General features: G+C 63.0%; 44 protein-coding genes. 15 read left to right on the top strand and 29 right to left on the bottom strand.

Annotated elements, in window-relative coordinates; translation table 11 throughout:
* Positions 1–326 precede the first annotated feature (326 nt).
* The 13 genes from ABIB57_RS20750 to ABIB57_RS20690 all read right to left on the bottom strand — a co-directional run bounded on the left by ABIB57_RS20750 (position 327) and on the right by ABIB57_RS20690 (position 11,855).
* Complete coding sequence (locus ABIB57_RS20750; protein ID WP_354043148.1) at positions 327–1,355, bottom strand: aldo/keto reductase; 1,029 nt, start codon at positions 1,353–1,355, stop codon at positions 327–329.
* Between the two features lie 2 nt (positions 1,356–1,357).
* Positions 1,358–2,275, bottom strand: coding sequence for a dihydrodipicolinate synthase family protein (locus ABIB57_RS20745; RefSeq protein ID WP_354043147.1), 918 nt, complete (start codon positions 2,273–2,275; stop codon positions 1,358–1,360).
* A 24-nt stretch (positions 2,276–2,299) separates the two neighbouring features.
* A complete protein-coding gene (locus ABIB57_RS20740; protein ID WP_354043146.1) occupies positions 2,300–2,602 on the bottom strand; it encodes an L-rhamnose mutarotase in 303 nt (100 codons plus the stop codon).
* Between the two features lie 9 nt (positions 2,603–2,611).
* Positions 2,612–3,385 carry an IclR family transcriptional regulator gene (locus tag ABIB57_RS20735; protein ID WP_354043145.1) on the bottom strand — a complete coding sequence of 258 codons (774 nt, stop codon included), beginning with the start codon at positions 3,383–3,385 and terminating at the stop codon, positions 2,612–2,614.
* Between the two features lie 18 nt (positions 3,386–3,403).
* Positions 3,404–4,594, bottom strand: a complete 1,191-nt coding sequence (locus ABIB57_RS20730; protein ID WP_354043144.1) for an enolase C-terminal domain-like protein — start codon at positions 4,592–4,594, stop codon at positions 3,404–3,406.
* A 37-nt stretch (positions 4,595–4,631) separates the two neighbouring features.
* Complete coding sequence (locus ABIB57_RS20725; RefSeq protein ID WP_354043143.1) at positions 4,632–5,630, bottom strand: ABC transporter permease; 999 nt, start codon at positions 5,628–5,630, stop codon at positions 4,632–4,634.
* Positions 5,627–6,616, bottom strand: coding sequence for an ABC transporter permease (locus ABIB57_RS20720; protein ID WP_354043142.1), 990 nt, complete (start codon positions 6,614–6,616; stop codon positions 5,627–5,629). Before ABIB57_RS20720 ends, ABIB57_RS20725 begins: the two co-directional genes overlap by 4 nt.
* Positions 6,617–6,628: 12 nt before the next feature.
* Complete coding sequence (locus tag ABIB57_RS20715) at positions 6,629–7,684, bottom strand: sugar ABC transporter substrate-binding protein (protein ID WP_354043141.1); 1,056 nt, start codon at positions 7,682–7,684, stop codon at positions 6,629–6,631.
* Between the two features lie 59 nt (positions 7,685–7,743).
* Positions 7,744–8,547 (bottom strand): ATP-binding cassette domain-containing protein, encoded by an 804-nt coding sequence (locus ABIB57_RS20710; protein ID WP_354043140.1) that lies wholly within the window; start codon positions 8,545–8,547, stop codon positions 7,744–7,746.
* A gap of 120 nt (positions 8,548–8,667) precedes the next feature.
* Entirely contained in the window at positions 8,668–9,852 is a 1,185-nt protein-coding gene (gene rhmD, locus ABIB57_RS20705) for an L-rhamnonate dehydratase (protein WP_354043139.1), read from the bottom strand.
* A complete protein-coding gene (gene rhaM / locus ABIB57_RS20700; protein ID WP_354043138.1) occupies positions 9,849–10,166 on the bottom strand; it encodes an L-rhamnose mutarotase in 318 nt (105 codons plus the stop codon). Before rhaM ends, rhmD begins: the two co-directional genes overlap by 4 nt.
* Before the next feature lie 7 nt (positions 10,167–10,173).
* A complete protein-coding gene (locus ABIB57_RS20695; RefSeq protein WP_354043137.1) occupies positions 10,174–10,965 on the bottom strand; it encodes a FadR/GntR family transcriptional regulator in 792 nt (263 codons plus the stop codon).
* Between the two features lie 8 nt (positions 10,966–10,973).
* Positions 10,974–11,855 carry an amidohydrolase family protein gene (locus ABIB57_RS20690; protein WP_354043136.1) on the bottom strand — a complete coding sequence of 294 codons (882 nt, stop codon included), beginning with the start codon at positions 11,853–11,855 and terminating at the stop codon, positions 10,974–10,976.
* Between the two features lie 153 nt (positions 11,856–12,008).
* Between ABIB57_RS20690 and ABIB57_RS20685 the strand changes: the two genes are divergently transcribed.
* The 7 genes from ABIB57_RS20685 (at position 12,009) to ABIB57_RS20655 (ending at position 19,876) form a co-directional block, all read left to right on the top strand.
* Complete coding sequence (locus tag ABIB57_RS20685; protein WP_354043135.1) at positions 12,009–13,040, top strand: aldo/keto reductase; 1,032 nt, start codon at positions 12,009–12,011, stop codon at positions 13,038–13,040.
* Positions 13,037–14,554, top strand: a complete 1,518-nt coding sequence (locus ABIB57_RS20680) for a sugar ABC transporter ATP-binding protein (protein ID WP_354043134.1) — start codon at positions 13,037–13,039, stop codon at positions 14,552–14,554. Before ABIB57_RS20685 ends, ABIB57_RS20680 begins: the two co-directional genes overlap by 4 nt.
* The gene (locus tag ABIB57_RS20675; protein ID WP_354043133.1) at positions 14,551–15,537 is read left to right on the top strand and encodes an ABC transporter permease; all 987 of its coding nucleotides are present in this window, start codon (positions 14,551–14,553) and stop codon (positions 15,535–15,537) included. Before ABIB57_RS20680 ends, ABIB57_RS20675 begins: the two co-directional genes overlap by 4 nt.
* A complete protein-coding gene (locus ABIB57_RS20670; RefSeq protein ID WP_354043132.1) occupies positions 15,534–16,523 on the top strand; it encodes an ABC transporter permease in 990 nt (329 codons plus the stop codon). Before ABIB57_RS20675 ends, ABIB57_RS20670 begins: the two co-directional genes overlap by 4 nt.
* Positions 16,524–16,570: 47 nt before the next feature.
* Positions 16,571–17,569: a substrate-binding domain-containing protein gene (locus tag ABIB57_RS20665; protein WP_354043131.1), complete on the top strand. Its 999-nt coding sequence runs from the start codon at positions 16,571–16,573 to the stop codon at positions 17,567–17,569.
* Positions 17,570–17,635: 66 nt separating this feature from the next.
* Entirely contained in the window at positions 17,636–18,388 is a 753-nt protein-coding gene (locus ABIB57_RS20660) for an SDR family NAD(P)-dependent oxidoreductase (protein ID WP_354043130.1), read from the top strand.
* Between the two features lie 84 nt (positions 18,389–18,472).
* Positions 18,473–19,876, top strand: a complete 1,404-nt coding sequence (locus ABIB57_RS20655; protein WP_502914438.1) for an HD-GYP domain-containing protein — start codon at positions 18,473–18,475, stop codon at positions 19,874–19,876.
* Here ABIB57_RS20655 and ABIB57_RS20650 read toward each other — a convergent pair.
* The 12 genes from ABIB57_RS20650 to ABIB57_RS20595 form a co-directional block, all read right to left on the bottom strand.
* Entirely contained in the window at positions 19,873–20,325 is a 453-nt protein-coding gene (locus ABIB57_RS20650) for a hypothetical protein (RefSeq protein WP_354043128.1), read from the bottom strand. The two genes, ABIB57_RS20655 and ABIB57_RS20650, sit on opposite strands and share 4 nt — an antisense overlap.
* Positions 20,326–20,334: 9 nt before the next feature.
* Positions 20,335–21,009, bottom strand: coding sequence for a dienelactone hydrolase family protein (locus ABIB57_RS20645; RefSeq protein WP_354043127.1), 675 nt, complete (start codon positions 21,007–21,009; stop codon positions 20,335–20,337).
* Positions 21,010–21,311: 302 nt separating this feature from the next.
* Positions 21,312–22,136, bottom strand: coding sequence for an HpcH/HpaI aldolase/citrate lyase family protein (locus ABIB57_RS20640; protein WP_354043126.1), 825 nt, complete (start codon positions 22,134–22,136; stop codon positions 21,312–21,314).
* On the bottom strand, positions 22,133–23,338 hold the full coding sequence (locus tag ABIB57_RS20635; protein ID WP_354043125.1) for a CaiB/BaiF CoA transferase family protein: 1,206 nt from the start codon (positions 23,336–23,338) through the stop codon (positions 22,133–22,135). Before ABIB57_RS20635 ends, ABIB57_RS20640 begins: the two co-directional genes overlap by 4 nt.
* Positions 23,338–24,396: an ABC transporter ATP-binding protein gene (locus ABIB57_RS20630; protein WP_354043124.1), complete on the bottom strand. Its 1,059-nt coding sequence runs from the start codon at positions 24,394–24,396 to the stop codon at positions 23,338–23,340. The genes ABIB57_RS20635 and ABIB57_RS20630 overlap by 1 nt, the downstream gene beginning before the upstream one ends.
* Before the next feature lie 78 nt (positions 24,397–24,474).
* Positions 24,475–26,574, bottom strand: a complete 2,100-nt coding sequence (locus tag ABIB57_RS20625; protein ID WP_354043123.1) for an ADP-ribosylglycohydrolase family protein — start codon at positions 26,572–26,574, stop codon at positions 24,475–24,477.
* Between the two features lie 22 nt (positions 26,575–26,596).
* On the bottom strand, positions 26,597–27,766 hold the full coding sequence (locus ABIB57_RS20620) for an ADP-ribosylglycohydrolase family protein (protein WP_354043122.1): 1,170 nt from the start codon (positions 27,764–27,766) through the stop codon (positions 26,597–26,599).
* A gap of 82 nt (positions 27,767–27,848) precedes the next feature.
* The gene (locus tag ABIB57_RS20615; RefSeq protein ID WP_354043121.1) at positions 27,849–29,276 is read right to left on the bottom strand and encodes an extracellular solute-binding protein; all 1,428 of its coding nucleotides are present in this window, start codon (positions 29,274–29,276) and stop codon (positions 27,849–27,851) included.
* Between the two features lie 43 nt (positions 29,277–29,319).
* On the bottom strand, positions 29,320–30,219 hold the full coding sequence (locus ABIB57_RS20610; protein ID WP_299725775.1) for a carbohydrate ABC transporter permease: 900 nt from the start codon (positions 30,217–30,219) through the stop codon (positions 29,320–29,322).
* A complete protein-coding gene (locus ABIB57_RS20605; RefSeq protein ID WP_354043120.1) occupies positions 30,219–31,202 on the bottom strand; it encodes an ABC transporter permease in 984 nt (327 codons plus the stop codon). Before ABIB57_RS20605 ends, ABIB57_RS20610 begins: the two co-directional genes overlap by 1 nt.
* Before the next feature lie 2 nt (positions 31,203–31,204).
* Entirely contained in the window at positions 31,205–32,263 is a 1,059-nt protein-coding gene (locus ABIB57_RS20600) for a LacI family DNA-binding transcriptional regulator (protein WP_354043119.1), read from the bottom strand.
* 228 nt (positions 32,264–32,491) lie between these two features.
* Positions 32,492–33,517: a hypothetical protein gene (locus tag ABIB57_RS20595; RefSeq protein ID WP_354043118.1), complete on the bottom strand. Its 1,026-nt coding sequence runs from the start codon at positions 33,515–33,517 to the stop codon at positions 32,492–32,494.
* A gap of 389 nt (positions 33,518–33,906) precedes the next feature.
* Between ABIB57_RS20595 and ABIB57_RS20590 the strand changes: the two genes are divergently transcribed.
* The gene (locus ABIB57_RS20590; RefSeq protein ID WP_354043117.1) at positions 33,907–34,320 is read left to right on the top strand and encodes a hypothetical protein; all 414 of its coding nucleotides are present in this window, start codon (positions 33,907–33,909) and stop codon (positions 34,318–34,320) included.
* Positions 34,321–34,501: 181 nt separating this feature from the next.
* On the top strand, positions 34,502–34,669 hold the full coding sequence (locus tag ABIB57_RS20585; protein WP_354043116.1) for a Thivi_2564 family membrane protein: 168 nt from the start codon (positions 34,502–34,504) through the stop codon (positions 34,667–34,669).
* 93 nt (positions 34,670–34,762) lie between these two features.
* On the opposite strand, the gene ABIB57_RS20580 is transcribed toward ABIB57_RS20585, so the two are convergent.
* Positions 34,763–35,461, bottom strand: a complete 699-nt coding sequence (locus tag ABIB57_RS20580; protein ID WP_354043115.1) for an alpha/beta hydrolase — start codon at positions 35,459–35,461, stop codon at positions 34,763–34,765.
* Positions 35,462–35,570: 109 nt separating this feature from the next.
* Here ABIB57_RS20580 and ABIB57_RS20575 point away from each other — a divergent pair, with 109 nt between their 5' ends.
* Positions 35,571–36,467 carry an AraC family transcriptional regulator gene (locus ABIB57_RS20575; RefSeq protein WP_354043114.1) on the top strand — a complete coding sequence of 299 codons (897 nt, stop codon included), beginning with the start codon at positions 35,571–35,573 and terminating at the stop codon, positions 36,465–36,467.
* Between the two features lie 6 nt (positions 36,468–36,473).
* Here ABIB57_RS20575 and ABIB57_RS20570 read toward each other — a convergent pair whose 3' ends face one another.
* On the bottom strand, positions 36,474–37,625 hold the full coding sequence (locus ABIB57_RS20570; protein ID WP_354043113.1) for an AbrB family transcriptional regulator: 1,152 nt from the start codon (positions 37,623–37,625) through the stop codon (positions 36,474–36,476).
* A gap of 174 nt (positions 37,626–37,799) precedes the next feature.
* Between ABIB57_RS20570 and ABIB57_RS20565 the strand changes: the two genes are divergently transcribed.
* Genes ABIB57_RS20565 through ABIB57_RS20545 form a run of 5 tightly spaced genes read left to right on the top strand, consistent with a single transcriptional unit; the run spans position 37,800 to position 42,876 of the window.
* Positions 37,800–38,729 (top strand): hypothetical protein, encoded by a 930-nt coding sequence (locus tag ABIB57_RS20565; protein ID WP_354043112.1) that lies wholly within the window; start codon positions 37,800–37,802, stop codon positions 38,727–38,729.
* Positions 38,726–39,601, top strand: a complete 876-nt coding sequence (locus ABIB57_RS20560) for a ThiF family adenylyltransferase (RefSeq protein WP_354043111.1) — start codon at positions 38,726–38,728, stop codon at positions 39,599–39,601. Before ABIB57_RS20565 ends, ABIB57_RS20560 begins: the two co-directional genes overlap by 4 nt.
* Positions 39,598–40,797, top strand: coding sequence for a hypothetical protein (locus tag ABIB57_RS20555; RefSeq protein ID WP_354043110.1), 1,200 nt, complete (start codon positions 39,598–39,600; stop codon positions 40,795–40,797). Before ABIB57_RS20560 ends, ABIB57_RS20555 begins: the two co-directional genes overlap by 4 nt.
* Complete coding sequence (locus tag ABIB57_RS20550; RefSeq protein WP_354043109.1) at positions 40,784–41,890, top strand: GNAT family N-acetyltransferase; 1,107 nt, start codon at positions 40,784–40,786, stop codon at positions 41,888–41,890. The genes ABIB57_RS20555 and ABIB57_RS20550 overlap by 14 nt, the downstream gene beginning before the upstream one ends.
* Positions 41,887–42,876 (top strand): nitroreductase family protein, encoded by a 990-nt coding sequence (locus ABIB57_RS20545; protein WP_354043108.1) that lies wholly within the window; start codon positions 41,887–41,889, stop codon positions 42,874–42,876. The genes ABIB57_RS20550 and ABIB57_RS20545 overlap by 4 nt, the downstream gene beginning before the upstream one ends.
* 10 nt (positions 42,877–42,886) lie before the next feature.
* On the opposite strand, the gene ABIB57_RS20540 is transcribed toward ABIB57_RS20545, so the two are convergent.
* Complete coding sequence (locus ABIB57_RS20540) at positions 42,887–44,011, bottom strand: NAD(P)-binding domain-containing protein (RefSeq protein WP_354043107.1); 1,125 nt, start codon at positions 44,009–44,011, stop codon at positions 42,887–42,889.
* An 18-nt stretch (positions 44,012–44,029) separates the two neighbouring features.
* Complete coding sequence (gene denD / locus ABIB57_RS20535; protein ID WP_354043106.1) at positions 44,030–45,013, bottom strand: D-erythronate dehydrogenase; 984 nt, start codon at positions 45,011–45,013, stop codon at positions 44,030–44,032.
* Between the last annotated feature and the right edge of the window lie 11 nt (positions 45,014–45,024).

The raw sequence follows: 45,024 nt of genomic DNA, 5'->3' as shown, positions 1-45,024 counted from the left end.
AACAGTGGGAGCCAGAAGCTCAACGTCGTCAACGTGGCTGGATGTAAGCGACACACCGAAGTCTGTCAACACCCAATTTCAAGTTTCAACACCGTTAAAACTCAAAACCGGAAAGCTCAAATCACTTCGAACTTCCCACCTCATCAGCACCAATTTCTTAGCAACTTCAGAAGCTTGCCGGTCGCTGCGGGCCTTGCGGCGCCGCGGTCTCCAGCGATGAGCCGGGTTATAGGGACACCCGCCGAACCTGTAAAGCCTACAAAATGACAAAACTGACTTTTTCCAGATTCGCCGCACGGGGCCGTGTGGATAACTCGCCCAAGACCCTACGGTGTTGGGGCGTCTGCGCGTAACAGCCCCTCCTGTTTCAGTTCGGCCCAAAGCGCGGCCGGAATTGGATGGCGCATGGATTCAATGTTGCGGCCGACCTGGGACGGATGCAGCGCGCCTGGAATCACCGACGCGACAAGAGGGTGGTGAAGCGGAAATTGCAGCGCCGCCGCGGCCAGGGGCACTGCGTATCGTGCGCACACCGTCTCTATGCGCCTCACATGCTCGGCCTCCGCCGGAGATGGCTCGTGATAATTGTACTTGGCGCCGGGCACCGCGCCGGTTGCCAGAATACCCGAGGCGAACACGCCGCCGACGACCAGCCCAACACCACGCTGCTCGCATAGCGGAAATTCCTCGTCCAGCACCGGCTGCTCGGCCAGCGTGTAGGGCAGCGCCACGAGGAAGAAATCGAGGTCGAGCAGGTTGAGAAAGCGTGGAATGGTGCCGAGCCGGTTCACCCCTGCCCCGATGGCGCCGATCAGGCCATCGCCTTTCAGCTCCTCTAGCGCCCGCATCCCGCCGGCCGCCAATTGGCTCAGATGCGCCGCCAGCAGTGCCTCGGACCCCATATTGGCCAGATCGAGATCATGGATCAGCAGCATATCGATCCGATTAAGGCCCAGCCGCTGCAGGCTATCCTCATAGGAGCGCATCACCCCGTCATAGGAATAGTCGTAGTGATGCTGAAACTTGAGCCCCTCAGGCCAGGAGCGTTGCGTCTTGGCAAAGGCTTCCGGATCGGCTGGCGCGGTGAAGATGCGCCCCACCTTGGTGGACAGCCGGAACTGCGACCGTGGCTGGTTGAGCAGGAAATTGCCCATGCGGCGTTCGCTGAGGCCGCGGCCATACCAGGGCGAGGTATCGTAATAGCGTACGCCCTCGGCCCAGGCGGCCTCCATCGTTGTAACCGCATCGGCGTCGCTGACCGCTGCAAACAGATTGCCCAGCGGCGCACCGCCAAAGCCGATCTGCGGCAGCGTCACCCCCGTGCGGCCGAGCTGCCGCTGTTGGAACGGGTCCATCGCTACGCCGCGAACTGGCCGAACGGCACTTTGGTGGGCACGATCTGGGATAGTAACTCCTCGATCTCGCGGGCCGTCACGGCATCGATGAAGGTGGTCGGACTGCGGACTATTGGGGTGCGAATGACACCGCGGCGGACCAGTAACTCCTTGTGCATGAAGTAGAAGATATCGCCGCCCTGGTTGCCCAGTCGGTTGATCGCCATGATGGTTCGGTCGAAATGGTCTCGCGCCGCGACTTCGTCGCCGGCCTGGAATGCATCCCACACAGCCACGAAATCGGCCGGCTGGCTGCAGAACGGCATGGTGCCCAGCGCGCCGCGTCGCAATTCTTCGATGAAATAGCTGCCACCCGCGCCGCCGAATATGGTCAGCCGCTCGCCCGCGACCGTCGCCATGGCAGCCACCTTGCTGGTCACCGGCAGCGTTTCAACCTTGATATATTGCACATTGCGACAGGCGTCGGCGATGCGCAGCGCCAGCCCCGGCGGCACCGGCCCCTGCGGCACGTCCTGCAGGATGATCGGGATGCCCACATTGCGGTCGATCGCGGTGTAATAGTCGAAAATCTCCTCGGCGCTGACCGGCATGAACGAGGGCGGGATGACCATCAGCGCATCGGCGCCGGCAGCTTCGGCGGCCTTGGAATAGAATACCGCCAGGTCCGTGCCCGCGGCGCCGCTATTGATGACCATGGGCACCCGCTTGGCCGCCGCGCCGATGACGCAGCGTGTCACCTGCTCGCGCTCGGCTTCGTTGAACTTGAAGATCTCGCTGCCGAGCGCCACGCCCAGCCCATGCACGCCGGCCGCGATGTTGAACTCGACCAGATTGGCCAGACTCTCTTCGTCGATCCGACCATCCTCGAAAAACGGAGTAACGAGGATGGGGACGACGCCGTGCAGCATGGGAAGGGACATCAAAACTCTCTGAAAATTGGATCGTCAGTCGGCGTGAAACATTTCCTCGAGCGGCTCCTGCCAGGGCGAGAAGTCGGCATTGGTCTCCATGTAGGGCACCATCATCTCCCACCACTTCCACACGATGGGATCGATCGGGGCGTCGGGCACGGGAGGCTGGTCGAGTTCGTGATAGGCGAACAGCAGGATGCCATAGCGATAGATGGAGAAGTTGCGGGTGCCGCTGCGCGCCATCAGGTCGAGCATTTCGGGCCAGATTTCGTCGTGCTTCTGTTTGTAGATCGCCTCGTTACCGGGCTTGAGCTTCATCACCCATGCATGCCGCATCGTTTCCCCCTAAGCCACAACCGGCTGGGCCAGCAGCGGCCAATCGCCCAGATAACCGATGCGCCGACTGACCGCGCCGCAGGCCTCGTTCAGCAGCGCCACCTTGGGTATGATGGCCTCGCCCGGCGCCTTGACCGATGGACCGGTAATGCTCATCGAGCCGGCGGGATGGCCATTACGATCGAGTATCGGCACCGAGACGCAATAGACCCCGATCACCACCTCCTGGTCGTCGATCGAATAGCCGCGCGCCTTGATCCGCACGAGTTCGGCCTTGAGCACATCGAGATCGGTAATGGTCTTGGCCGTCAGCGCCACCAGCGGCAGCTCGAACACCTTGGCCTGCTCCGAAGGCGCCATATAGGCCAGCATGACCTTGCCGGCCCCCCCGCAATGCATCGGCCCGCGCGAGCCGATCCGCATATCGAGTTGCATGCCCTCATTGCCGCGCACCTTGTCGATGCACACGCCGTTGCGCCCGCTCAGCGCATTGAGGTTGACGGTCTCGCCCGTCGCCTGCGCGATCTTTTCGGCATGGGGCCGGGCCAGCCGCGGCAGTTCGATCCGTTCGAGCTGGCTGCCGGTGATTTCCAGCAGCCGGAACGACAGCTCCCACTCGCCATCGGCGGTCCGTTCGGCAATGCCCTCCTCCTCGAGGTCGAGCAGCAAGCGATGCACCGACCCCAGTGGCAAAGCCAGTTGGGTCGCTATGGCGCGCACGCCCAAAGGGCTCTTGCGCGCCAAAAGGTCCATCACTTGCACTGATCGCTTGATGCTCGACATTGCGACTGATCTTCCCCGCTACCAGAACTTCTTTTCCAGGGCCAAGGGATCGATCAGGTTGTCGTCGATATAGTCCCACTCGATTTCATAGCCCATGCCGGGGCCGGTGGGCATGTGCACGTAGCCTTCGGCATCGATCTTGTCGCAGGTGTTCTTGAGGTATGGATGCGGCGCGTCATAATCGACGCCGGGCGCCAACAGGCCCTTCTCATAATATTCCGACGTGTCCTCGGAAGTCGCGCCGATCACCTGCAGATTGCCCCAGCCCGCCATGTGCATTTCGCAGCGCAGGCCATAGGCCTCAGCGACGATGGCCGTCTTGCGCGCCCCGGTAATGCCGCCGCGCACCACGTCGATGCGGCTCATGTCACCGGCCCCGCGCAAAATCCACTCGGCGCGCGAAAACACGCCACCCGCGATGATTTCGGGCGACAGGATCGGGATCGAGAGTTCGCGCGATAGCCTCACATAGCTCTCAGTGCGGTATTCGGGCATCGGATGCTCGTACCAATAGAAGTTGAGCTTCTCCAGCTCGCGCCCGACCTGGATGGCCTCCTCCATGCTCATATACGTCCCCCAGGGATCGAACATCAGCACATAGTCCGGGCCTACAGCTTCGCGCACCAGATGGCAGGTCTCGATATCGGCCTTGATATTGCTCGGGCGACCGGGCGTCGGCTGGCCGGTTTCGGGATTCCAGAAGTAATGTGGATGGATTTTGTAGGCCTGATAGCCCTCAGTCTTGCAGGCCAGCGCGTGCTCGGCATAGACGTGCGGCTTGCCGATATTGGGATAGGTCGAGGCATAGGCCTTGACCTTTTCGCGCCCGGCGCCGCCCATCAGCTTATAGACCGGGGTATTGAAGGCGCGGCCCGCCAGATCCCACAGCGCATTGTCGATGACGCTGGCGACATTCTCGGGCGTATTGTTGACCCACAACCACTTCCACACCATTTCGCGGTCGAGCGGGTCCTGCCCCTTGAGCAGCGGCAAAATACGACCCCGGATCATCTGCTGATCGACGATATTGAGCCCTTCGGCATCGCCGTGCGAGCCGCCACCCAGATAATAGCCGGTGACGCCGGCATCGGTTTCGATGGCCAGGATGGTCTGCATCAGATCGGCCTTGGGCACGGGCAGCGCATGGCCCACGTCCCAGCGATCGGCATAGGTGCGGAACGTCTTGATGCGAATATCGGTGATTTTCACGGCAATGCGCCTTTCGAAGCGAGCTTTGGATTGAAAATTATTCGTAAGCGTCGCCGCCACGGAAGCGGTCGAGCAGAACGGCCGCCAGCAGCAGCAGGCCGACAATGATGTTGACGTAGTAGGGACTGATCGCCCGCAGATCGAGAATGTTGGACACCCCGGCCACCGCCAAAAGGCCCAGCGCCCCGCCGATGGGATTGCCGACACCGCCCCTCAGGATCGAATAGCCGCCGATCATCAGCGCCGCATAAACCTGGAACTCGAGACCCACGCCGGTGGCGCGCGCGGCGCTACCCAACTGGCCGGCAAAGACGATGCCGCCAAGCCCGCCGCCGAAAGCGCTCAACAACAGCGCAATCACCCGCACCCGCTTCACCGAAATACCGGCCCGCGCCGCCGCCCGGTCATCGCCACCCACCGCCTGCACGTGGCGGCCAAGGCGGCTCTTTGCCACCAGTAACGATGTAAGCAGCGTTAACACGACGGCGAGCAGGAAGAACAACGGCAGTCCGAACACCGATTGGTTGACCAGCGCAAACAGCCCCGGATTGAACGAGAAGATCGAGCCCTGTGGTCCGAGCAGCACCCAGGTGATGCCGCGCAGCGCCACCAGCATGCCCAATGTCGCCGCGATGGCTTCGGCACCAAAGCCCACAATGGCAATGGCATTGATCCCGCCAAATCCTAGGCAGGCAATCAGCGTCACCGGGGCAGCGGCCCAAGGGTCCCAACCCAAAGTCAGGAACAGCGCGAACAGCGCCGATGAAAACCCCACCATCGAGCCGATGGACAAATCCACCACGCCCGATAGCAGCGCAAAGCCGGCAAAGGCGCCCACGATCAGCGGCACGATCAGGAACGAGCCCATGATCGAAATATTGCCAAAACTAAGGAATTTCGGGCCGACCCAGATCAGCCCCACCGCGAGTACAACGATAAAGGTCAGCGCGATGCTGGCCACCGATCCGGTCAGCAGCTCGCGCACCGGATGGTGGGGAATGACATAGGTGTCACGCTTGGCGGCAAGATCGGTCATGGAGTGCCCCTTCGCGCCCGCATTCCATCGATGGCGACGGCGATAATCAGGATCAGGCCCTGGAAGATCGACTGCGTGTCCGAGGACAGCCCGAAGAACACCAGCGAGGTTGGAATGGTGGACAGGAACCCGACGCTGAGCAGCAGCATCCAGAAATTGCCGCGCCCACCCGCCAGCGAAATCCCCGCCAGGATCACCCCGGCAATGATATTGAGCTGCATGGCGCTGCCCGAGCCCGGATTGAACGGGCCGCTGGTCGCTGCGAACAGCACGGCCGCGAAGCCGACAAAACCACCGGCCGCCGTGAAGATGGCAAAGCGTGTCGCCTTGAGCGAAATGCCGCGCGCCCGTGCCGCCATGCGATTGCCGCCGACCGCCGTGGCGCGCCGACCATAGCGCGTACGGGGCAGCATGAAGCCGACCACCAGCACCAGCGCCACCATCGGCCACCAGATCGCCGGCAGTCCCAGAAAGCTGGCGCGGCCAAACGCATAAATCTCGCTGCGCTGAGGCACTTCGGCGAGCTGGAACACCAGGAACAAAGCCGCAAGGCCGATAAAATTGGTCGCCAGCGTCACGATCACCGGATTGAGCTTGGCGAAAACGATGATGCAGGCGTTGAACGCACCCCATGCCATCCCAGTCAGGATGGCCCCGATGATCACCACCCAAAGCGGCATCCCGGCTTCGGACAACCGCACCGCCACAAGGCTCGCGGTGATCATCCCCGCCGGCTGGCTAAGATCGATGAAGCCGCCGGAGATGGCCACCAGCCCCTGCCCGATCGACAGCACGCCGACAATCGACATGGTGAAAGCCACCGCGAGCAGCGTCTGATGCGAGATGAAATCTGCGCGGTATATGCCGGTGGCTGCGATGAGCAGCAGCCACGCGACGATGAGCATGAGCCCGGTGCCCCAACCGTGGAACCGCACCTGCAGCGTCATGGCTGGCGGAGAGGCTGGCATGGTTTGATCGAGGGACATCTGGTTACTCGATTACTTGTTCGGGCAGAACAGTTCGTACTCGGTGGTCCCGGTCGGGGCCGCGAGCAGTTGCGTGACGCGGGCCGCCATATCGGGCACCGATTTTGCCTGTTCGGCCGAAACCGGGCATGGCTGCACCTTGGATGCCGGATCGCCGGCATCGGCCTTGAGCGCAGGAACGGTGCCAGCCGCAATCGGCCCGATCACGTCCTTGATGGCGTAAACGGCATAGCCTTCGAGGAAGTAGAACACCGAGCCCGCCAGGTGCGGATTGACATTGTCGCCGGTGATGAAGGCGCCGTCCTGGCCCCAGCCGATCACGCCATCGGCGCGGCCAAGCTGTTCGGCGGCATTGATCAGCGACAGCACGCCGCCGTCATTGAGACCGACTACGGCCATGGTCTTGGCATCTGGGTGAGCCGCCAGCAGATCGCGGGCAGCCGGCAGGCCGACAGCAGCGTCGCCCTGGCTTTCGAACGACACATACTTGGCGTCCGGAATATCCGGGCACACTTCCTTGAGGCCGGTGCGCATGCCACCGGTGCGCCATTCGTTGACGATGCCTGCCGAAGCCCCTTCCGCCGAAATCACCAGGTCGGGATTGCAGTCCCACTTGGCCTTGATCAGCTCGCCGAGCTGCTTGCCACCAGCGATGCCGGCCGCAAGGTTGTCGATGCCGACGAAATACATGCCGGGATCGGCGATATCATAGGTGACGACCGGGATATTGGCGGCCTTCAGGACGGCCGCGATCGCCGGGTTGGCGGTCGGCTGACCATTGAACTGGATGACGGCATTGACGCCTTCCTGCACAAAGATTTGTGCATTCTTCAGTGCCGTTGCTGGATCGTTGTTGTTGGAAAGTTCGACATAATCCCAGCCATTCTTTTCGGCCAGCGCGCGGGCAACATCGCCCTGTGCCTTCATCCATTCGCAGCAGGTATTGCCGCCAACGGCCATGCCGAGTTTGAATTTATCCTGGGCCGAGACCGTTCCGGCAAAGCCGGCGGCGGCAAGCACGAGTGTAAGCATCATCATGGCGATGACGCGCAGAGACCGACGCAGCATGGGTTCCTCCTCAAGGGTGCGATAAGTCCGTAAAGTCCCGCGCTGCCGGTTATCCGGTTCTAGGCGGGAAGAGCTGTCTCGGCCTCCTGCTGGTGATCGCCCGGAATGGCTCCGGTGATCAGGCCGACGATTTCGGACACTTGCGTATCCTTGACGGTGCGCGTGGCAATCGAGCGGCCCAGCCGCATCACGGTGATGCGGTCGGCAACGGACATCAATTGCTGCATATTGTGGCTGACGATGATCACGCTGACATCCTGCTTGCGCAGTTCGCGGATCACATCGAGCACCTGGCCGGTTTCGCGCACCCCCAGCGCCGCAGTCGGCTCGTCGAGGATGACGATGCGGCGGCCCCAGAGCAGCGCGCGGGCAATGGCGAGGCACTGGCGCTGGCCGCCCGACATGCCTTTGACCGTGACATTGATCGAGGGAATCTTGACCTGCAGGCTATCGAGCACTTCGCGCGCCCGTTGCCGCATCTGCCGGTCGTCGACCAGGTTGAAGAACCGCGCCACCGGGTTTTTGGAAATCTCTTCGCGCCCCAGATAGACGTTCTGGTAGGCGGTCATCGTGTCGACCAGCGCCAGGTCTTGGTAGACCGTCTCGATCCCCGCATCCATGGCGTCCTGCGCGCGGCGCAATTGGATCGGCGTGCCATCGACGAGCACCTCGCCACTGCTGGCGCTGATGATGCCGGACAGGATTTTCAGCAGCGTCGACTTGCCCGCGCCATTGTCGCCGACCAGCCCCAGCACTTCGTTTTTATTCAAGGTTAGCGAGGCATCGGCCAGCGCAATGACGGCACCGAAATGCCGCGCAATGTGCCGTGCCTCGAGTACAGGCTGAGACAGCAGGTCATCCATAAGTACGCCTCCTGATGTTCCATATTTGGAACACTCGTACCATATATAGAACGCTAAACCGCGAGGAGGCTGGGTGTCAAGGCACCTGTGGCGTCTCAGACCAAAGACTAATGGGACGTGCTAGACGACGGCGTCCAGCACGTCGCGATCGGCGAGAACCATACCGAAACCGGGCGCTTCCGACAATTTCAGCTTGCCGTTCTGCGGAATCGGCTCGCCTTCGAACAGGTCGCCAAACACCGGCATGATGGTGCGCCCATCGGGGCTGGCGGCGACATATTCGCAGAAGGCCGGGCCCGGCTGGCTGGCGATGAACTGATAGGAATAGGGCCCGCTGCCATGCGGCACGACAGGGATGTCGTAGGCCGAGGCATGCGCTGCGATCTTGAGCAGCTCGGTCATCCCGCCGACCCACATCACGTCCGGCTGCACGATATCGAGCGTGCGCTCCTCGATCAGCCGCCGGAAGCCGTAGCGGGTGTATTCGTGCTCGCCGGTCGTCCATTTGATGGTGGGGTGCGCGTGCTTGATGGCGCGGAACCCCTCGATATCCTCGGGCGACAGCACCTCTTCCCACCAATGGATATTGAGGTGTTTGCACACCTCCGCCAGCCGGATGGCATAGTCCACCGTCAGCGACATGTAGCAATCGACCATCAGCGGATAATCCGGCCCGACCGTCGCGCGATGCGCCGCCAGGAATGCCACATTGGCCCGCAGCCCATCTTCGCCATCGAAATGGCTATGCGGCAATGGCACCTTGGCACCCCAGAAACCGAGCGCCTTGATCGCATCCGGCGCCGGGCCCGTGCAGTAAAAGGTGATCTCGTCGCGGCTGAGCCCGCCGATGAGATTATACACCGGCTCGCTCCGAACCTTGCCCACCAGATCCCACAGCGCCAAGTCGACAGCGCTGATCGCCATGATCGGCAGCCCCTTGCGCCCATAGGGCAGTGTGGCGCGATAAAGCTGGTCCCAGATCAGATTGAGGTTGCGCGCATCCTGGCCCACCACGAAGCGGGCAAAGTGATGCTTGATCAACCACGCCGCCGGCGCGCCGCCGCTGCCGGTCGCCACGCCGACCGTGCCGTCCTCGGTCTCGATCTCCACCACGAGCGCGCCCAGCACCCCAATACCCCAGCTCGACCGCTTCTCGCGATACGCCGGATAACCCGACATCGGGTTGGAAATCAGCGAGTCCACCAGCCAGTGATTGGACAGGCCGGGCTTGAAATAGGTCCCCGCCTTGGCCGTCGGCTTGATCGTATAGACCCGCAGATCCTTGATGCGGAACGCCGCGCTCATGGCAGCAGGAACACGCGCTTCAGCCCCACCTGCGTGGGCACATTGTTCGCGTCGGTCTCCATCACATCGGCCATGTGCTTCCACCAGCGCTTCATGATTTCCGTCTCGGGGAGGCGATCCATGGTGTGATCGTCGGTGCGGGTCAGGATGCCGAACAGGTGGTTGCTCTCAGGATCAAGCCAGATCGAATAATCCGACACGCCCGCATCCTTAAGCGCCTTGGACAGCTCGGGGAAAATCTCGTCATGGCGCTTTTCGTATTCGGCGGTCTGGCCGGGATTGAGGTTCATGCGAAAGGCGATACGTTCTGACATTTTGACCCTACTGAAGTTTGCCGGCTTCCATGGATTGAATAGTGGTGTCGCGGACATGTTCGAGATGCGCCCGATAGGCGGCCACTGCCGCGTCGGCATCACCCGCGACCAGCGCATCGGCCACCGCGATATGCTGGCTGACACTATGCGAAATCACCCCGGGCACTTCGCTCGCCGTCCGCCGCACATCCAGCCCCATGTCGTAGAGCACCTGCGCCAGCGCCGATAACAGCTCGTTGGCCGCGCCGCCATTGATGGCCTGGTGGAACTCGATATCCAGCAGTCGGAACGCCACCGGATCGTGCTGAAACGCCTTGCCATCGACGGCCAGCTTATGAATGCGCTGCCGCAGCTCCGGCATCGCGCGTAGCGCACACAGCCGCACCAGTTCCAGATCGACCACCGTGCGGGCCTCGAACTGCTTGTGCACGTCATATTCAGCGACCGACAGAATAGTATTGAACGGCGCGACCAGCCGGCTCGGCGTCAAATCGGTGACGGTGTAGCGCCCGCCCTGCCGGCTCACCAGCACGCCCATCAGCGTCAGCGCCTTCAGCGCCTCGCGCAAAGGCGGCCGCGAAATGCCGAAGGCGATGCCCATCTGCGCCTCGGTGGGCAGCTTATCCCCCGATTTCAGATTGCCGCTCTTGATCATCGCCATGATGCGATTGGCGACTTGCTCGGCCAGCGACTTGCGCTCCAGAGTCACGCCGCCAAAATCCTGGCCGGTCTCGTCGGCCAAGCCATCGCTCCCCAGGACCGGACCGTCTTCAAAGACCTGTGCGATGGGTTTGGCCATGCTGCGCCCTAAAGCCCGAGTCGATAAAAACAATTGGCATTGTCGCGATAGATCTTTCGGGTATCGGCCTCGCTCAGCCCCAGACTCGCGAAGGCATTATCGAGCACCTCCACCCAGCGAGGCAGCGTCGTCGCTTGCAGGCACACTGGATAATCGCCACCATAAATAGTCCGCTCCACCCCAAAGCTCTCCAGCGTCGCCGCGATGAACGGCCGCAAATCCGCTTCCATCCAGTTCTTCTTGTCGGCCTCCACCGGCAAGTCCGACAGCTTGATCCACAGGTTCGGATGCTGCGCTAGCTCCGCAACATCCTCGCGATACTGCGCGATCGCCCCCTCCGCAATCCCCGGTTTGCCGCAGTGATCTAGGATCAGTTTTACGTTGGGCACGCGGTGCACGAACTCGCGCACGATATCCATCTGCGTGTGATTGACGTTGATCTCGAAGTGAAACCCGAACTTCTCGAGCAGGTTCACGCCCTCGATGAAATTGGCGCTCAAGGTCAGCGCTCGCGGATCGGCATCGAATTCGACGATGCGGCGAATGCCCCGCACGCTGGGATGCGCGCTGGCCATCTGCTGCAGCATCGGCTCGACCCGCGCGCCCCATTCCAGCGGCGCCATCGGCACGATCGCCTTCAGCCGCGGATCGCGCAGCGCCTCTTCTTCGACAAAGGCGACTTCTTCCAGATATTGCCCGCCCACCGGGGTGAAGTCCGCATAACATTCAAGGAACACCATGGCCTCGACCTCAACATCGCCCAGCGCGTCGGCATAATCCTCGACATGATAATCGCGGCCGAAGAGCGGATCGCCCACGAAGCCCGCATAGGCCAGCCGGCTGTGATCCCAGATGTGCAGGTGCGTATCGATGATAGGGAAATTCGGCATCGGTGTCGTCCCACGCCCGCTAGCGTCAAGTTGAACTCGCCGCCAGAAATGGCACAACTTTAGAACTTGTCAAACTTATTTTTGTCTGACAAGTTTCGCCTCGATCAAGGCGGCCGCAGAGCTGTGATCGGTCGTCCGGAGGAGGTTCAAGCAATGCCGTTGTCACTATCGGACCGTCGCCGCATCGGCCGCACTGCGCTCGAATTGCCGGTGTTCGGCTTTGGCGCGGCCCATCTCGGCGAGCTCTACAAAAAGCTCACCGAGGCGCAGTCCGATGCCACTCTTGACGCCGCCTGGGACATTGGCGTGCGCGCCTATGACACCGCCGCCTGGTATGGCCGCGGCCTGTCCGAGCATCGCTTAGGCGGGTTCCTGCGCACCAAGCTGCGGGCCGAATTCACCATCAATACCAAGGTCGGCCGCATCCTGACGCGCCCTGCCGATCCGGCCAATTTCAGCACGGCGCCGTGGACCGGCGGCCTGCCCTTCGATGTGGTGTTCGACTATACCTATGACGGCATCATGCGCTCCTACGAGCAGCTGCTGCAGCGCCTCGCGCTCAACACCGTCGATTCCCTGACCATCCACGACATCGACACGATGTTTCATACACCCGATCAGGTCGATTTCTACATGAAGCAGTTGACCGGCGGCGGCATGAAGGCGCTGGCCGAGCTCAAGGCCAACGGCGATATCAAGTCGATTGGCCTGGGCAACAATATCCCCGGCGATCTCGGCCGCAAGCTCAGCGAAATCGACGTCGACTTCGCCATCGTCGCCATGCCCTATACCCTGCTCAACCAGACCATCCTGCATACCGATATGCAGCTTTGCCTCGAGCGGAACGTCGGCGTCATCATCGGCGCACCCTTCGCCTCCGGCATCCTGGTCACCGGCTCCGGCGCCGGAGCCATGTACGCCTATGGCGCGGCCTCGCCCGACGTGCAGCAGAAGGTTCAGGCTATCGAGGCCGTCTGTGCGACGCACAATGTGCGCCTGCCGGTCGCCGCCCTGCAATTCCCCCTCGCGCACCCTGCGGTTGTTTCGATCATCCCCGGCGCTTCCGGCCCCGAGGAAGTCCGCCAGAACGTGGCGGCGCTCTCAGTATCAATCCCGGCCGCATTCTGGTCCGACCTCAAAACGCAGGGCCTGCTTGAGGCCGAGGCCCCGGTGCCCGCTCCATGACAGACACCATGCCCCTGATCAGCGCCCGCGGTATCTCCAAGCACTTCGCTGCCATCGATGTGCTGCGCGATGTCGACCTCGACCTGCAGCGCGGCGAAATCCATGCGCTGCTGGGCGAGAACGGCGCCGGCAAATCCACCTTCGCCAAAATCTTGGCCGGCGTGCATCGCCCCTCGCGCGGCACGATCACGATGAATGGCGAGACGGTCGATATTCTCAACCCGATCGTCGCCCAAAAGCTCGGCATCACCCTGATCCATCAGGAGCCGATTTCCTTCCCCGATCTGTCGGTCGCCGAAAATCTCGTACTCGGTCGCGGCGATGGCGGCTGGTTCGCCAGAGTGCCGTGGAGCCAGATGACGCGCGATGCCCGCGAACTGATGGACCTGCTCGGCGTACGTATCGACGTCACCAAGCCGATGCGTGGCCTCTCCATCGCCGATCAGCAAATGGTCGAAATCGCCCGGGCTTTGGCGTCCGACAGCCGCCTCATCATCATGGACGAACCCACCGCGCCGCTAACGCCCAAGGAAGTCGAGACCCTGTTCGGCATCGCCCGCCGCCTACGCGATGAAGGCCGCACCATCATCTTCATCTCGCATCGGCTCGAAGAAGTCCGCGCCCTCTGTGACCGCGTCACCATTTTCCGCGACGGCAACAAGATCGCCACCGACACCATCGGCAACCTGACCGATGCCGACATCATCCGCCTGATGATCGGCCGACCGCTCAAGGAATTCCGCCACAAGGCCCGCGCTGAAATTGGCGATATCGCGCTCAAGGTCGAAGGCCTGACGCTGCCGGGCGTGTTCCACGACATCAGCTTCGAAGTCCGCAAAGGCGAAATCGTCGGCCTTGGAGGCCTCGTTGGCGCCGGCCGCACCGATGTGGCTCGCGCCATTTTCGGCGTCGCCCCGGCCACCAGCGGCACCGTCACCGTCGCCGGCAAGCGCGTCAGCATCACCGAGCCAGCGCAGGCCATCGATCTCGGCCTCGCCTTCGTCCCCGAAGACCGTGCCGCCGCCGGCATTTTCCGCACCCTGTCGGTCGAGGAAAACATCTCCGCCGCCGTCCCCAAGCAGATAGCCCCCACCGGCTTCATCCGCCGCGCCGTCGAGAAGGCCTTGGCGCAAGAATCCGTACGCAAGCTGAGCATAAAACTCGCCTCCTTGCGCCAGCCCATCGGCGAACTCTCCGGCGGCAACCAGCAAAAGGCCATCCTCGCGCGCTGGCTGCTCACCAATCCTAGCGTCCTCATCCTCGACGAGCCGACCCGCGGCATCGATATCGGCGTCAAGGCCGAGTTCTACGACATGATCGGCGACCTTGCCGCCTCCGGCCGCGCCATCCTCCTGATCTCGTCCGAATTGCCCGAACTCTTGGCGCTGTGCGACCGCATCCTCGTCATGTCCGAGGGCCGGCTCACCGCCGACATTGCCCGTGCCGAGGCCACCCAGGAAACCATCATGAGTGCAGCCGTGCCCCGCACCGCCCGCGCCGGAGTGGCCGCATGACCGCCCTCCGCAATATCCTGCTCAGGCGCGAAGCCGGCATCCTCGTGATGATCATCCTCTTCTGCCTCGCCGTCGGCACGCAGAAACCGCAATTTCTGACGCTGGATAGCCTGCGCATCGTCCTGCTGCTGATCCCGCTGATCCTGATCGGCGCCATGGGTCAGATGCTGGTTATCGTCGCCCGCCATGTCGATCTGTCCATCGGCTCCATGCTCGGTTTTTCGGCCATGGTCACCGGCATGATGTTCAAGTTTCACCCCGAAATCTGGTGGCCCATCGGCTTTCTGGTCTCGATCGGCACCGGCGCGCTGCTCGGCCTGATCAATGGCTTCTTGGTCACGCTGTTCCGCTTGCCAGCGATCATCGTCACCCTAGGCACGCTCAATCTCTATCGCGGCCTGACCTACATCGTCTCCAACGCCAAGCAGATCGACCGCCAATACGTCCCCACCGCGCTCAAATCCATGTCGCAGACATCGCCGATTTTCGGCATTCCGTGGATCATCTTCATCAGCTTCGGCGTGGCGCTGCTGACCTACATTTTCGTCATGCACACCCGCGTCGGTCGGCAGATTTTCGCCCTCGGCTCCAACCCGGTCGCCGCCCCCCTGCGCGGCGTCGCCGTCACCCGCGTCACGCTGCTGGTGTTCTCGATTTCCGGCGCACTCTCCGGCCTCGCCGGCATTCTCTATGCCAGCCGCTGGGGTTTCGTGAATCCGTCCAATACCGGCTCGGGCTTCGAGTTTCAGGTGATCGCAGCAGTGGTCATCGGCGGCGTCTCCATCAATGGCGGCGTCGGCACGGTGCTCGGCACCATTCTCGGCGTCCTCCTGCTCGGCTGCGTCGCCGCCGCTTTGCCCCTGCTCGGCATTCCCGGCACCACCCAAAGCGCCATCTACGGCGCCGTCATCCTGATCGCCCTGCTCATCGACCGCACAGTTCGCCAGCAGGGCATAAAGAGCCTGACGAGGGCCCGCGCATGAGCGCCATCCACACCCCAGCAACGCGCGACCTGCCCCCCGCCCGCCCCCGCTGGCAGGTCATCGTCATCCGCCCCGAAACCATGACGCTGGTGCTGCTGATCGCGGCCCTGTTCGGCGCGAGCCTCCTCTCGCCCTACTTCCTCGATGTCGGCTATATCCTGCGCAGCTTCACGCTTTCGGCCGAATTTGCCATCGTCGCGCTGGTGCTGACCATGATCATCATCGCCGGCGAGATCGACCTCTCCCCCGCCGCCAATATGGCGCTCTCGGCCTGCCTCTTCGCCTTCGCCCAACAGGCCGGCATCCCCATGCCACTGGCCATAGCCATCGGCCTGTTCGCCGGCCTCGTCATGGGCGCCATCAACGGCTTCATGGTCATTCGCCTGCAAATCCCATCCATCATCGTCACCATCGGCACGCTGACGCTCTATCGCGGCCTCGCCCAGGTCATTGCCGGCGACAAATCCATCCGCGTGCCCGATTGGTTCATCGGCATCAATACCGTGCTGATCGCCGGCATTCCGCTGACCGTGCTGATCTTCATCATCGCCTCGATCATTTTGGGCGTGGTCCTGTCCATGACCATCTTCGGCCGCCAGATTTACCAGATCGGCACCAATGAAGTCGCCGCGCGCCATGCCGGCATTCGCAGCCAGCGCATCAAGATGAGCCTGTTCCTCTTGATGGGTCTCGTCAGCGCCGCCGCCGGCCTGATGACCGCCTCGCGCCTCGGCTCGGTCCGCTACGATCTGGGCCTCGGCGGCGAGCTCCAGATGGTGCTGATGGCCATGCTCGGCGGCACCTACATTTTCGGCGGGCGGGGCACCATTCTGGGCACTTTCCTTGCCGCCTGGCTCTTGGTCATCGTCTCCACCGGCATGACCGTCGCCAATGTCCCGCCGTCCGTCCAGCTCGTCGTTCAGGGCGTGCTGCTGATCGTCTCCATCATCGCCACCAATTTCATCTATTCCCGCACCCAGCGGTGACGGGCTATTCCGCCGGGGAAAAACCGGCACACTGAGGAGGAACAGAAGTGCTCAAGAAAACGCTACTCACCGGGCTTGCTCTCAGCATGGCCATGGTCACCACCGCCTATGCCGCCGACCCCATCAAGATCGTCTATATCGGCAAGAACACCGGCAATCCCTATTTCGACAGCATCACCGGCGGCTTCGAGGATGCCTGCAAGTCGCTCGGCTGCGAATTCGAATTCGTCGCCCCGGCCACCGCCGAAGCCACCTCGCAGATCCCCTTCATCGAAGCGCAAATCCAGCGCGGCGTGAACGTCATCGCCATCGCCCCCAACAGCCCCGATGCGCTCAATCAGGTGCTCGATACTGCCAAGGCCAAGGGCATTCTCGTGCTGACCGTGAACGGCGATCTCGTCGGCAATGAAAGCCACCGCGACGCCACCATCCTGCCGGTCGATTTCACCAAGACCGGCCCCAACCAGGTCGAGCTGATGGGCTCGATGATCGGCTACAAGGGCGATATCGCCATCCTCTCGGCCACCACCGAAGCCCCCGACCAGAACACCTGGATCGCGGCGATGAACGACACGCTCAAGAACGACGCCAAGTATAAGGACATGCACCTGGTCGCCACCGTCTATGGCGATGACCAGCCCGAAAAGTCGACCACCGAAATGGAAGCCCTGCTGTCGAACTACCCAAATCTGGTTGGCGTGATTGCGCCCACCACCGTGGGTATCGCCGCCGCTGCGCAGGTCATCCAGTCGCGCAACCTCGCCAAGACTGTGCACGTCACGGGTCTGGGCCTGCCCAGTGAAATGCGCGATTTCATCAAAGACGGCACCGTCTCCGCCTTCCAGCTCTGGTCGCCCTACAATGAAGGCTGGCTGGCAGCGCACTTCGCGGTCGGCGTCGTCGGCGGCACCATCAAGAACGAAGTCGGCGGCACCTTTGAGGTTCCGAACCTGGGCACCATTACCATCGCCGATAAAAACGCGATGAATACCCAAGCCGAGCTGACCACCTTCACCCCCGAGAACATCGACGACTTCAACTTCTAACGCCGTTCTGCCGAACCTGGGCGCCGGCCTCGCCGGCGCCCTTCTCTTTCAATCCGGACATTTGCCATGAACACCTATGATTTCGCCGGCCGCACCGCCATCATCACCGGGGGCGGTCAGGGCATCGGCCTGACGGTTGCCGAACTCATCCTCGCCAATGGCGGCTCCGTCGCCATCTGGGATCGCGACGAAAAACTGCTGGCCGAGCTGAACGCCAAATATGGCGAGGATAGCAAGCTCATCGCCCTGCGCGCCGATATCGGCGACATGGTCTCGGTCGATGCCGCCGTCGCCGCCGTGCTGGCCCGCTTCGGCAAGATCGATATCCTGATCAACAATGCCGCCATCGTCGGCCCCAATGCCCCGCTATGGGAATATCCGACCAAGGATTTCATGGACGTCGTCCACATCGGCCTCGTCGGCACCTTCTTCGTCTGCCGCGCCGTGGTCCCCCACATGATCGCCGCCGGCTATGGCCGCATCGTCAATCTCAGCTCGGTCGCCGGCAAGGAAGGCAATCCCAATGCCTCGGCCTATTCCTCGACCAAGGCCGGCGTCATCGCGCTGACCAAATCGCTAGGCAAGGAGCTGGCCAAATACGATATCGCCGTCAATGCCGTGACCCCCGCCGTCGCCAAGACCACCATGGCCTTGAGCCAGGACCCGGCCTTCCTGCAAATGATCCTGGGCAAAATCCCCCGCGGCCGCATGCTCGAACTCAGCGAAGCCGCCTCGATGATCTGCTGGCTCGCCACCGCCGAAAATTCCTTCACCACCGGCTCGGTCTTTGACCTCTCCGGCGGTCGCGCCACCTATTGAGAACGGGCGGCTTTTGCCGCCCTTTTCTTTACCAGTCTGACGAACCGCTCCTTAGGTATTTTTGCGTAGAACTAACTCTTCCTGATGGCACCGGCCTGCCGCCGTGCCGAACGCGAAGAGTTGGCCGTGACGCTCCCCGACAATTCACAGACCATCCATCTGTCCGAAGTCGTCGGCGCGCTCAGCTTCGCCCTCGATATCACCGAAGGCCAGCCGCCGGGACATTCCCTGCGCTCCTGCTGGATCGGCATGCATCTGGGCATGCAATTGCAGCTCTCCCCCGAGGAGCTGTCCGACCTTTATTATACACTCCTGCTCAAGGATATCGGCTGTAGCTCCAATGCCGCGCGCATCTGCAAGCTCTACCTGACCGACGATCTCGATTTCAAACGCGGCTACAAGAGCGTCAATGACAGCCTGCCGCAAATCCTGCGCTTCGTTATCGCCAATACGGGCACGCGCTCCGGTCTGGCCGAACGATTTCAGGCAATCATCAATATTGCCCGCAACGGCGGCGAAATCTCCCGCGAACTGATCGAAACCCGGTGCCATCGCGGCGCCGACATTGCCCGCCAGATGCGCTTTTCCGAACCCGTCCAGCGCGGCATTCTCGATCTTGATGAACACTGGAACGGCAAGGGCCAGCCGGTTGGCCTGATCGGGGAAACCATTTCCCTTTATGCCCGCATCGCGCTGCTGGCGCAGGTGGCCGACGTGTTCCACACCCAGGCCGGCCCCGCCGCCGCCCTCGCCGAAGTGCAGCTTCGGGCCGGCAGCTGGTTCGACCCCGCCCTCGTCATGGCTTTTGGCTTGGTTGATGACCAGCCCGGCTTCTGGGCCATGCTGAGTTCCGACACACTGTCCGAAGCCGTGATTGCGCTGGAACCCGCAGCCCTGACCCGCCATGTCGACGAGGATTATCTCGACGATATAGCCGCGGGCTTTGCCCAGGTCATCGATGCCAAAAGCCCGTTCACCGGCGGTCACAGCGACCGCGTCGCCCTGTTCGCCGATATGATCGCCGAGGAACTGGGCTTCACTCCCCAGCGCCGCCGATGGCTCAAACGCGCCGCCCTGCTGCACGATATCGGCAAGCTCGGCGTCTCCAACAGTGTGCTCGACAAGCCCGGCAAACTCGATGACGACGAATGGGCCGCCATCAAGCAACACCCCGCCTTGGGCGAAACCATCCTCTCACGTATCGCCGCCTTCCAGGACCTGGCCGTGATCGCTGGCGCCCACCACGAGCGCCTCGACGGCAAGGGCTATCCGCGCGGCCTTGGCGAAACCGAACTCGGCCTCGAAACCCGCATCGTCACCACCGCCGATATTTTTGACGCCCTCACCGCCGACCGCCCCTATCGCGGACCGCTGCCGGTGTCCAAAGCCTTCGAGATTATGACCGAAGGGCTGGGCATATCCATTGATCCGCTCTGCCTCGATGCCCTGCAACGCGGCATCGCGCAAATGGAACGCTCCGCCGCCTAAGCGTACCAGTCGGCCTCGCCCCAATAGTCTAGGGCAGAGGCCAGAACCTCATGCGCCAGCACCGTACTGCCATCGCGCCGGACGATGAGCACCCGCTGCACACTGTTCTGGTTATAGAGGCTGACCATATAGTCCTCAACGGCGAGCGCCGGATAATCGGCGATTGGCACCGTGATCGCGTCGACGCGCAGCATGGCGCCGTCATGCCGGCCCGAGGCCAGTTCGCCCACCAGTCCCACCGCCGCCGACCGCGCCGCCAGCTCAGCCCGCCACGCCAGCACATCCGGCGCGCCAAACACTCGTTCCGGCGCATCGCGAAACTGCGCAAACACCCGATCGGCGAAATGGTCGAGCAACACCGCCACCAGCAGTACCTTGCGCACCGATAGCGGCGCGGCAAGACTGTGGCGATGCTCCTCAAGCATCAGCGCAAATTGCGCCTCAAGCATCACTGCTGCTTACGCCAGATGCTTGGCGAAAAAGGCCAGTGTCCGCTCGTTCGCCAGCTTGGCGCTGGCCGCATTATACTTCTCGGCCCGGTCGAAATTGCAGAAGCCATGGTCGCCAGGATAGAGATAAATCCCCATGTCCGGATAGCGCTGGCGCAAGGCCTCGACTTGCTCCAGCGGAATGCCATGATCGGCCTCGGCATAGTGCATCTCGGTCGGCACCTTTGGCGCCAGGTCGATATAATTGAGCAGCCCGCCACCATAATAGCCCGAGGCCGCCGACAGCCCGAGGCCGGCATGCGCCGCGCGCCACGAGGTCGCGCCGCCAAAACAATAGCCCGTAATGCCCACCTTGCCCGCGCCGGCCACAGCCTTTACCGCCGCTTCGACATCCGGCAACGCCGTAGCCTGGTTGAAGCTCTTCATCAGCTCGCCGATGCGCGCGAAGCCGGTCGGACCGTAGTCTTCACTCTCGTAGCCCAGTTCGACCCGATCCATCAGCGCCGGCGCGATGGTCAGGTAGCCGGCGGCAGCATAGCGCTCCACTTCGGTACGCACGAAATTGTTGAGCCCCCACACTTCATGGATCACCACCACGGCGCCCTTGGGCGTGCCAGCGGGCGCCGCCCTATAGGCGTTGAATACGAAGCCGTCGCCCGACGTCAGTTTGATCCGCTCACCCATGGTCTGTCCCTTGCTCCTATTCCAGGGTCTACCGCAACCCCGGTTCGCCCAAGTCTCTACCGCTCCAAAAGAAACTCCGCCAGCCAAACCAGCCGTCCACACCCTTGCGATTGCCGCGCTCGCGCAAACTTGACCGCTGATGCGAGCGGCCACCCATTTTGAGATATGCCGGGCTCTCGCACAATCTCTCCCACCCACCGGTCCTTCCCGCGGCCTTGACCCGCGGGCCGCTCTCAGTCCGGCACAGGCGGCGAGCGACCCGCGGATCAAGTCCGCGGGACAGGCCGGTGGATGTGGTTGTCCTATTCGACTCCGAGGATCCGCCTTGCCCGAGCCACCACCGGCGCATCGACCATCCGGCCATCGATGACGAAGCTTCCCGCATTCGTCCGCGCCGCCTGCACGACTCTTTCGGCCCAATCCAGTTGCACCGCACTCGGCGAAAACCCATCATTGAGTAACGCTACCACCGCCGGATGCACGCAAGTCGCCCCATCGAACCCGTGCATTCGCGCCTCGCGTGCCGCCTCAGTGATCGCCTCGTGGTCGGCGTAATCGGCAGTCGAGCGCAGCATCCCGAACGACAGCAGGCCCTCCGCTTTGGCCGCGTAATGGATCAACAGCTTGGGCAGTCGTAGCACTTCCGGCACCGGCTCGGCGCCCAAAGCCAGCGCCAGGTCTTCGCCACCCGCACTCAACCCCATAACGCGCGGCGCCCGCGCGATCAGGCGCGCATCCAGCACCGCGCCCGGGTCTTCGATCAGCGCCACGAACCCCATCTCGGCCCGCCGCAGCGGCGCTTCGATCGTGCGCAGGAACGTCGCTAGGTCGGCAAAAGTCCTCGCCTCCCGCGCCTTGGGCACATAGAGCCCAAAAGCCCCCGCCCGGCATGCCGCCTCGGCATCGGCAAACATCAGATCGGCATCCGCATTGATGCGCACGAACACCTTGGCACCATTGCGGCCCACCCCCGGCACCGCCTCAGCCAGCGCCGCGCGAGCGCTCAGCTTGTCCGCTGGCAACACGGAGTCTTCCAGGTCCAAAATGATCGCATCGGCGCCGCGCTCATGCGCCTTGGCGATGAAGCGCTCGGAACTGGCAGGCACATAGAGCAGCGAGCGCATCATGCCGTCACCGCCGCAGCAATCGCCGCTTCGTCCAGCCCGGCTTCGGCCAGAACCTCATGCGTATGCTGTCCGATCTCCGGTGCCGGCAACCGCCACACACCGGGCGTCGCCGACAGTCGCGGCACGATATTGTGCATCGGCAACGTGCCGAATTGCGCATCATCCACATCGACGATGATTTCACGCTCATCGAAATGCGCGTCTGCCATGGCATCGGCAATGTTGTAGATCGGCCCCGCCGTGGCCCCTGCCTCGCGCATGATGGCCAGCGCCTCGGCGCTTTTGCGGGTCGCAAACCACGCGCCGATCGCTTCGTCCACCAGAGCGCGGTTTTTCACCCGGTCCGAATTGGTCGCAAAGCGCGGATCGTCATTCATGTCGGCTCGCCCGATCGTCTCGAAAATCCGCCGCGCCACCGCCGGCGTCGAGCCCGACAGCGCCAGATATTTCCCATCCGCGCAGCGATAGACATTGCGCGGCGAGGCAGTATTGGAGGCGCTGCCGGCGCGCTGCTTGATCTTGCCGGTCACCTGATGGATTGCCGCTTCCGGTCCCAGAATGGAAAACATCGGCTCCAGCAGCGACAGGTCGATCACCTGCCCACGCACCGTCCCCGCCTGCCGGGCAAACAGCGCCATCGTGGTGGCAGAGGCGCCATAAACCCCCGCTATCATATCCGCCAACGCCAGCGGCGGCAGTACCGGCTCGCGATCCGGGAAACCCGTGCGATCCGCAAAGCCGCTCATGCCCTCGATGATGGTGCCGAACCCCGGCAATTGCGCATAAGGCCCGGTCTGCCCGAACCCCGAAATCCGCACCACGATCAGGTCGGGATTGCGCGCCAGCAACGCCTCGGGCGCCAACCCCATCGTCTCCAGCGTCCCCGGCCGGAAATTCTCGATGAACACATCGGCCCCATCGATCATCGCCCACAGCGCCTCCATGGCCGCAGCGTGCCGCAGGTTCAGCGCCACCGAGCGCTTGTTGCGGCCATAGGTTTTCCAGAACAGCGAGTGCCCATCATCCTTCCAGTCGCGCAGCGGATCGCCGTCGGGGCTCTCCACCTTGATCACATCCGCGCCGAAATCCGCCAATTGCAGGCTCAGCATATTGCCCGCCATCAACCGCGACAGATCAAGCACCCGGATGCCGCTCAGTGGCCCCTTGGCGGCAGGATCGTAGTGCTTTGCCTCGCCATGCATCAGCGCAACCGCGTGCCGGCCGTCTTTTCAAACAGCATCACCTTGGCCGGATCGATATGCAGATGAATAAGCTCGTCCGGGCTCAGCAGTTTGTGGTCGCGCACCACGATGGACACGTCCTGCTCGCCAATCCGCGCCAGCACTTCTTGCGCATCCCCGGTGGGCTCGACCACAAGGACAGTGGCCGGAACGCCGGTTTGCGCCAGCGTAATGTGCTGCGGCCTGATGCCATAGACGATGCCGGTTCCCGCGGTCACCTCCAGCGGCGCTCCGAGCGGCAGCGTCTGCCCACCCGCCAGCGTCGCGTCCGAGCCGCCGTCATACCCGACATTGAACAGGTTGATCTCCGGCGAGCCAATGAAGCTGGCGACGAACAGGTTGACCGGATTATTGTACAGCTCCAGCGGCGCGCCGGCTTGCTCGATATTGCCGCCATTCAGCACCACGATCTTGTCGGCCATGGTCATGGCCTCGGTCTGGTCGTGGGTGACGTAGATCATCGTCTTGCCCAGCCGCTGATGCAGCCGCTTGATTTCACCGCGCATCTTGACGCGTAGCTTGGCATCCAGATTACTCAGCGGCTCGTCGAACAGGAACGCCCGCGGATTGCGCACGATGGCCCGCCCCATCGCCACGCGCTGCCGCTGACCGCCCGAAAGTTCGCGCGGCAACCGGTCGAGCAGCTTTTCCAGCCCCAGAATTTCCGCCGCCTCATCGACGCGCTTTTTGATCTCCGCCCTGGCAACGCCCGCCAGCTTGAGCGCGAAGCTCATATTGTCGGCAACCTTCATATGCGGATAGAGCGCATAATTCTGGAACACCATGGCCAGGTCGCGTTCCTTGGCCGGCATGTTGTTGACCACCTTGCCGCCAATGGTGATCTGCCCGGAGCTGATGTCCTCGAGCCCGGCGATCATCCGCAATAGCGTTGACTTACCGCAGCCCGACGGCCCGACGAGGACGACGAATTCGCCGTCCCCCATCTCCAGCGAGATATCGTCCAGCACACTGACATTGCCGTAGTTCTTGCCGACATTCCTGAGCTCGATTTCAGACATCTTCTGTCCTTCCTGTTCTCACCTCGCCCCTTCGGGGAGAGGTCGACGCACAGCGTCCGGTGGTGGGCCTTTCGTTGCCTACGCCGTCTCGACGATCTCGATCCGTCCAACACTGATCCGCCCCGCCGACGCCAGCCGGATGCCGCTCATGCCATAGGCGTAGGACGCATCCGTCGTCTCCAGCAGCACTTTGCCATCCACCGAGAACACCAGCCGCTCGCCCTCGAGCGCAAACTTGAACTCGTAGCTCTTGCCCGTCTCCACTGCGAACGGGGCGCTGGCCAGCACGGTGGACCCAAAATCCTCCTTGAGGATCACCACCTCGTCGCCATCGAACCCGGCCGCATAGAACCGTCCGGTCCCCTGCACCCGCGCCGTCACCAGTTGCGACACGCCCGACAGCCGCTGCACATCCGCCGTCAATGTTAAATCCCGAGCGTAATAATGCCCGGTCCACATGTCCGCGTCCCCGGCCGTATGCCCGTGGATACGGTCATTCTGCTTGGTCCAGTGGCCACGATTATAGGTGAAGCGCGAAATGGCGCCCCATTCCTGGATTTCTGTCGCGGGCAGGAGGGCAGTCCTGCCCGCGCCGCCGATCGTAAAATCGGCGAGGAAGAGTCGGCCGAGATACTTGAGGCGGCCGAAGTACTCGATCGAAATGCCGATCTCGTCGATCGCCTCGTCACCTTTCGGCACGACAAACTCATAATGCTGCCAGCCTTCGCTGGATGGCACGTCCCAGGCGCCCGTCTCCTCGATGGCCCCGCTCATCGTGCGGCGCACATAGGGGGCAATCCGCAGATTGCCATCGCCATTCCATGGGTCGAGCCACAGCTTGAAGCTGACCTTCTGGCCGCCATCCACCAGCGGCGTGAACATCGGCCGATAGCGCTCATCGTCGAAATCGCTGCGACGATAGAACGGCTTCCAGAACACCCGGCCGCCCTGCCCTCGCTCCAGCCGGTCGAGCTGGATTTCCAGCGACCCGCGCGAGTCCTCGGTATGACGCTCCGTGCCGCCCTTGAGCGAAATCTGGTTGAAGCCCTCGGTGCGGAAGCCATGTGTCGAACCCGGCAGGTCGAAATCGAACCGCACCCCGCGCCGCGTCATATCTTCCAGCCACAGCGCCGGAACATCACGCCCGGCGAGCTGCAGCGCCAGCACCGTCAGCTCCCGCGCAAAACTCGGGATATCGACGATATTGATCGAACCCACGATGCCCGACGCCACCAAAAAGTCGTTGATCGGCTTGCGATACTTGTCCCAACCCGGCTGCAGCCCCTGGAATGTCCCCACGATCGCTCCGGCATTGCCCGCGTTGCAGTCGGTGTCCCAGCCCGCCATCGTGGCAATCTCGACGGTGCGCGGCAGGTCGCCCTTGCCGTAGAGGATCGCCATCACCGTCACGCCGGCATTGGGGATGATGTGGCAGACGCCCGGATAGCGGTCATAGCCCCACTCCGCCGTCAGCATGTCGCGGCAGGCGCGCCAGTCATCCGGATTGGCCTTGAAGAAGTCGATCACCGCCTGCGCCACCCGCGCATAGGTCGAGCCCGCCTCGATCGTGCCCAGCCCCGCCGCCACGATCTCGTCGATGCTGCCGGCCTCGAACGCTGCCGCAATCGCCGCCGCGCAGAACCGCGCGCCGTTGAGCCCGTCGCCATCATGGGCAACGCTCGCCGCCATCGCCGACATCTGCGCCGCCTTGGCCGGATTGCCCGGGTTCACCCAGCCCCAGCTATCGATGAAAATCTGCCCGCCGATCTGTTCGGCCACTGCTGCGCCATTCTGCGCAATCGAGCCGGACTGCGGCGCCGGGATGCCGGCCCGCAGATTGCGATAGGCAGTGTGTTCGGTGGAGACCCCGAACCCGCCCCACCAATACATGCCATGCTCTTCAGCCGCGTAGTTGAGCCAGGTTCTGCCCACATCGGCGGCGGTCGCATTCAGCCCATAGTCCCGCAGCGCCCGGATGAAATAAACCGGCCCATTGGTATCGTCGTCAGCCGCGAAATTCTTGAAATCACGCAGATACTGCGTCACCTCGCCATAGGTCTTCTGGATGCGCTCATAGCTCCAGATGGTGGGCTCCACTGGGGCGCCCAGGCGCACGCCGATGGCCTTGCCGATAAAGCCGGCATAGATTTTTTCGAGGATTTGAACTTCGGAGAGCATGAGCGGTCTTTCGTCTAAAAAATCAGGAAACAGCCAGAGCCGAACGGGCCTCGTCGCGCACTGCGGCAGCTTGGCGGTCGGCATCGAGAATGGTTTTGACAGTGTCGGTGAAGGCATCGGCGGAGGCCGTCAGGTCGAACTTGTTGGCGCTGTCCAGCAGCGCCCGGTCCTCGGTATCGATGACGCTTTCCCCATGCATCGCCCCCAGGATCGCTCCTGCCATCACGCCGATGGAGTCGGTGTCACGCCCCGAATTGATCCCGTCTTCGATGGACAGGCGGAAGTCCCCGCCATTGAGCAGGCAAAATCCCAGCGCCAGCGGCAATTCTTCGATCGCATTGAGCCGCGAGGGCCGATAGGCATCCGTCAGCCGCCCGGCCTTTTCGGCCACATGATTGACGTCGTCGCCCATTGGCGAATAGGGCGCGATAGCCGCATGGAACGCATCGCACACCGCCTCGTGGCTGGCGCCGGTCCCGCGCAATTGGCGCGCCACGCCGACGATATCGGCGATAGCCGCTCGCGTGCCGTCCTTGGCCAGCCCCAGCACCGTCTCGATGATGGCCTCGATGGTCGTGCCCGGCTCGAAAGCCGCCGCCACCGCGGCCGCCACCACCCCGGCAGCCTCCAGCCCAAAACTCTCCTGATGCCCGGCCGCAAAGGCAATCGCCTCGTCATAGGCCGCCTTCGGATCGGCGGCATTCACCACGCCGATCGGCGCGATATACATCGCCGCCCCACAGTTCACCATATTGCCCACGCCGCCCTGCCGCGGGTCACACGCGCTCAATTGGTGACGCTGGAAAATCCATTTTTCCGGATAGAACAGCCGCTCGATTAGCATCGTCTCGCGTTGCAATTCAGGCACATAGCGGGGCGTCCAGGCGATCTGGCGCACCATGCCGTCGGCCATGTCCCAGGCGTCCAGATGCCGGCCCACATCGCCATAAATGTCCATCAGCGCCAGCGTCATCAGCGTATCGTCAGTGACGATACCATTGCCGCGCACCCGCCCGTTCCGCGCCGCTGCGTCGAGGTTCATCTTGTGCCACGCCGTATTCAGCGACGTCACCCGGCCATAACGCGCCCTTATATCGGCTGCCGACAGCTTTTCCACCGGCGCGCCGAGTGCATCGCCGAGAGCTATTCCGTGCAGCATGGCGCGGACCCGGCCGCGAAGGGAGTTTGGCATTTGGCTGTCTTTCAACTCTAGCGAAGGTGACCCCCACCCCGAAGGGAGGGCCGGGATGGGGATCGTTCAGGTCACGCGCGGATTACTTCAGAACCGTGCGTGCATATTCGGCCAGCTTGGTGCCGCCGGCCGAATTGTATTCGGAGACGAACTGGTCCCACTGGTCCGTCGTGGCTTCGCCGGTGATGAACTTGGCCACCCACGAGCGATAGACCTGCTCGGTGGCGTCCACGTCGGCCGCGTAGTCGGAAGGCCAAACAAAGGCATTATCGGCCACAAAGCCCGCCTTGATGGTGTCGAGCGCGGCCTGCGCGGTCGGGCTGAGCTGCTGGGTCGGGGCCGTCCAGTTGGCGGCGTTGAAGAAGCGCGCATACCAGGTCGATATCTTGTCGGTGAAGGTCACCGCGCCGCTCGCATCCTTGGTATATTGCTCGCCCTCGAAGCCCATGCGGTCGATATCCTGGCCCGCCTTGGACGCCATGAAGTCGAGCACCTTGACGGCCTCTTCCTTGTGTTCGGACACCGAGGACACCGCAAAACCACGGGATTCCTTGCTGACATCGACGGCTGCCAATCCCTGCCCGCCGGGGCCCTTCGGCAGTGGCAGCAGCGCCAGCGTGATGTTCTCACCCGGATGGGCCTGGTTCATCTTGCCGCCATAGATGTCGATCACTTCGGGCGACGAGCCGAAGATCACGCCAGCCTTGCCGGTGTAGAATTTGTCTTCCTTCACGTCGAACGTGTTGGTGACATATTCCTTGTCGAACAGGCCCTCACTGCCCAGGCGCGCATAATATTCGAGCTTGGCCTTCTCGGCATCGGTGACGCGCGAATTGACCCAGGCGCCCGAGGCATCCTTCATCCAGGTGGCGGTCACGCCAAAGGCCTGGTTGAAGATGGAATCGAGTTCGGCGGTATTGCCATAGCCGGTCAGACCCAGCGTATTGCCGGGCGTGCCGTCGCCATCCAGATCGCCATCATGGATCGCCTTGAACAGGGCTTCATATTCTTCCACTGTGGTCGGCGGCGCCATGCCGAGCTTGTCCAGCCAATCCTGCCGGATCACCGGCTGCGGTGCACGCGGCGGATAGATGTAGAGCAGGTATGGATAGTTCTTCAGCCGTTCCACATTGTGCGGCCATAGGGCGGCCTTCAGGTTCGGATATTTCTCGATCCAGGGATTGAGGTCTTCCAAAATCCCCTGTTCGGCCATTTTCTGGTCGCCGCCCTGGAAATAGATGATGTCGGGAATGTCCCCCGACAGCAGTTGCACGCTCAGCGCATCGGCATAGCCCGAACCGGGCAGGTCCATGATCTGCAGGTCGACGTCAGTGCCGGCGGCCTTGAGCCCAGCCTCAATCGCCTCGATTTCCTTGACGTCTTCGGGGTTGGTGGTCAGCAGGTCCTTGCTGACGATGCGGATCGGCACCGACTGGGCAAAGGCAGGGACGGCCAGCGCGCCGACAAGCGCCAGTGCGGCGGTAGAGAGCATGAGAGTTCTGCGAAGCATGATTATTGTTCCTCCTGTTTATGCTTGCTGCATTGGTTGGCCGTCATCCCTTGAGCGCTCCTGACATGGTGCCCTTGGTGAAGAATTTGAGGATGAGCGGGTAGATGGCGAGGATCGGCACGATGGTGATCAGGATCATGCCGGCCTTGAGGGCGCGGATGTTGATCTGGGCGATGCCGATATTGTTGTTGGCGTTTTCAGCCCCCACGATGGCGACCTTGTCGCCGCCGATGACGAACTGACGCAACACGACCTGCAGCGGCCATTTTGTCTGGTCGTTGAGGTAGATCATGGCGCGGAAAAACTCGTTCCAGTGGAACACGAGATAGAACAGCGCGATGGTCGCCAGCGCCGGCCGCGCCAGCGGCAGCACCACCATCCAGAAGGTCTGGAACGGATTGGCGCCGTCGAGTTCGGCTGCTTCCAGCAGTTCCTCCGGGATTTCCTCGAAGAAGCGGATCAGGATGATCAGGTACCAGGCGTTGATCGCCTTATAGAGGATCACCGACCATGGATTGTTGAGCAGCCCCATATGCTTCATCAGGAAATAGTCCGGGATGATGCCGGGCTCGAAGACGATGGTGACCAGCACCAGAACGAAGATGATGCGCCGCCCCGGCAGCTTGGGGCGCGACATGCCCCAAGCCATCAGCGCAGTTCCCAGAGTGCCGATCAGCACGCTGGCGCCGGTCATCCAGATCGAGTTGAAAATGCCGCGCTGCACATTGGGGTGCTGCAACAGCAACAGCCAGACATCGGGCGAAAAGCCATCGGGGATGATCGAGAGGCCCGAGAACCCGGCCACCTTGGCAGGGTCGGACAGCGACAGGGCCAGCAGGTTCAACAGCGGCTGCAGACTGAACACGACCAGCAGGAACAGGCTCGAAATGATGATCGCCGACTCGGCGCGTTCGAGCGGGGTACGACGGGAATTTCCGAACATCACCACACTCCCTTGCCGGTCAGGCGTTTGCTGATCAAATGCGAGACCAGCACCAGGACCATGCCGATTACCGCCTTGAACAGGCCGGCCGCCGTGGCGAGAGAGTACTCCCCGGTCGTCAAACCTATGCGATAAACGTAGGTGTCGATGATATCGATGGTCGAGGCGTTGACGTCGTTTTGCAGGTTGATGACCTGGTTGAGGTCGGCGGAGAGGAACATGCCCATGTTGAGGATGAACAGCGTGGCGATGGTGGGAACGATCCCAGGGAGGGTGACGTGCCAGATTTTCTGCCAGCGATTGGCGCCATCCATTTCGGCGGCATCGTAGAGTTGGGTATCGATCGAGATGATTGCGGCGAGATAGAGCAGGCTATCCCAGCCGGCGGAACGCCAGATTTCGGTGAACACCAAGACCCAGCGGATGGTGCCGGTATTGGTCAAATAGTTGATCGGCTGCAGGCCCATGCCGCGCGCGATCTGCCCGGCTGCGCCGTCGGTGGGCGATAGGAACGCGACGAAGACGCCGGCAATCACCACCCAACTCAGGAAATGCGGCAGATAGATTGCGGACTGGATGGTCTGCCGCAAGGGGCCACTGCGGACTTCGTTGAGGAGGAGCGCCACCATGATGGGGACGGGGAAGACGAAGATGATCTTCATGCCCGAGATGATGAGGGTGTTCGCAAGCACCTGGTAAAACACCGGCGACGAGAACAGCGCCTGAAAATTCTTCAATCCCACCCAAATGTTAGGGGGAATGATGCGGACCTGTTCGAAGGCCATCTTGGCTTCCCAGATCGGCACGTAATGCCAGATCAGGAAAAAGATTATCCCCGGCGTCATCATCGCGTAATAGGGCCACCACTGGCGAAAACCATGAATGAATCCAGCGGCTTGGCCAGCCTTCGGCAAAGCCGCGCCGGACTTGGGAACGTTCCCGCGCACGGTCGTCAAAGTGCTTTTCTTGCTCTGTGCAACCATGGTCAGACCCTCCCTGCCCCCGCGACAGCGCGCTGCGGGGTTGCCGTGGACAGGTCGGCGAGGGAACCCCGCTCGATCAGCCGGCACGGCAAATAGATCCGCCGGTGTTCCGGTCGGTGTTCGATTTCGTTGAAGAGACCCTCGACCGCCCGCTCGCCCAGGCCGCGGCCCGGCTTGGCGATCGTGGTGAGACCGGGCCAGGTAAACTCGCCCGATGGAATGCCGTCAAAGCCGATGATGGACACGTCTTCGGGGCAGCGCAGTCCGGCTTCGCGTACCGCCATCATGGCGCCCATGGCCATCATGTCGTTGGCGGCGAAGACGCAGACATGACCCACATGCGCCCGTTCGAGCAGGCGCCGCATGGCGATCCGCCCACCCTCGACCGTATACTCGCCATCCTCGACGGCCAGGATCGCTGGATCGATATCGCGGGCGACGCAATGCTCATGCACGGAGCGCAGAAACCGCGCTCGCGCCAAACGGTTCTTGGGCCCCAAGATCAGGCTCGGAGCATAATGTCCTTTGGAAACAAGATGATCCATGCCCAGCCGGACGGCCTGGGCAATGTCGGAGCCGACGCTTGATGTCTCGGCAAAGCGCTCGGCGCTGGAGCCGATCAGCACGAAGGGCAGCCCGAAACGATCGAGATCGTCAAAACTATCGGCTACGGGATTGATGATGGCGCCATCCACGCGAGCACGCCTCAAGGCCCCCAGATGTGCGGCTTCCTTGACCACATCCCAGTCCGACGAGAATACCAGCAGCGACCCGCCGCTCTCGGCCGCCTTGTCCTGCGCACCGCGCGCGACATCGGCCCAGAACGGGTTGGTGATATCGGGAATGACCAGGCCCAGCAGCCCCGAGCGGCCCGAGCGCATGCCCACCGCAAGGTGATTGCGCTCGTAACCCACTGTCGTGGCAGCCTTCAACACCCGCTCGCGGGTCTCTTCGGTAATATTGGACGAGCCGGCAAGCGCCCGCGCTGCGGTGCTCTTGGATACGCCCGCGCGTTCTGCGACATCGATAATGGTGGGCCGACGATTGCGGCTCGAACTCATTGCCTCATCCCTGCATCGGCCTTCAAACCACGGATTCTGAATGACCCGTTTCGCGATGCCATGGGAACGTTACCGCAGCCAACGGGATGGTGTCAATCCACCAGCATGCTGGATTTCCTGTTGGACAAAATCGGGCCGATAACCGTCAAATCCAGCCAGCATGCTGGATTTCTTGCTGACAAAAAAAGGCGGCCCTTACGGACCGCCTTCGTTCACTCGAAAGCTGGATCAGGCGCCGAACAGGTTCGACGACAGGAGGCCAAACAGGGTCGCCAGCGAGCGGACGGTTTCGACCGGGACATTGGTGCCCGTGAAGGTGCCCGACGCGTCAACCTGCGACGGGGTCTCGGTGGGCACGCCGTCGATGTCGATGGTGACGTACTTGCTTTCCTTCATGATGATCTGCGCCGAAATGCCATCGGCGGCGCTGAACAGGTCGCCATTGGCATCGGCCGAGGCGAACAATGCGTCATCGCTGGTGGCCTCGGCGGACGGCAGGGTCAGCGTCAGGTCATACTGGCGCTGCTGGTCCACGCCGGGCGAAGCGGTCAACGGCATATTGCCCTTGAGGACATATTCCTTGTCGTCGCAATTGGCCGTCAGGTCCAGGAACCAGCTTTCGGTCTGGTAGGCGAACACCATATTGCCCGACCAGGTGCAGCCCTTGTCCGACGGCAGGCCAGCTGACGGCACGAAGAGGCGCGACAGGTCGACGGTATCGACGCGCTGGTCGATCAGCTTGCTATCGCCACCGCTATTGATCTTGGCCAGAACGGTATTGGCGAGAGCCGCAGCGCCGGTCGAGGTGACTTCCGGCTTGAGGTTCATGGAGCCCGAGAATGCGGCGGTCGAAGGCGCCACCTTGCCGAGCGCCAGATAATTGATGGAGAGGGTCGAGCCATCGGTCGAACCATCGCTCTTGACCACATAGCCGCCGGAATATTGCGTGCGCGGCAGCAGCGCCTGGTTGGCCGGATTGACGATCGAGCCATTGCCGGCGACGGCGCAGGCCTTGTCTTCGCGCATGATCAGCATCGAGGTGTGGCCGGCCGAGCAGGTCAACTGGATCTGCGATTTCACCTGGGCATCGCCCAAGGTGACCGCGAAAGTGTCCTTGCGCGAGGAATCCTTAAGCGTCGGCATGGTTGCCGCCACCGCAAAGGTCACGCTGGAGGGAACCGGGGCCGCCTGGGCAAACGCCGCAACGGGGGCCCGGACAAGAAGGGGAAGGAGATAAAGCGATTTGAGTGTCACGGAAGTCTCCATAATGTGAATGGGGCGCCTCGGTTGCACGTAAACCATCGCCCGCCCAATATAACAACTGCCTTGAAGGGCCTTAACCCCGGCTGATCCATTTCTTCATGACCTGTTCAGCCAACGCCGGCCTGACGAACGACGCCGCTTAGCGCGCCACTCCGATGCCGCTGCCTCAAACCCGCCGCATTAGGGCACACCGTCAGAAACTAACCTGAGGAAACATTGCAGTCATCACTTGACGAAAAAGAAGCTAGCTCTTTTTTCCAGAAAAAATGATTCGAAACAATTCGTTAACTGCGGCATTCTCGAGTCTTGTTATGGGACAACTTGCTCTTTGCGCCTGCCCCTAGCAAGCAATTGGCCTTTACGCGAAAGGATGCCGAAAAATGCCTGATATTCAAAGTGTGCCGAAAAGCAACGGATCGCGCAAGCCCGTGCCGACCAACGGTGGCGACACCGAAAACGGGTCGGACGACCATGCCGATAGCGGTATTCACCTGCAGGCGATGACCGCCAAGAAAACCGTCGAGCTTCCAGATCTGGTGGAACGGGCGCAACGGCAAGTTCAGCAGCACCTCAGAAGCGCCGAACAGGACGCTGCCACCTATCTCGACCGGGTAGGGCTGATCGATGCCGAAATCGCCAAGGCCGAGCAGGACAAGACGCTGGCCGAAGACCAGGTGCGCTATTGGCAATCGGTGCAGGAGCACACTGTGCATGTCATCGATGTGCTGCGGCAGCGCCGCTCAGGCCCGCAGGCGGCACTCGATGCGCTGCGCAAAAATGGCATCCAGGGTTAACCCGTAGCGAGCCCGCTGCGGCGTTCGATGGGGACGTGCCTCCCGACAAACAAGCAACGCCACCGTCAAGGACGGGCAGGCGACGGCAACGTTTGCGCTTGGCGCATGATTTATCCGGGCGAAGGCAACGAACCCCGTGCGGCCACGTTGTGTGCTCGTAGCGTCACCATGGAGACCCGCAATGGGCACGTCTGTCCTCATCAGCATTCTCATTACCTTCCTCGTCGTCGTGCTCATCCTGTGGCTGGTCCAGCGCCTGCCGGTCGAAGCGCGTGTTCGCCAAATCCTGCAGATTGTGGTGATCGTCATCGGCATCATTTCGCTGCTGAAATACCTCGCCGTTTTCTAGGCGCCGTCACAGCGCCGCTTCGGCCCCGTCCAGCAATGGGCGGGGCCGTTTGCTTTTTGAATGGCGATTCAGCTTTGCTGAGCGATAGCCAGCCTAGAGCGGCATCACCTCATTGATGAACTTGACGATGCGCGCCTTGGCTTCGGTGCCGTGAGCCGCCGGGAACATCGACATGGCGTGTTCGCCGCCCGGATAGATTTCCAGAGCTTTGGGTTCAGCGGCAACTTCGAACATGTGCCGCGTATCGGCAATATAGGTGTCGTTTTCGGTATTGATAAACAACTTGGCGGCGGTGGAGGTCGATAGCGACGCATCGTCCGCGGCAAGGCCCGCAAACCCCAGCGGCGCCGACAGGGTGACATAGCCCAGGGGCTTGGCCGCAACCGCAGCCGGCACGGTGACAATGCCGCCCATGCTGGCGCCGACCAGCACCAGATTGGCCGCGCCGCCGGCCTTGGCAAAGGCAATCGCCGCATCCAGATCGTGCCCGATGGCGCCGATATCCTGCACCCCTTCCGATGGCTTGTAGCCGCGGAAATTATAGGTCAGCACCCCATATCCCTGATCGGCCAGGGTCTTGGCGACATCGGCCCAGGCCGACTGGTCCAGATCGTATTGATGGGACAGGATGACGACATTGTCGCCGTCCCCATACCAAAGGCCCGACAGAGCGACGCCGTCGTCACTGGTGAAAGCAACCACCTTGACGTCGGCGGCCAGGGCCGGCGCGCTGAGCATCACGGTCGTAGCGACGATCGTCAGCAGCGAAAAAAGAGCGGGTCGAAAATCCATGCTGTCCTCCTGCACGGCATGCTTGCCGCCGGCAGACACTCGCGCGAAGCGCCCTTCGCAACCATGCCGGGATGGACTAGATATCGTGCGGAATGGAAACCGCTCCGCCATGACGCCAGCCGCAGCCCCATCGATCTTTGTCGGCCGGCAGTTTTTCGCCGGCTACCGACTGCCCGTTGCACTGGGACAATACGATCCGGCGCGAGCGTTTACCGGCCATTACGGCCTGATCCATATTGCGCAGGGCACCGGGCTGCTCGAGGGTCCCACTGGCCCGGTCATGGTCGCGGCGCCCGCCGTGATCCTGCTCGATGACATCCTCCGCCCGTCCATCATCCGCCGCCAGAGCCTTGTGCTTGAAGCGCTGTTCTTCGAACCCGGCGTCATCAACAGCCTGTTCACGCCCGAGCTGTTGCGCGCCACGCCGGTATTTGACGGCACCGCCGAACAGGACGCCTATCTGCTGCGACGTTTTCTCGAACCGGAAGCACTCGGGCGACCGCTGCTGTTGTCGGCCACGCTGCATCACCGTGTCGGCGACGCGCTGGGCCGGGTGGGGGCCGAGGGCGCGGCGCAAATCGACGCGCATTGGCCTTGCCGCACCCGCTCCTGGCTGATCGAGCTGCTGTTCCAACTGCGCGTTGCCAATCCGCAGGTGCAGCAATTAGCGCCGCTGGCTTCGAATGATCGGCTGGATCAGGCGCTGCTGTTCGTGCACGAGCGGTTCAATACCGAATTCACGCTGGACGACGTGGCGCGCTGGTGCGGCAGCAACCGAACCCAGGTCAATCAACGGTTCCGCGCTCTGACGGGGCAGAGCCTGCGCCAATATGTGATTGGCCTGCGGCTGCGGGTCGCTTCGTCGCTCCTGCGCGATACCGGCCTGCCCATTGCCGAAATCATGGGGCGGGTGGGCTATGAAAATGGCTCCAACTTCACCCGCACCTTTCGCGGCGCCTTCGGCCAGACGCCGCGCGAGCATCGGCGCACCACACGGCCCGACTAGGCGTGCTCAGGTATCGAGCGGATCTCGCGCCGGCGTCATATCCATGACCTTGGGTGGCGGCGCGTCCGAGACGCCGACGAGCCGGACGATCAACCGCGCCAGGCTCGGCCCGGTCATCAGCACGACGAGAAAGCGCGCCGTCTGCATGGCGATGACGAAGGGCACGTCGACCTTGCTCGATGCGGCGATGATGGCCACAGAGTCGGCGCCGCCGGGACTGGTCGCCAGATAGGCCGTGAGCGGATCGACGCCGGCGAACATCACCAGCAGGACCGCGAACAAGCCGCAGATGGCGATCAGCAGCAGTGTCGAGGCGAGGATTTGCGGGAAAACGCGCGCGGCGTGGCCAAGAATATCGCGCGTGAACCGCAGCCCGATCGACCAGCCGGCGACGGCATAGCTGATGGCCAGCAGCCGTTGCGGCAGTTCGATCTGGATCATGCCGGTATTTTGCAGCACCACGCCGACGATCATGGGCAGCAGCATGGCGCCCGCCGGCAGCCGCAGCAGCTTGCCCAGAATGGCGCCGATAAAGGCCAGCGCCAGGGTCTGCATCAGCGGCACCCAGACGATGACCGGAAACCACTCGACGGGCGGCGGCGGCGGCCCGCTGCCCCCGCCATTGGCCCAGATGCGCGCGACGAGCGACGCCGCAATGGCGACACAGACCACCCGGATATATTGCATCAGCGCCACGAGACGGAAATCGGCGCCATGGGCCTCGGCCATGATGATCATGGCGGTCGCGGCGCCGGGCGAAGCGCCCCAGATCGCCGTGGTGCCGGGCAGCACGCGCAGCCGCGTCAGCACCAGGCCGATGGCGTTGGCGGCGACGATGACAGCGAGCACCCCGATGGCAAAAATCGGCCAGTCCTTGGCGATCTCGCCGATCACCGAGGCGGGCAGTGCCCGCACCATCAGGCAACCGATCACCCCTTGCGACAGCACGAACAGGTTGGGCGGCACCCGCACCGTCCCGTCGGCCGACGCGATGACGATGCCCGCCACCATTGGGCCGAGGAACAGCGCCGCAGGCAATCCCGCCAGTTCCAGGATGGCGATCAAGATGACCGACAGGGCGAGCAGTGCCGCGCCCTGCACAGGCCAGCTCCGCCCTCCGATGGCGAAACGGCGCGACGGCTCCGATAATGAGGACATGGCGGGACTCGGAGGCCGGAAAACTCGGCCTTGGGGAGGATCAATGCTGGCGTGGTAGCGGCTTGCGCGGTCACATTCAACCGCCAAAAGCCGATGGAATTGCATAGCGGAATTGCGCCGGGCCTCCAATCTGCTATCCATCTGCGAGCGCTTCAAAAATGGCGATCCGGCAGCATGGAACGACACTATCTCGATCTGAGCCTGCCCGTCGGCCAGAGCCGGCGCATGCGCATCATCGAGCGCCCCGGACTGTGGATGAAGCCCGAGGCTTTGGCGGGGTTGGTGGGCAAGCTGCGCCAGATCGCCTCGCGCACGCTGGCCGACAAGGACCTCGAATACGGCATCTTTTCGGGCGACAAGAGCCGTCTGGAAAGCACGTTCATCACGCTGGTGACCGACAGCAAGAGCGGCGCGCCGATCGCCTTCAACGCGCTGCCGGTGATCCCGCTGGAGCTGGATGGACGCCCGGTGGAATTGCTGCATCTAGGGCTGGTGATGGTCGATCCCGACCAGCGCAGCAAGGGGCTATCCTGGGTGCTGTATGGGCTCACCTGCTTCCTGCTGTTTATCCGCAATCAGGGACGGCCGATCTGGATTTCCAATGTCACGCAGGTGCCCGCGGTGGTGGGCATGGTGACGGAGACGTTTTCCGAGGTTTATCCCGACCCGGCCGGAGGCGGGCCGCGCAAGTTCCGCCACCTCGTGCTGGCGCGGCAGATCCTGCGGGCGCATCGCTATGTGTTCGGTGTGGGTCCGGAGGCGGAGTTCGACGAGCAGCAGTTCATCATCCGCAATGCCTATACGGGCGGCTCGGACAATCTGAAGAAAAGTTTTGAGGTCGCCCAGAAGCACCGCAAGGACGTGTTCAACACGTTCTGCCAGCGCCATCTCGATTACAATCGCGGCGATGACGTGATCCAGATCGGCAAGCTCGACCTGCCGGCGGCGCGGCGCTACCTGACCGATATGGTGCCAAAAGGCGCGCTGGGGCTGGTCGCTGTCGCCTCGATCATGGCGCTGATCCAGCGGGCGATTTTGCCGGTGATCCAGTGGCTCGATGCGACGCGCGAATTTGGCCGTCTGCGTCCGAGGAGCAGGGCATGAGCTTTTCCTATGCCGAGTTCACCAACCGCAACCTGGGCTTTGTCGACGCGGTGGGGCAGGACAAACTGCGCAATGCCACGGTGTTCGTCTGCGGCACCGGCGGCATGGGCGGGGCGGCCGTGCTGGCGCTGGCACGGGCCGGCGTGGGCAAGCTGATCCTGGCCGATATCGATACGTTCGAAATCGGCAACATGAACCGGCAGGTGTTTGCCTTCATGACCACGGTGGGCCGGCATAAGGCCGAGGCCACCGCGGAGATCGTCAGGACCATCAATCCGGACATCGAGACCGTGGTCTACAAGGACGATTGGCCCGAGCATGTGGCGGGGAGCGTCGCGGCGGGGGCCGTGACCATCAACGGCACGGACGATCTGGCGGCCAGCCTGCTGCTGTATCGGACGGCGCGGGCGGCGGGAAAAACGGTGATCGACGCCTACGCCTCGTCGTTGCCCTCGGTTTACGTCACGCGGCCGCGCGATCCGATGCCAGAGGAGCGGCTGGGTTATCCGACCATCGACACGGCTTGGAACGCGCTGACGACCGACCAGCGCAGCGCGGCGTTCATGGCCGAGATCGAGCACGTCATGGTGCATTCCTCGGCGCGAAAATATATCGACATGGAACTGGCCGGCGAAATGGCGGCGGGCAAGCGCAAGCGGATGTCCTTCGCGCCGATGGTGATCACGACGGGTATGCTGATGGCCTACGAGACCATCGCCATCATCCTCGGGCAGACCACCAAAACCGATTGCCGCGGCTGGTTCTTCAACCCCTATGAGGGCAAGGTCGAGCGCCCGCTGCCGGGCCTGCTGTCGGCCATCATTACGCCGATCGCGCGCCGGCAGATCGCCAAGCTGGTGAATGCGGCATGACCATCCAGCACTCGCTTATCGCCGATAGCGTCGTCTCGGGTACGGCTTTGGCCGGCACGCTGGCCGCTATCGCGGTGATCCGCGCGCGTTCGACGCCGGACGGACTGAGCGCCCGGTTCATCTTCGCGCTCGGTCTCGTTGCCGCCCTGCTGGCAACGCGGCTGCTGTTCTGGAACCTGCATAAGGGCATTTTCGAGGTTTTGAACTATCTCTGCGCCGCCTGGATTCCGCTGGCCGCACTACTGGTCATCGAAGGCCTGCAGCGCCGCCATGCCCCGCAAATCCTCAAATATGCGGCATTGGCAGGTGGCGTCGTGTTTTCGGTCTTTGCGATTTTCAGCCCCCTGGGCTTCCCGGTCTATTTCCTGCTGGTCTTCCAGCTCGCCAGCTTCGCGGCGGTCTACCTGCTCGCCTGGATCGGCAGCGACGGCCTGACCGAGCAGGAAAAGCGCGTCATCGCCCGCGTTCGCTTTGCCTTGCCGGTGCTGGTGGTCTTCCTCGCCAGCGATTACGGCGTGTTCGAGCAGTTCGTGCCCATCCGGGCTTCGGGCATCGCCATCCTGTTTTTCTGCTGGATGGCCATCGGCCCCAGCGGCGCGACGACGGGGCGGCAGGAAGCCGGCATGGCCTTCGTGGGCACCGCCGTTCTGGCGCTGGTCATCGGCGCGGCCGCGACCAGCATGTCGCAGATGGATTGGGGGTTTCTGATCCAGGTCTCCGCCATGGCGCTGTGCACCGGCATGCTGGCACTGGTGCTCAACGAGGCCGCCCGCGCGTTCGCCGAGTCGCGCCGCGACGACGTGCTCAAGGCCCTGGTGACCGCCGATACCAGTGATGTCCGCCGCTTTATCGCCAGCGTCGCGGAGGGCTCGCCGCTGCAAGGCTCGCGCGTGCTCGACGATGATGAACTGACCGATTTCGACACGGCGGCCCTGCGCATCGCCTTCGCCAGCAAACCAGTGCTTAGCCGCAAAGACCTACCCGTCTTCCTCGACGATACGCGCCAGCAGCTCGACAGCTTGTTGACGACATACGATGCGACCCACCTGATTGCGCTCTCGGCTACGCCGCTGATCCTGGCAGCCGCCACCATCCCGTCGGTGGGCCGCAATTCGGCGATCGACACCGAACTGGCGCTGGTGCAGGCCATGGCTATGCTGGTCTCGACCCGAAAGGCCGCCCATGGAACTGCGTGAAGGCGATTTCGACGCATTCTTTGAAGCGCCATTCGCGGTCTATGGCGAGGGCACGCCCTATGTGTCGCCGATGCGGTCGGACCTGCGGCGGTTCTACGCTGCCGGGGTCAATCCGCTCTTCGCCAATGCCGCTGACTTCGCGCTTTTCACCGTGCATCGGGATGGCAAAATTCTCGGCCGCATCGGCGCGCATGTGCATGCGGCGTCCAACGCACTCTACAAAACCAAAACGGCCTACTTCGCCTATTTCGACTGCGCCGACGACGCGGAGGCGGCCAGGACCCTGCTCGGCGCCGCCGAGAACTGGGGCCATCAACGCGGCTTTGATACCATCGCGGGCAATTTCAACCTGACGGCAATGCAGCAGATCGGCGTGACCACCGACGGCTTCGACGGCGTGCCCTATGTCGATCAGGTCTATAGCCCGCCGCACATTGCGCGGCTGCTGGCCGAAAACGGCTACGAAGCCTATTTCCCGATGCGCACCTTCGAGGTCGATCTGGACGCATTCGATCCGGCCACCATATTGGGTCCCAAGCAGCAGGACATCCTGAACTCGCCCGATTGGCAATTCGCCCAGGTCACCCGCGCCACCATTCCGCAACGACTGGAGGATGCCCGCAAGCTGCTCAATAGCGGTTTCGGCCAGAATCCGATGTTCGTGCCTCTGACGGCGGAAGAATTCGAGTTCCAGGCCAAGGAACTCAAGTGGATTATCGATCCGCGCATCACCTCGGTGATCCACCATAAGGGCGAACCGGCGGCGATCGCGCTGGTAATCCCCGATCTGAACCCGTTCATCCGCGCGACAAAATCGCGGATTTCGTGGTCCACGCCCTGGCATTTCCTCGTCAGCCGCCTGAAGCGAAGGCGGGCCCTGGTGGTCTATGCCTCGGTGCGCGAGGACCTGCACGCCAAAGGGGTGATGAGCGCCATGATGGTCATCCTGCTGCCCATCATGCGCGCCGCGGGGTATCGCCAGCTCGGCATCACCTGGATCTGGGATGAGAACGCGGGTAGCAACCGGCTGATGGAACACCTGAACGCCAAGCCGCTGCACCGCAATCATCTGTTCCGCAAAGCGCTGATATGAGCCGGCTCAGCCAAGCCGACCTCTTGCAACTGGCGGCCGCCGCCAACCAGGCGCCCAGCGTGCACAATACCCAGCCGACCCGCTGGAAGCTGGCGGACGACGGCGCGCTCTGGCTGTTGACCGACACGACGCGCCAGCTCGCCGTCGGCGACGTGACCGGGCGCGATCTGCGAGTGTCGCTGGGCGCGACGCTAGAGGCCAGCGCCATCGTGCTGGCCGAGCATGGCATCGGCTTTGGCAGCGTCAGCTATTCCAACCTGCGGGCGGCCGTTCGCATCGAACTCACCACCGGCGCAGAAGGCGATCCGCTGGTGGTGCAGATGCCGCATCGCGTGACCTGGCGGAAGGGGTTTGCGCGGGCGTCGTGGGAAAACGCCCGGGCGCTGGTCGCCTGGTCCGAGCGGCACGAGGATATCACTCGCGTCGACGCGCCCGAGGAAATCAATCTCATCTCGGCGCTCAACGAGCGGACCAGCCTCGCCTTCTATCGCAACGCCGCCTATCGCAATGAACTGCTGTATTGGATGCGGCTATCGCCCGACGATCCACGCTTCGGCATCGATGGGCTATCGGCGCCCGCTTTGGGCATGTCAGGCTTCGAGGCGTTCGGCGCCGGTCATGTGCTGCGCGATCCGCTATTCGGCCTGCTCGACCGGACCGGCGTGATCGGCAGCCTGATTTCTGAGCATCGCCGCACCATGAGCGCCACGGCTATCCTGCTGTTTCATCGCCCGATCGAGGAAAACCCGATCGATACCGGCCGCGCGCTCTATCGTCGGCAATTGGAGCTATCGGCGCGCGGCTTCCAGACCTGGCCAATGTCGGTGCTGGCCGACGATGCCGATGCGGCGGCGGAAATCGGCGCGCATTATGGCCTTGCCGACGACCGCCGGCTGATCACCGCCTGGCGCACGGGACTGGTGCCGGCGGGACAATGGCTCAAACGCGAGCGCCTGCCGGCCGCGGCGCTGATTGCAACATCTTGAGATCGCCCGGCTAGGGCAGTAGCCCCAGATAGCTCATCAACTCTCGCGCCGCCGCCTCCCCGGCGCGGTTGGCGCCGATGGTGGAGGCAGAGGGGCCGTAACCGACCAGATGCAGGCGCGGATCGTTGACCACCTGGGTTGCCAGCCGGCCGGTCATCTTGATGCCGCCGCCGGGCTCGCGCAAATGTAGCGGCGCCAGATGATCGAGCGCGCTGCGGAAGCCGGTGCACCACAGGATCATGTCAAAATCCTGCGTGGCGCCATCGGCCCATTTCACTCCGGTCTCGGTGATGTCGCTGAACATCGGCAACCGCTTGAGCACGCCGCGCTCGCGCATCGCCGCGATGGCGGGCGTCATCCGCAGGCCGGTGACCGAAACCACCGAATGGGGCGGCGCGCCGCGGCGCACCCGCTCCTCGACCAGCGCCACGGCGGCGCGGCCGTCCTCGGGACTGAACTCGCCCTCGCGGAACTCCGGCTCGCGGCGCGTCACCCAGGTGGTTTTGGCCACGCGCGAAATCTCGTCAAGCAGTTGGATCGCCGAAATGCCGCCACCGACGATCAGCACGCGCTGGCCGGCGAAATCGGCCGCCTGCCGATAATCGCGGGTGTGAAGCTGGCGGCCCCTGAACGAGCCGGCACCGAGATAATCGGGAATGAACGGGGTTTCCCATGTGCCGGTGGCATTGATCACGCCGCGCGCCGAGAAATTGCCCGCATCGGTCTCCACCCGCAATCGTTCACCACGGTTCACCACCGTGCTGACCTTGACCGGCCGGAACACCGGCAGGTGAGAATTCTCCTCGTAGGCGGCGAAATAATCGGGTACCGCGACCGAAGCCTGCACCTGCGCCTCGGTATTGACGGCGTCGGCAAACCGCATGCCGGGCAGGTCGTGGATGCGGTTGACGGTGCTCAGCGTCAGCGACGGCCAGCGGAACTGCCAGGCGCCGCCGGCCTGTGGCGATTGATCGAGCACCACGAAACCGCGCGCCGGCAGGAGGCCCAGCCGTTGCAGATGATAGGCCGAGGACAGGCCCGCCTGCCCCGCGCCGATCACCACAATATCGACCTTGAGGGCGACACGCGCGACCTCGATTCCGCCCGACGCGGGATGTGCTTGATCGGCGCTCATGGCAAACCTGTCCCGGACCTAGCCGACCTTGCCGCCCAGTTCCTCATCGATATAGACGGCCAGCAGCGCATCGAGGTCCGCGTCGGCCGTGAAGCCGAGGGCGATGGCGCGCTGCGGGTCGAAATCCTGCGCCCAGCCATCGACGATTTTGACGATGGTGGGATCGGGTTCGCGGCGGATCAGCGCGACGGCCTTGGGGCCGGCGGCACGTTCGAGCGCGGCGATTTCCTCGGCCACGGTGGCGCTGATGCCCGGCATGGAGAGATTGCGCTGGGCGCCAAGCTGGGCGGTATCGAGCGTTGCGGCATGGATCAGGAAGCCGACGGCGGCGCGCGGGCTGGCGAACCAGTGGCGCACACTATCGGCGACCGGCAGCACTGCCTCTTGCCCGTTGAGGGGCTCGCGCAGAATGCCCGAGAAAAAGCCCGAGGCCGCCTTGTTGGGCTTGCCGGGCCGCACCACGATGGTGGGCAGGCGAATGCCGACGCCGTCGAGGAAACCGCGCCGCGAATAATCGGCCAGCAACAGTTCGCAGATCGCCTTCTGGGTGCCATAGCTGGTCAGCGGGGTATGGTGCTGGGTATCGGAAATGACGGCGGGGAATGGCTGTCCGAACACCGCGATGGACGAGGTGAACACCACGCGCGGGCAGTATTTTTCCACGGCGCCCGCGTGGCGGATCGCCTCGAACAGCAGGCGGGTGCCATCGAGGTTGATGCGATAGCCCTTTTCGAAATCGGCTTCCGCCTCGCCCGACACGATCGCGGCCAAGTGGAAAATCACGTCGGGGCGGTCGGCAAGCAGATGCTCGGCAATGCCGGGGGAAGACAGGTCTGCTGCGATGGTCTGTGTGGGGATCGCTGTATCCGGCTTCGTCGGCGCGATCACATCGGCCAGGATCATGCCCGTGATCGACTGGTTGCCGATCGTACCCGCCTGCAGCAGCGCCGTCGTCAGCTTGCGCCCGACCATGCCCGCGGCGCCGATTATCAAGACCTTCATGCGTTTCTCCC

The organism is Devosia sp. UYZn731 (assembly GCF_040546795.1).
Classification (GTDB): domain Bacteria; phylum Pseudomonadota; class Alphaproteobacteria; order Rhizobiales; family Devosiaceae; genus Devosia.
The sequence above is the reverse complement of the archived record's forward strand: the minus strand, read 5'-3'. Positions and strand labels throughout refer to the sequence as shown.

Excerpts from the sequence above, each read along its gene's own strand:
- ABIB57_RS20750 (WP_354043148.1), bottom strand. The coding sequence starts at position 1,355 with ATGGACCCGTTCCAACAGCGGCAGCTCGGCCGCACGGGGGTGACGCTG.
- ABIB57_RS20745 (WP_354043147.1), bottom strand. The coding sequence starts at position 2,275 with ATGTCCCTTCCCATGCTGCACGGCGTCGTCCCCATCCTCGTTACTCCG.
- ABIB57_RS20740 (WP_354043146.1), bottom strand. The coding sequence starts at position 2,602 with ATGCGGCATGCATGGGTGATGAAGCTCAAGCCCGGTAACGAGGCGATC.
- ABIB57_RS20735 (WP_354043145.1), bottom strand. The coding sequence starts at position 3,385 with ATGTCGAGCATCAAGCGATCAGTGCAAGTGATGGACCTTTTGGCGCGC.
- ABIB57_RS20725 (WP_354043143.1), bottom strand. The coding sequence starts at position 5,630 with ATGACCGATCTTGCCGCCAAGCGTGACACCTATGTCATTCCCCACCAT.
- ABIB57_RS20720 (WP_354043142.1), bottom strand. The coding sequence starts at position 6,616 with ATGTCCCTCGATCAAACCATGCCAGCCTCTCCGCCAGCCATGACGCTG.
- ABIB57_RS20715 (WP_354043141.1), bottom strand. The coding sequence starts at position 7,684 with ATGCTGCGTCGGTCTCTGCGCGTCATCGCCATGATGATGCTTACACTC.
- ABIB57_RS20710 (WP_354043140.1), bottom strand. The coding sequence starts at position 8,547 with ATGGATGACCTGCTGTCTCAGCCTGTACTCGAGGCACGGCACATTGCG.
- rhmD (WP_354043139.1), bottom strand. The coding sequence starts at position 9,852 with ATGAGCGCGGCGTTCCGCATCAAGGATCTGCGGGTCTATACGATCAAG.
- rhaM (WP_354043138.1), bottom strand. The coding sequence starts at position 10,166 with ATGTCAGAACGTATCGCCTTTCGCATGAACCTCAATCCCGGCCAGACC.
- ABIB57_RS20695 (WP_354043137.1), bottom strand. The coding sequence starts at position 10,965 with ATGGCCAAACCCATCGCACAGGTCTTTGAAGACGGTCCGGTCCTGGGG.
- ABIB57_RS20690 (WP_354043136.1), bottom strand. The coding sequence starts at position 11,855 with ATGCCGAATTTCCCTATCATCGATACGCACCTGCACATCTGGGATCAC.
- ABIB57_RS20685 (WP_354043135.1), top strand. The coding sequence starts at position 12,009 with ATGCCGTTGTCACTATCGGACCGTCGCCGCATCGGCCGCACTGCGCTC.
- ABIB57_RS20680 (WP_354043134.1), top strand. The coding sequence starts at position 13,037 with ATGACAGACACCATGCCCCTGATCAGCGCCCGCGGTATCTCCAAGCAC.
- ABIB57_RS20675 (WP_354043133.1), top strand. The coding sequence starts at position 14,551 with ATGACCGCCCTCCGCAATATCCTGCTCAGGCGCGAAGCCGGCATCCTC.
- ABIB57_RS20670 (WP_354043132.1), top strand. The coding sequence starts at position 15,534 with ATGAGCGCCATCCACACCCCAGCAACGCGCGACCTGCCCCCCGCCCGC.
- ABIB57_RS20660 (WP_354043130.1), top strand. The coding sequence starts at position 17,636 with ATGAACACCTATGATTTCGCCGGCCGCACCGCCATCATCACCGGGGGC.
- ABIB57_RS20655 (WP_502914438.1), top strand. The coding sequence starts at position 18,473 with ATGGCACCGGCCTGCCGCCGTGCCGAACGCGAAGAGTTGGCCGTGACG.
- ABIB57_RS20650 (WP_354043128.1), bottom strand. The coding sequence starts at position 20,325 with ATGCTTGAGGCGCAATTTGCGCTGATGCTTGAGGAGCATCGCCACAGT.
- ABIB57_RS20645 (WP_354043127.1), bottom strand. The coding sequence starts at position 21,009 with ATGGGTGAGCGGATCAAACTGACGTCGGGCGACGGCTTCGTATTCAAC.
- ABIB57_RS20640 (WP_354043126.1), bottom strand. The coding sequence starts at position 22,136 with ATGATGCGCTCGCTGCTCTATGTGCCTGCCAGTTCCGAGCGCTTCATC.
- ABIB57_RS20635 (WP_354043125.1), bottom strand. The coding sequence starts at position 23,338 with ATGCATGGCGAGGCAAAGCACTACGATCCTGCCGCCAAGGGGCCACTG.
- ABIB57_RS20630 (WP_354043124.1), bottom strand. The coding sequence starts at position 24,396 with ATGTCTGAAATCGAGCTCAGGAATGTCGGCAAGAACTACGGCAATGTC.
- ABIB57_RS20625 (WP_354043123.1), bottom strand. The coding sequence starts at position 26,574 with ATGCTCTCCGAAGTTCAAATCCTCGAAAAAATCTATGCCGGCTTTATC.
- ABIB57_RS20620 (WP_354043122.1), bottom strand. The coding sequence starts at position 27,766 with ATGCCAAACTCCCTTCGCGGCCGGGTCCGCGCCATGCTGCACGGAATA.
- ABIB57_RS20615 (WP_354043121.1), bottom strand. The coding sequence starts at position 29,276 with ATGCTTCGCAGAACTCTCATGCTCTCTACCGCCGCACTGGCGCTTGTC.
- ABIB57_RS20610 (WP_299725775.1), bottom strand. The coding sequence starts at position 30,219 with ATGTTCGGAAATTCCCGTCGTACCCCGCTCGAACGCGCCGAGTCGGCG.
- ABIB57_RS20605 (WP_354043120.1), bottom strand. The coding sequence starts at position 31,202 with ATGGTTGCACAGAGCAAGAAAAGCACTTTGACGACCGTGCGCGGGAAC.
- ABIB57_RS20600 (WP_354043119.1), bottom strand. The coding sequence starts at position 32,263 with ATGAGTTCGAGCCGCAATCGTCGGCCCACCATTATCGATGTCGCAGAA.
- ABIB57_RS20590 (WP_354043117.1), top strand. The coding sequence starts at position 33,907 with ATGCCTGATATTCAAAGTGTGCCGAAAAGCAACGGATCGCGCAAGCCC.
- ABIB57_RS20585 (WP_354043116.1), top strand. The coding sequence starts at position 34,502 with ATGGGCACGTCTGTCCTCATCAGCATTCTCATTACCTTCCTCGTCGTC.
- ABIB57_RS20580 (WP_354043115.1), bottom strand. The coding sequence starts at position 35,461 with ATGGATTTTCGACCCGCTCTTTTTTCGCTGCTGACGATCGTCGCTACG.
- ABIB57_RS20575 (WP_354043114.1), top strand. The coding sequence starts at position 35,571 with ATGACGCCAGCCGCAGCCCCATCGATCTTTGTCGGCCGGCAGTTTTTC.
- ABIB57_RS20570 (WP_354043113.1), bottom strand. The coding sequence starts at position 37,625 with ATGTCCTCATTATCGGAGCCGTCGCGCCGTTTCGCCATCGGAGGGCGG.
- ABIB57_RS20565 (WP_354043112.1), top strand. The coding sequence starts at position 37,800 with ATGGAACGACACTATCTCGATCTGAGCCTGCCCGTCGGCCAGAGCCGG.
- ABIB57_RS20560 (WP_354043111.1), top strand. The coding sequence starts at position 38,726 with ATGAGCTTTTCCTATGCCGAGTTCACCAACCGCAACCTGGGCTTTGTC.
- ABIB57_RS20555 (WP_354043110.1), top strand. The coding sequence starts at position 39,598 with ATGACCATCCAGCACTCGCTTATCGCCGATAGCGTCGTCTCGGGTACG.
- ABIB57_RS20550 (WP_354043109.1), top strand. The coding sequence starts at position 40,784 with ATGGAACTGCGTGAAGGCGATTTCGACGCATTCTTTGAAGCGCCATTC.
- ABIB57_RS20545 (WP_354043108.1), top strand. The coding sequence starts at position 41,887 with ATGAGCCGGCTCAGCCAAGCCGACCTCTTGCAACTGGCGGCCGCCGCC.
- ABIB57_RS20540 (WP_354043107.1), bottom strand. The coding sequence starts at position 44,011 with ATGAGCGCCGATCAAGCACATCCCGCGTCGGGCGGAATCGAGGTCGCG.
- denD (WP_354043106.1), bottom strand. The coding sequence starts at position 45,013 with ATGAAGGTCTTGATAATCGGCGCCGCGGGCATGGTCGGGCGCAAGCTG.